We start from the raw sequence: 55212 nt of genomic DNA, 5'->3' as shown, positions 1-55212 counted from the left end.
TCACCCTCCGACCCCACCCCCTCCCACCGGAGAGCGACATCAAGGCCCGTTCCGGGCAACAACCAACCCGTTGGGGGCACCTCTGGGGGCGCCCCCGGACGGAGTCTGGGGGAGGCCGCTGGGGGAGGCAACGGGCCCGCGGTTGGGGTCTGGGGCAGCGCCCCAGTTTCGGGAAGGGGCGGGGTAGGGGAACAAAGCGCCGCAGGCGACAACGCACCCGCAGCCGGGGGCCTGGGGCACGCGCCCCAGCCGGGAAGGGACGGGGCAGAACAAAGCTCGCCGCAGGCGCAGGCGTAGGCAGCACCCCCAAGCCCGACACCCGTCACCTTTTCGAGCGCGTACGTCAACCCACGTCCCGCGATAAACCTCGAATCCTTCGCTCGACCGGGTGACTAAATGTCGCCATATCATTACCCCTCGCTACCATCTGCGACATGAACCAGGCCGCCCGCCGCATCGGCAGAACCCTCGCCCTCGTCCTCCCCGTCGTGCTGGTCCTCTCCGGGACCCTCGCCGTGACCCGCGTACCGTGGGCCGCGCCGAGTGCCGACTCGCAGGTGCTGACCGCTTCGTCCGACACCGCCTCCACCCAGGCCAAGGCAGCCCGCGCGCCGTACGAGGTGCTGCGCGACCAGCTGTTGACCGAGCTCCAGGTGAAGAACCCCGGCGCCGCGCTCACGCACCTCCAGGCCGCCACCAACGGCCGTCCGTCGCTCGCCCAGCACTGCGCCGAGCTGGCGCGTGCGCTGGGCCGTGCCGCGGTCGCCAAGTACGGCGCCAAGCAGGCCCAGAAGTTCTCCCGGCCCGTCTGCGACACCTCGTTCGCGTCCGGCGTCGCCCAGGCCCACTGAGCGCCGCCCCCGGGCCCGGCCGCCGCACCACCCGCACGACCACCCGTACGACCGCGCGCGCTGCCGCCCGCACCCCCGCCCGGGCCACGGCATATCGTGCGGAGCATGACCGGCACGCACGCGTACCCCACCCAAGCCGTCGTCCTGGCCGGAGGCCAAGGGTCGCGGCTTCGCCCGTACACCGACGACCGACCCAAGCCGATGGTCGAGATCCCCGGCACCGGGACCCCGATCATCGGCCATCAGCTTGCCTGGCTCGCCGCCGAGGGAGTCACCGACGCGGTCGTCTCCTGCGGCCATCTGGCGGAGGTCCTCCAGGACTGGCTCGTGTCGGCCGAACTGCCGCTCCGGGTGACCACCGTGGTGGAGCCGGAGCCCCTGGGCCGCGGTGGCGGGCTCAAGTTCGCGGCCGCGTCGCTGCCGCACCCCGACCGCCCCTGGTACGCCACCAACGGCGACATCTGGACCCGCTTCTCGCTCCGCGAGATGGCCGCCTTCCACCACGAGCGTGACGCGACGGCCACCCTGGCCCTGGCCCGGCCCCGGATCCCCTGGGGAGCCGTGGAGACCGACGAGTTCGGCCACGTCCTCGACTTCATCGAGTCGCCGCCCTCGCCGTATCTGATCAACGCGGGTGTCTACGTCTTCTCCGCGGCCTTCACCGCCCTGCTGCCCGAGCGCGGCGACCACGAGCGCACCACCTTCCCGCGCCTCGCGCGCGAGCGCCGGCTGGCCGGCTATCCGCTGCCGCACGGTGCGTACTGGCGGGCCATCGACACGGCGAAGGACCTGACCGAGGCCGCCAAGGAGCTCGCAGGCTGACAGGCCGCGCGAAAGCGCCCCCGCACCCTTTGCAGGGGTGCGGGGGCGCTTCGTCGTGCGGCTCAGCCGAGGAGGCCGCCCAGGGCCCCTCCGCCGCCGGTCGAGCCGCCGGAGGAGGAGTTGCCCGAGGAGCCCGTGCCGCCGCCCGTGGAGCCGTTCGCGGCGGACGAGCCGGAGGGGCTGCGCGGCGCCGCGGGAGCGGCGGGCCGCTCGTGCGTCTGCGGCGTGGAGTGCGCGCCCTGGCTGGCGCCCGGGTGCCCGGCGGCGCCCGCCGTGCTCTCCGGGGCCCGCGCGGTGCCGGGGACGGCGGGCGCGGTGGCGGAGGGCGTGGCGGTCTTCCTGCCCGAGGGGGTGGGCTTGGGGGTGCCGGGGGTGGCCGACCCGTGGCCGCCCCGGGTCGGCGCGCCGGTGCCCGGGGTCTGCGGGAGCGGCGTGCCGGGGAGGTTGTTGACGGGCGGGTCGCTCGGGCCGGGGGTGCGCACGGTCTCCGAGGAGCGCACGGCACCACCCAGCGTCGAACCGATGATCAGGGACAGGCCGATGACGACGGTCGCCATGACCGTGCCCCGGCGGAGCACCCGACGGCGGAGGTCCCACAGCTCGGCGCGGGGACCGAGGCGCCGCCAGGCTTCCCCGGCGAGGCGGCCGTCGATGGAGTAGAAGGGCGCCCCGGCGATGACCAGGGGGCTCCAGGCCGCGAGGTAGACGATGTCGGGCGCGTTGTAGACGGGCACGGTGCGCCAGCTGACGGTCATCAGGAGGACCGCGGAGAGCAGGACGCCGATGCCGGCGGCGAGGCGTTGCCAGAGGCCGAAGATGGTGAGGACGCCGACGACGACCTGGAGAAAGGCGACGGTGAGCCCGGCGCCCACGGGGTGGGCGAGGGCGAGGCTCCGCAGGGGCGCGGCCATGGGCCAGGGGTGCAGCGCGGTCAGCCAGGTGACCATGGAGCCGCGGCGGCCGCCGTCGAAGTAGACGGGGTCGCAGAGCTTGCCCATGCCCGCGTAGATGGTGATGAGGCCGAGGAAGATCCGCAGCGGCAGGAGCACGACGCCGAGGTTCATCCGGCGGCCGGGGTAGTAGGCGTGCCGGAGGGAGTCGTTGCCGCCGCGCTTGCGGCCGGTGTCGTCGTCCTCGCCGTCGAACTGCTCGTATTGGTACTGGTCTTCGTCGTACGCGCTGTCCGTGGGGCGTACGCCGTGGAGCAGTTGGGTCTGCGGGCCGACCGCGTCGACGAGCTCGCCGGGGCCGGTGTGCTCGGTGGAGCCGCGGGGGCCGACGACCGTGGGCGGGGGGCCGTCGACGCGGATCCGGGGCAGCACCTGGGTGGAGCCCGCGTCCGTGCCGGTGCCCACGGGCCCGGCCGCGGAGTCCCTTACGGCTTGCAGGAGTTCGGTGGGCGCCGCGTCGCCGGGTTGGGTCCGGCCGCTCCACACCACGGGGGCGCGGCGCCTGGCCGCGCCCTTGACGGTGGGCAGCTGTGCCGTGTCGGCGACCCCGGCGAACTGGCGGGCGACGCGCGGCGGCCGGGCGAGCTGCACGCGGAAACTCAGATGGTTGACGACGATCTGCGCCGGGTCGGACGGCACTTTCACCGTACTCAGCGCGGGCTGGTCGTCGTACCCGGAAGAGCTTCCCCCCGTGGGTGTGCGGGGTGTTCTGGTGTCCACACTCATCTAACCGAGTGACTTCTGATTAGGACACTGCCTTGACCGGTTCGAACTGTCCGAGGCCCGTCAAGATCGTGAGACGACAAACGCCGGAAGGGCTGGTTTGACCGGCCCTTCCGGCGTTCGATGTCGCTTTGTGACCGAGAGCGGTCACAAGAGGTCAGGCGCGGCGGCGCGAGGCCTCGTAGAGGACGACGCCGGCCGCGACGCCGGCGTTGAGGGATTCCGCGCCACCGGGCATCGGGATCCGCACCCGGAAGTCGCAGGTCTCGCCGACGAGGCGGGAGAGGCCCTTGCCCTCGCTGCCGACGACGATGACGACGGGGCCGCCGAGCGCCTCCAGCTCGTGCAGCTCGACGTCGCCGTCGGCGGCCAGGCCGACGACCACGAGCCCGGCCTTCTGGTACGACTCCAGCAGCCGCGTCATGTTGGTGGCGCGGGCCACCGGCGTACGGGCGGCGGTGCCCGCGGAGGTCTTCCAGGCGCTGGCGGTCATGCCGGCCGCGCGGCGCTCGGGGACGACGACGCCGTGGCCGCCGAAGGCGGAGACGGAGCGGACGACGGCGCCGAGGTTGCGCGGGTCGGTGATGCCGTCGAGGGCGACGATCAGCGGGTCCTCGCCGTCGTCGAAGGCGGCGGCGGTGAGGTCGTCGGGGTGGGCGTACTCGTAGGGCGGCACCGACAGGACGAGGCCCTGGTGGTTGAGGCCGTTCGTCATCCGGTCGAGCTCGGGGCGGGGGGCCTCCATGAGGTTGAGGCCCTTGTCCGTGGCGAGCTGGAGCGCCTCGCGGACGCGCTCGTCGTTGTCCAGGTACTGCTGGACGTAGAGCGTGTTCGCGGGGACGCCCTCGCGCAGCGCCTCGACGACGGAGTTACGGCCGACGACGAGCTCGTTGGTGCCCTTGGGGCCGCCGCGGCGCGGGGCGGGGCGCTTGGACTCGTGCCGGACCTTGGCGTTGGCGAGACGGTTCTTCTTGTGGCCCTTGCGCTCGGAAGCGGGCGGGGTCGGACCCTTGCCCTCCAGGGCACGGCGCCGCTTGCCGCCGCTGCCGACCGTCGCGCCCTTCTTGTTGGACGTGCGGCGGTTCCTGCGCTGGCTGTTGCCGGCCATGGGTGCACCTGTTTCTTCACTGCTCAGAGCCACCGGGGTGGCTCTTGTAAACGTACGTACGAAAAGTGTCTCTCAGGACGGGCGGCGACGCTCGGGTGCGGGCCCGCTACGACAGGGACCAGCGCGGGCCGGAGGGGGTGTCCTCGATGGCGAGGCCCGCCTGCTGGAGCTGGTCGCGGATGGCGTCGGCGGTGGCGTAGTCCTTGCGGCCGCGGGCGGCCTGGCGCTGTTCGAGCACCAGCCTGACCAGCGAGTCGACGACGCCGTGCAGATCGTCACCGCGGCCGCTCGTGGCATCGGCCCACTGCGCGTCGAGCGGGTCGAGGCCGAGCACGCCGAGCATGGCGCGGACCTCGGCCAGCCGGGCGACGGCGGATTCCTTGTCGTCGGCGGTCAGCGCGGAGTTGCCCTGGCGCACGGTGGTGTGGACGATCGCCAGCGCCTGGGGGACGCCCAGGTCGTCGTCCATCGCCTCGGCGAAGGCGGGCGGCACCTCGGCGGCGGGCTCGACCGGACCGGCCTTCTCCACCACCCGCTGGATGAAGCCCTCGATCCGCGCGAAGGCGGCCTCCGCCTCGCGCAGGGCCTCCTCGCTGTACTCGATCATCGAGCGGTAGTGCGGGGTGCCGAGGTAGTAGCGCAGGACGATCGGGCGCCAGTGCTTGACCATCTCGGAGACGAGGACGGAGTTGCCGAGCGACTTCGACATCTTCTCGCCGCTCATGGTGACCCAGGCGTTGTGCACCCAGTAGGCGGCGAAGTCGTCACCGAAGGCCTTGGCCTGGGCGATCTCGTTCTCGTGGTGCGGGAAGATCAGGTCCAGGCCGCCGCCGTGGATGTCGAACGCCGCGCCGAGGTACTTGTGCGCCATGGCCGAGCACTCCAGGTGCCAGCCCGGCCGGCCGCGGCCCCACGGGGTCTCCCAGGAGGGCTCGCCGGGCTTGGCGGCCTTCCACATCGCGAAGTCGCGGGGGTCGCGCTTGCCGGTCTCGCCCTCGCCGGACGGCTGGAGGAGGTTGTCCAGCTCCTGGTTGGAGAGCTCGAGGTAGCCGGGGAAGGAGCGCACGTCGAAGTAGACGTTGCCCTCCGCCTCGTAGGCGTGGCCGCGCTCGATGAGGCCGCGCATCATCTCGACCATCTCGGTGACATGGCCGGTGGCGCGCGGTTCGTACGTGGGGGGCAGGCAGCCGAGCACGTCGTAACCGCTGTTGAAGGCGCGCTCGTTCTCATAGCCGATCGACCACCAGGGGCGGCCCTGCTCGGCGGACTTCTTGATGATCTTGTCGTCGATGTCCGTGACGTTGCGTACGAAGGTCACGTCATAGCCGCGGTAGGTGAACCAGCGGCGCATGATGTCGAAGTTGAGACCGGAGCGGATATGTCCGATGTGCGGAGCGGCCTGCACGGTCGCGCCACAGAGGTAGATCGAGACGCAGCCCGGCGTGAGCGGGGAGAAGTCACGGATCTGCCGGGCGCTGGTGTCGTACAGGCGAATGGTCACGCAACCAGGGTAGTGGGCTCCGGGGAGTGCCCCGGGCAAACGGCCGGTTCATTCGTCGGACGGAACGTTTTGCCCCTTATTTGCTTATTGCGCCAAAAATATAACTTCGCGTGGTAACTTCCGCGGCACGAAGCCAACTTCTCGGTGCCGACGCCCGGTGGGACGCCGCGGAAACCTGGAGGGGTGTTGCACTCCACTCTGCCGGTTCAACAGGAGCACCCCGAACGGCCGGGCCCGCCGGCCGGGCCGCTGGAGACGGCGTGCGGACGGGAGGGCGGCGAGCGGCGCGGGCGGCTGGCCGCGCTGGACGGACTGCGGCTCCTCGCGGCGCTGATGGTGGTGGCGTACCACTACGTGGCCTTCGGCAGCGGGGTCTGGGCCCGGCCGTCGGCGGTGGTCTTCCCGACGGCCTTCCTGCCCGCGTCCTACGGCTGGCTGGGTGTGCAGCTGTTCTTCCTCATCAGCGGCTTCGTGATCTGCATGAGCTGCTGGGGCAGGAGCGTCGGGCAGTTCGCCGTGTCACGCGTCACGCGGCTCTTCCCCGCGTACTGGTTCGGAGTGCTCCTCGTCACCCTCGCCGTCTATTTGTGGCCCGCGGTGGACGAAACCCTCCGTCCGAGGGACGTCGCCGTCAATCTGACGATGCTGCAATCACCCCTAGGGGTGGACTCGGTCGACGGCGTCTACTGGACGCTCTGGGTCGAGATGCGCTTTTACCTGCTCTTCGCGCTGATCGCCTGGCGGGGACTGACCTATCGGCGGGCCGTCGGATTCTGCGTGATCTGGGGATTCGCGGGGGCCGTCGCCACCGCGGTGCACAACCCCGCGCTCGATCAGATCCTTATGCCTGAGGACTGCTGGTATTTCATCGCCGGTATCGCCTTCTACCTCATGTACCGCTTCCGCCCGAATCTGGTGCTCTGGCTGATCGTGGGCAGCTGTTTCCTGATCGCCCAGCATGCCCTCCTGGACGCCCAGGCACGTGCGGAAGGCCACATGGGCCGGCACGTGCCGCACTGGCCGACGACGGCGCTGCTGACCCTGTTCTTCCTGGCAGTCGCGGCGGTGGCGCTCGGCCGGACCGGCCGGCTGGACCGGCGGTGGCTGACCACGGCCGGAGCGCTCACCTACCCGCTCTATCTGATCCACGAACGCGTCGGCTGGCTGGTCATCCGGCACACCGCCGGCCTGGTGCCGCGCTACGTCCTGCTCCCGGCCCTCGTCCTCGGAATGCTCCAGGCCGCGTGGCTGGTGCACCGATACGTGGAACGTCCGCTCGCCGGAGCGCTCAGGCGCGGTTTGCGCCGGGCGGCGACCGATATCGGGGCGGGGTGACCTGCCTTGTACGGATATCCGTGGACCCTTGTGAAGATCACGTCAGGGCGGGGCTTGGAAATACGCGAGAGACAGGAGATAACTGTCACGGCAGCACGGGGGCTTCCTATGTCAGCATGCGTACGAATGGGCCTGCGTAGGATGAGCCGACTTAAGCCAATGGGAGAGGACGACATGCGTTTCGCCAGACGAGGTGAACTCGATGGCGGCCGGGCAGCCGTCCAGCAGTCGGCACCGCGGCTCTATGTCCTGGACGGGCTCCGCATCATCGCGGCCCTGATGGTCGTGATGTTCCACTATGTCGCCCTGCGCGGCGGCTGGGGCCGCGACACCCGGGAGATCTTCCCGCACCTTCAGATGTTCGCCCGCTACGGGTGGACAGGTGTCGAGATCTTCTTCCTGATCAGCGGTTTCGTCATCTGCATGAGCACCTGGGGCCGCTCGCTGGGCGACTTCGTGGTCTCCCGGGCGTCGCGGATCTATCCGGCCTACTGGGTGGCGATCTTCCTGACCGCCACCGTGGTCTCCCTGTGGCCGCAGGTGCGCCAGGTGCAGAACTGGGACGCGGTCCTCACCAACCTGACCATGCTCCAGACGGGCGTCGGGGTGTGGGATGTCGACGGTGTCTACTGGACGCTCTTCATCGAGCTGAAGTTCTACGTGCTCTTCGCGATCGTCGTCGCCACCGGCGTGACGTACCGCAAGTGCGTGCTCTTCTGCGGCATCTGGACGGTGGCCGCGGTCACCGCGTCCAGCGTGGACAGCAAGATCCTCGACATGTGGACGATGCCGCTCTACGCGCCGTACTTCATCGCGGGCATCGCCTTCTATCTGATGTACCGCTACAAGCCCACGGCGCTGCTCTGGGGCATCGTGGTCATGTCGCTGCTGCTCGCCCTGCACCACGTGCCGCGGCGAGTGGCGGACAACGCCAGCCACACGGTCCCGACCTGGCCGGCCTCGCTGATCATCGTCGTGGCCTTCGCGGTGATGGCACTGATCGCGCTGGGCAAGCTCAACCGCGTGCAGTGGCGCTGGCTGTCGACGGCGGGTGCGCTCACCTATCCGGTCTACCTGATCCACCAGTACATCGGCATGACCGTCATCTACGCCCTGCGTGACCGCATCCCCGCGCACGTGCTCGTACCGAGCCTGGTCGTGGTGATGCTGTGCGCGGCCTGGCTGCTGCACAAGTACGTGGAGCGGCCCCTGGGCAAGAGACTGCGCAAGGGCCTGCTGAAGGGGATGGACGAGATGCGCCGCAATTCGGCGCCGCCCGCTCCCGCCCCGGCGGTCGCGCAGACGCGCGAGGGGCTGCCGATGCCGAAGCGGGTGCGGCTCTACGAACCCGTCGAGCCGGACCGCGTGGGCGCCGCGGCCAAGTCCGATCGCGTCTGACCGCCGGTCACGTCCGACCGCTGACCGCACGCCCCGCCCGGGGCGGGCCGGCCTCCCGGCCCGCCCGTCCACGGCGGGGCGTCGTCAGATCGAGCCGACGACCTTGCGCGGACTCACCCGCACGACGACGCGTTCCGCGTCATCCTTCGCCGCCGGGTTGAAGTCCGCGTAATCCTTCCCGGTGTATTTCCGGGACAGCGTGTTGATCAGCTCCTGACCGCCCTCGGTGGTCAGCGTGGCCGTCCCCCGCACCTCCGCGTAGGTGTAGGGCGCGTTGTGCGGGTTGATCATCACGCTGACCCGCGGGTCGCGCCGCAGGTTCTTCTCCTTGCGGCGGCCGACGGTCGTGGAGATCAGCAGGTCGTCCCCGTCGCGCGCGACCCAGGTCACGGACAGCTGGGGGCTGCCGTCAGGCTGGAGGGTCCCCACGGTGGCGAAGACGGGGGTGTCGTCGAGGAGCTTCTTCAGGTCGTCGGAGAGTGCGGCGGACACGGCGCGGATCCTTCCCTCGGGACGGCTGGGCGGGCCTCACGCACGGCGACCGTACGATCACCGTGCGTCGCCCACCGTATGCCCCCGAGGGCCGGGCCGGTCAGATCCTGGGGAAGACCAGCGCCGTGGCGACGGCCGCGAGGCCCTCCGCGCGGCCCGTGAGCCCCAGACCGTCGCTCGTGGTGCCGGAGACCGACACGGGGGCCCCGATCGCCTCGGAGAGGGCCTTCTGGGCCTCCTGGCGCCGCTTGCCGATCTTCGGGCGGACGCCGATCACCTGGACCGAGACATTGCCGATCTCGAAACCCTCCGCGCGGACGATCCGCGCCGCTTCGGCCAGCAGGGTGACGCCGGACGCGCCGGACCACTCCGGGCGGTCCGTGCCGAAGTGCTCGCCGAGGTCACCGACGCCCGCGGCGGAGAACAGCGCGTCGCACGCGGCGTGCGCGGCGACGTCGCCGTCGGAGTGGCCGGCGAGGCCGTGCGTGGCGTCCTCCCAGAGCAGGCCCGCGCACCACAGCTCGCGGCCCTCCTCGAAGGCGTGCACGTCCGTGCCGATGCCCACGAGCGGGACGACCTGGGCGGAGTGGCTAGTAGCGATCATTGGCCCTCCTGCGGGCGAGTACGGCCTCGGCCAGGACGAGGTCCAGCGGCCGGGTCACCTTGAATGCCTCCTCGTGGCCGGGCACCACGACGACGGGCCTGCCGAGCCGCTCCACGAGCCCGGCGTCGTCCGTGGCGCCCTCGCCCTCCGTGGCGATCTGCTCGTGCGCCTCGTCGAGGGTGCGCCGGTCGAAGCCCTGCGGGGTCTGCACGGCCCGCAACAGCGCCCGCTCGGGCGTCCCGACGACGAGCTCGGGCTCGCCCGCCGCGTCACCCGTGCGGGGCTCGACCTGCTTGACCGTGTCGGCCAACGGCAGCGCCGGTACGACGGCGGGGGCGCCGTCGCGTACGGCGGAGATCACGGCGTCGACGGTGTCGACGGGCACCAGGGGGCGCGCGGCGTCGTGGACCAGGACGATGTCGATGTCGCCGGGGAGGGCCTTCAGGCCGAGGCGGACGGACTCCTGCCGGGTCTCGCCACCGGGGACGACCAGGATCTCGGCCGGGTCGTGGCCGGTGAGCGGATAGTCGTCGAGGAGATTGCGGACCTCGGGGGCGCCGTCCGGCGGGGCGACCACGACGACGAGGCTCACGGCGCGGGAGGCGGCCATCGCGCGCACGGCGTGGACCAGCATCGGGGTGCCGTTCAGCGTGCGCAGGGCCTTGGGGGCACCCGGGCCGAGGCGGACGCCGCGGCCGGCCGCGGGGATCACCGCGGCGGTGCGCGAAGGAGTGACGGCGGGGGCTCGATCAGACATTGCGTTGGCGTTCAGGTTTGCTTCCTCGGCCGAATTGGGTATGGCCTCAGCGTGCCGGGCACGACGCCCCGACCAGCCCCTTCCGTGACACTGGTCGGGTCGGCTGCCCGGGCCCGGCACGCCAAGCACGGCGTGAAACCTCGACGCCGGAGCAGAGATGCCGCAGCGCCCGGCGGATGACAGTCGTCATCGCGCGGGCACCGCGGCACTTCTTTCGTCCGGCACCTGCTGCGTTGCGCGCAGCGCTGCTGTGCTCCCTCGTCGTCGACCGCATGGCTCAATGGCGAGTGGAGCGCTGCGTCAGGACGCGAGAACCTCGTCGAGCAGGGCCTCGGCCTTGTCCTCGTTCGTGTTCTCCGCGAGGGCGAGCTCGCTGACCAGGATCTGGCGCGCCTTCGCGAGCATGCGCTTCTCACCGGCGGAGAGGCCGCGCTCGCGCTCGCGACGCCACAGGTCGCGCACGACCTCGGCGACCTTGATCACGTCGCCGGACGCGAGCTTCTCGAGATTTGCCTTGTAGCGACGGGACCAGTTCGTCGGCTCTTCCGCATACGGTGCGCGCAGCACCTCGAAGACCCGGTCCAGCCCATCCTGGCCGACCACATCGCGCACACCGACGAACTCCGCATTGTCCGCCGGCACCCGAACCGTCAGGTCACCCTGGGCGACCTTCAGCACCAAGTAGGTCTTGTCCACGCCTTTGATCTGGCGAGTTTCGATGGCCTCGATCAGCGCGGCCCCGTGATGGGGATAGACCACGGTGTCGCCAACCTTGAACGTCATGTGACAGGTACCCCTTCCGTGGCTATCCAGTCTAACACGGGAACTGCCCGTTCTGAATGGCGTTTCCGCAGGTCAGGGCATATCTCGGGGCTTGACAACAGCAACCGGAACGTGCTGCGGGAGGGTTCCGGAAGCGGGTATTCGCAGGTCGGAGCGGTTCTTCGGGCAAGGCGAAACGGGCACGTTACACGCGTGCGGAGTGGCTCGCGAGCGGTCGAACGTCCCGTTTTGCCGGGGTCCGGTCGGCGGACTTCCGCTACTCCGTTCGGGGCCGGAGTGTCTTCGGCGCCGGGATTCCGGAATTGATCACGGGCGTCTTGATCAATTCCGGGACATCTTCCCGGACCCTCCCGCATTCCTTGCCGATAATCCCCCGCATCACGCGCCACTCGGCTCCTCGGGCGTTCGGGGCGGATATTCGGCCATGCCGCCGACAGGGGCCGAGTTGACCATGGGGGCGGGTCGGGTGCGAGGGCCCGGACGGGGCTCGGTAACCTGAGCGCGCTGACACACCTCTTACTTCGTCCAAGGAGATGCCGCCGCCGTGAGCAGCAGCCTTCGACGCGGCGCTCTCGCCGCTTCCGCCCTCGTGCTCTCGATCGCCTCGCTCTCCGCCTGTGCGGCGGGCAACAGCGCGCAGACGCTGGAGGTCAAGCCTGACAACGCCGCCACCTCGGTCGGCGACATCAAGCTCCAGAACATGAACGTGATCACCCAGCCGGACCTGGACGCCAAGGGCCCGGCCGTGATCACCGGCAAGCTCTTCAACAACGGCCGCAAGGACCAGACGCTGCGTGCGATCTCCCTGGCCGGCAAGAACGCGACCGTGAAGATCACCCCCGCGAGTGGCTCCGGCCAGCTCGTGGTGCCCGCGGGCGGCTCCGTCGTCCTCGGCGGCAAGGGCAACGCCTCGGCGGTCCTGCCGAACGGCCGCGAGTCGCTCAAGGACGGCGAGCAGCAGAAGCTGACGTTCGACTTCAGCGACACCGGCGCGGTGAACATCGGCGCCTTCGTCGTGCCCGCGAAGAGCTTCTTCAAGGAGTGGGGCCCCGCCGAGGAGCCCTCCTCCGCGCCGTCGCAGTCCGCCTCCCCGGGCCAGTCCTCCTCCCCGGCGCAGTCCGGCAAGCCGGGCCAGGCGGGCCAGTCCGGTCAGCCGGGCAAGCCGGGCGCCGAGGGCACCCAGCAGGGCGCCGAGGGCAAGCCGGGCGCCGGCGAGCCCTCGCAGGGCGGCCAGCAGCACGCCGGTCACTGATCCGTACGCCGAGGGGCCCGGAAGCGATGATCGCTTCCGGGCCCCTCGGCGTGCTCACGGCGTGGCTTCCGACGTGGGGACGCCCCCACGCCCGCCTGTCACGGCTCGAACTTGTAGCCCAGGCCGCGGACAGTCACCAGATAGCGCGGCGCGCCCGGGTCGGGCTCGATCTTGGCGCGCAGCCGCTTGACGTGCACGTCGAGGGTCTTGGTGTCGCCGACGTAGTCCGCGCCCCAGACCCGGTCGATGAGCTGCATGCGGGTGAGCACCCGGCCGGCGTTGCGCAGCAGCATCTCCAGGAGGTCGAACTCCTTCAGCGGCAGGTCGACCTTGCCGCCGGAGACGGTGACGACGTGCCGGTCGACGTCCATCCGGACGGGGCCCGCCTCCAGGGCCGCGGGGGTGACCTCCTCGGGCTCGCCGCGGCGGCGCAGGACGGCCCTGATGCGGGCCACCAGCTCGCGGGAGGAGAAGGGCTTGGTCACATAGTCGTCGGCTCCTATTTCCAGGCCGACGACCTTGTCGATCTCGCTGTCCTTGGCGGTGACCATGATGACCGGGACGTTGGAGCGCCCCCGCAGCTGGCGGCAGACCTCCGTGCCGGGCAGGCCGGGGAGCATCAGGTCGAGCAGGACCAGGTCGGCGCCGTTGCGCTCGAACTCGTCCAGCCCGTCGGGCCCGGTGGCGGCGACGGCGACCTCGAACCCTTCCTTGCGGAGCATGTAGGACAAAGCGTCGCTGAAGGATTCCTCGTCCTCGACGACGAGCACACGGGTCACGGGTGGACCTCCGGTCGGGTCTCTGTGGGGGCAACGGGGGTCGTTCCCCGAACACGGGTCACGGAAGCACCTCCGGAGTGGGAAGGTGTTCGCTGATGAAGGTGTCGTCGGTGCGGCGGTGGCCGCGGCGGTCCCGGTCGCGGACCGAGCCCGCCTCCGGGAGCCGCAGGGTGAAGGTGGAGCCCTGGCCTTCGGCGCTCCAGACCGTGACCTCCCCGCCGTGCGAGGCGGCCACGTGCTTGACGATGGCGAGGCCGAGGCCGGTCCCGCCGGTGGCGCGCGAGCGCGCCGGGTCGACGCGGTAGAAGCGCTCGAAGATCCGCTCGCGGTCCTTCTCCGAGATGCCGATGCCCTGGTCGGTGACGGCGATCTCGATGAGGTCGCCGCCGGGTGCGGTGATGTGGCGGGCGGCGATGCCGACGCGCGTACGGGCGGGGCTGTAGTTGACCGCGTTCTCCACGAGGTTGCCGAGCGCGGCGGCGAGCTGGCCGCGGTTGCCCCAGACGTGCAGGTCGGCGGTGCCCCCGGCGGCCATGGTGATCTGCTTGGTGCCGGCCTGGTGGCGGCAGCGGTCGATGGCCTCGGCGACCAGCTCGTCGACCCGGACGGGCTCGGAGTCCTCCAGCGGGTCGTCGTTCTGCACCCGGGAGAGGTCGATGAGCTCCTGGACGAGGTTGGTCAGCCGGGTGGCCTCGATCTGCATCCGGCCGGCGAAGCGGTTGACCGCCTCGGGGTCCTCGGCGGCGTCCATGACGGCTTCGGACAGCAGGGAGAGCGCGCCGACGGGCGTCTTGAGCTCATGGCTGACGTTGGCGACGAAGTCCCGGCGGACGGCCTCGATGCGGCGCGCCTCGGTGAGGTCCTCGACCAGCAGCAGCACCAGCCGGGAGCCCAGCGGCGCCACTCTGGCCGAGACCGCGAGGGCGTCGCCGCGGCCCGTGCCGCGCCGGGGCAGGTCGAGCTCGACCTGGCGTATCTCGCCGTCGCGGCGGGTGTCGCGGGCCATCTGGAGCATCGGCTCGACGGCCAGCTTCCCGCCGCGGACCAGCCCGAGGGCGTACGCGGCGGAGCTGGCCTTGACCACGGTGTCGGCCTCGTCGAGGACGACGGCCGAGGAGCGCAGCACGGAGAGCACGGTGTCGACGCCGGGCGGAAGCACGGCGTCGGTGTGCAGGGAGCTGCGGGTGGGCCTCGCCTGGTCGCGCTCGCTCCAGCGGAACGCCAGCATGGCGATCACCCCGGTGCACAGCCCGGCGATCGCTGCCGCTGCGGCGACTGCCGCGTTCACGTTCATGAGTCAAGGTTATGCGGGGCCCAGGACGCATCCACAGCCAAACGAGTGCCATCTCGAACATACGTTGCCGAGAGTTCACCTTCAGGACAGCACCGATTCACTCCGGAGGCCGCAGGCCGTAGCGTTCCGGCCGGAACGTGGGATCCGTCGGCGGAAGCGGTCCGGGAACGTGACGGGCCGCGCGCCGCCGGACGGCGTTTCACCGAGCTAGAGAGAAGGTCAAGGATGCGGGACGCGTACCACGAGGAGCTCGACTCGATCGGCGAGGGCCTCGTCGAGATGGCCCGGCTCGTCGGCTCCGCGATCGGGCGCGCCACCACGGCGATCCTGGACGCGGACCTCAAGCTGGCGGAGTCCGTGATCGCCGCGGACGCCAAGGTGGACGACCTCCAGCGGGATCTGGAGGCGCGGGCGATCGCCCTGCTGGCCCGGCAGCAGCCGGTCGCCACCGATCTGCGGATCGTGGTGACGTCGCTGCGCATGAGCGCCGACCTGGAGCGCTCCGGCGACCTCGCCCAGCACGTGGCCAAGCTGGCCCGGCTGCGCTTCCCGGACACGGCGGTGCCGCGCGACCTGCACGCCACGATCCTGGAGATGGGGCAGCTGGCGCAGCGGCTGATGGCCAAGGCGGGCGAGGTGATCATCACCAAGGACGTCGACCTGGCGCTCCAGCTGGAGCAGGACGACGACGCGATGGACCTGCTGCACCGCGCGCTCTTCCAGCACCTGATGGACGACCGCTGGCAGCACGGCATCGAGACGGCCGTCGACGTGACGCTGCTGGGCCGCTACTACGAGCGGTTCGCCGACCACGCGGTCTCGGTCGCCAAGCGGGTGGTCTATCTGGTCACCGGTGAGCACGCCGACGAGCTGTCCCAGGGCGAGGGGCGCACGGGAGCAGTGGACGGCGCGTGATCTCGGCAAGTGCGCCGACGCGCCCTCCGTGCGCCCGGACATACGTACGCGAGGGGCATTGACGGACGAAGCGGACCGTCCTTGACTGAGGGTCAGGCAGACCACCCTTCGAGGAGGTACCGCGAAATGACCCACACCCCTCCGACCCCGGCCTCAGGCTGCCAGTGCGGCCCCGGATGCTCGTGCGGCTGCCAGAGCGGCGGATCGTGCCAGTGCGGTGGCGGCTGCGGCTAGCCGGACGCGCGCACGTCACTCACGGAAGCGGGCCCCTGGCCGGATGTCTCCGGCCAGGGGCCCCTTTCCGTCCTCTTTCCGTCCTGGTCCCACGCTCACGAGTCCGGCGGGGGCACGGGAGCGGGCGGCGGGGGCGGGGGTGGCGGTGGCTTCGGTTCCGTGCCGCCGGTGAGATAGGCGTAGACGACGATGTTCGCCAGGTAGGTGTGCTTGTTGCGGTCGTAGTCGCCGCCGCACGTGAGCAGCCGGAGCTCGGGGCGGTCCGGGTCGTCCTTGTAGCGCGGGCCGTAGACCTTCTCGTCGTCCCAGTGGTCGTTGGGGACGACGGAGACGTCCTCGACCGTGAACTCGGCGGTGGAGCCGTCCGAGCGGGCGACCTCGATCTTCGTGCCGGGCTTGGTGTTGCTCAGTTCGTAGAAGACGGCCGGGGCCTGTTTGGTGTCCACGTGGCCGACGAGGACGGCGACGCCCGGGGTGCCGGGCTGCGGGCCGTCCTGGTACCAGGCCACGGTGTTGGCCCGCTCGTAGGGGGGCGCTTCGACGCCGCCCTGTGCGTCGAGGCCGTGGGCCTCGACGGGGGCCTTGATCCCCAGCGGCTTGATGACCAGTCCTTTGGGGCCCGCCCCCGGCAACGGTTCGTGTACCGGGGGCAGGCCGCGCGCGGGAGGGTGGCTCTTGGCCGCGGCTCCACCGGTCTTGCGAGCCTTGACGATCGCGGGCTCATCGGTGTCACCGCCGCCTACCAGGCACAGGGCGAGCACGACGGACGCCCAGGCCACCCCTGTCAGCAGGCGCTTCGTGAAGCCACCTGTGCGCGGTTCTGACATGTCACCTGTTTCTTCCCGTCACATCACTGCTTGGCCGAGGCGGCCCGGCGGCGGTACCAGAACATGCCACCGGCTATGCCGGCGGTGGCTCCCGCGGCGAGGATGAGGACGGGAGTGTCGCTGGACGACTCCGTGGAGGAGGCCATCAGTGCGGTGGCTCCACCACCCGCGTGGGCGTGCCCGTGCGGACGGTGCTCGTCGTGGCGACCCTCGTGGCGGCCTTCGTGGTCGTGACGGCCCTCGTGCCGGCCCTCGTGGTCGTCGCGGCCGTCGTGGTCGTGGCGACCCTCGTGGTCGTGGCGCCCGTCGTGCCGGCCGTCGTGGTCGCCGCGGCCGTCGTGGTCGTGGCGGCCGTCGTGACGCCCGTCGTGGTCGTCACGGCCGTCGTGGTCGTGGCGACCCTCGTGGCGGCCGTCGTGGCCGTCGTCGTCGCAGTCGTCGTCGTCCCACCGGCCGTCGTGGCGGCCGTCGTGGTCGTGACGCCCGTCGTGGCGACCGTCGTGGTCATGACGGTCGTGACCCCAGCCGTCATGGTCGTCGCACTCGTCGCAGTCACGCTCGTGGCCGGTGGCCGGGGCCGCGTTCGCGGCGGGAACAGCCAGGTCGCCGAGGCTGCCCGAAGCATAGGCAGGTGCGGCGGGCACTGCGCAGGCCGCGACGACCGCGGCGCCGCACAGAGCGGTACGGATTGAATCCATGGTGTTACCTCCTTGACAAGAGGCTCACCCGGCTACTCACACACCGCATCCGCACCGTGCCTCTCTTGCTCCATTCGGTGACCAACTCGCTCTGCGTCACCGCGCGAAAGCACGCGAAAAGGCCCCCTGACCGCGGCGAAACCGCAGGCAGGGGGCCTTTTCGAGGACGCGCGCGGGGCGCGGCGCGTCCGTGGTCGAAACGGGTTACTTCTTCTTGCCCTGGTTCTTCACGGCCTCGATGGCGGCCTTGGCGGCCTCCGGGTCGAGGTAGGTGCCGCCCGGCTTGACGGGGCGGAAGTCGGCGTCGAGCTCGTAGGAGAGCGGGATGCCGGTGGGGATGTTCAGGCCCGCGATGTCGGCGTCGGAGATGCCGTCGAGGTGCTTGACCAGGGCGCGCAGGGAGTTGCCGTGCGCGGCGACCAGGACGGTGCGGCCGGCCAGCAGGTCCGGGACGATGCCGTCGTACCAGTACGGCAGCATGCGCGTGACGACGTCCTTGAGGCACTCGGTGCGCGGGCGCAGCTCGCTCGGGATCGAGGCGTAGCGCGGGTCGTCGCTCTGCGAGAACTCGGTGCCGTCCTCGAGGGCGGGCGGCGGGGTGTCATAGGAGCGGCGCCAGAGCATGAACTGCTCCTCGCCGAACTCGGCCAGGGTCTGGGCCTTGTCCTTGCCCTGGAGGGCGCCGTAGTGGCGCTCGTTCAGCCGCCAGGAGCGGTGGACGGGGATCCAGTGGCGGTCCGCGGACTCCAGCGCGAGCTGCGCGGTGCGGATGGCGCGCTTCTGGAGGGAGGTGTGGACCACATCGGGGAGCAGGCCGGCGTCCTTGAGCAGCTCGCCGCCCCGGACAGCCTCCTTCTCGCCCTTCTCGTTCAGGTTGACGTCCACCCAGCCGGTGAACAGGTTCTTCGCGTTCCACTCGCTCTCGCCGTGGCGGAGGAGGATCAGCTTGTACGGTGCGTCGGCCATGCCCATGAGCGTAATCGACGGCAGGGGTGGTGCCGCCCGCCCCTGCCGTGGTACGGACGATTGACGGCCGCCGTCAAATCGGTGGCGCCCCGGGCTCCGGTCTCAGTAAGTTTCCGACTTCGCAGGAGACACTTACATATCGGGGGTTGGGGAATGTCCGTAGCGAGCTTGGGGCGCGCCGCGAGAGAGAGCGTCTCGGGTCTGCCCCGGGAGTTCTGGTGGCTGTGGACCTCGACCCTGGTGAACCGGCTCGGGGCGTTCGTCTCGGTCTTCCTGGCCCTCTATCTCACCGTCGACCAGGGCTATTCGGCCTCGTACGCGGGGCTGGTGGCCGCGCTGCACGGCCTCGGCAGCGTCGTGTCCTCGATCGGCGGGGGCGTGATGACCGACCGGCTGGGCCGCAGGCCCACGCTGCTGATCGCCCAGACGTCGACCGCGGTGTCCGTGGCCGTGCTGGGGTTCGTGCAGAGCCCGGTGGCCATCGCGGCGGTCGCCTTCGTGGTGGGCATGGCCTCCAACGCCTCGCGGCCCGCGGTGCAGGCGATGATGGCGGACATCGTGGCGCCCGAGGACCGGGTGCGGGCCTTCGCCCTCAACTACTGGGCCATCAACCTCGGCTTCGCGATCTCCTCGGCCGCGGCCGGGTTCATCGCGCAGTACAGCTACCTCGTCGGCTTCCTCGGCGAGGCGTTCATGACGCTGGTGTGCGCGATCCTCGTCTTCGTCAAGCTGCCCGAGTCCCGCCCGGCCGCCGCCGGAGCTGCCTCCGGTGAGAAGGAACCGGCGGTCAGCATGGGCACGGTGCTGCGCGACGGGCGCTACATGTGCGTGGTCGGGCTGTCCTTCCTGCTCGCGCTGCTCTTCCTCCAGTCCTCGGTGGCCCTTCCGGTGGCCATGGCCCGGGACGGCTTCTCCACCAGTGACTACGGCATGGCCATCGCCGTCAACGGCGTCCTGATCGTGGCTCTCCAGATCCCGGTGACCCGCTTCATCGAGCACCGCGACCCGGGCCGGCTGCTGGTGATCTCCGCCCTGCTCGGCGGGTACGGATTCGGGCTCACCGCCTTCGCCGGCGGGTCACTCGCCGCCTACATGCTGACCGTCTGCGTCTGGACGCTGGCGGAGATCGTCAACTCCCCCACGCAGATGGGCCTCGTCGTGCGCCTCTCCCCCGTCCACGGCCGCGGCCGCTACCAGGGCGTCTACTCCCTGTCCTGGTCCGGCGCCGCGCTGGTCGCCCCGCTGGCGGGCGGCGCGGTGCTCGACCACTACGGGGCGGACGCGCTGTGGGCGGGCTGCGCGGTGGTGGGCACGGTCGCGGGTGCGGGCTACTGGGCGCTGACGCGCACGCTCTCCCGGGACTCCGTCCCGGAGCCGGCCCGCCAGGTGGAAAGCGCGCCCGAGCCCGAGGGAGCGAGCATGTCGGGCGCGTGAGGACGGGGCGCGTGAGGGCGCGGGGCTCAGCCCCGCTCCTCCCGCACCGGGTCCTCCTGGGTCAGGCGGGCGAACGCCTCCAGATTGCGCGTCGACTCCCCGCGCGACGTGCGCCACGCGTACTCCTTGCGGATCGCGCTCGCGAAGCCCATCTCCAGCAGGGTGTTGAAGCTGCCGTCGGCGTTCTCCAGCACCGTGCCCAGGATGCGGTCGATCTCGTCCGGGGTGACCGCGGCGAGCGGCAGCCGCCCGACGAGGTAGATGTCGCCGAGCCGGTCCATCGCGTACGCCACCCCGTACAGCCGCGTGTTGCGCTCCAGCAGCCAGCGGTGCACCGCCTCGTGGTTCTCGTCGGGGCGGCGTACGACGAAGGCGTTGACCGACAGCGAGTGCTTGCCGACGATCAGGGACACGGTCGTCGACAGCTTGCGCGTGCCGGGGAGTTTGACCACATACGTACCGTCGGCGGGGCTCTCCCATTCGAGGCCCGCCTCGTGGAACGTCTGCTCGATGACGGATTTCGCGTCAGACATGCGACGAGCGTAGGCGACGCCGCCGGTCCAAGACCGCGGCGGAGTAGACGTCCGCCGTGGCGGCGGCCGCCGTGTCCCAGCCGAAGGACCGCGCGTGCCGGGCCGCGGCCGCGCCCATCGCGTCCGCGAGCGACGGCTGGTCGGCGAAGCGGCGCAGCGCACGCGCGTAGTCGACGGGGTCGTGCCCGTCGACGAGGAAGCCGCTGACGCCGTCCCGCACGGCCACCGGCAGTCCGCCCACGGCCGCCGCGACGACCGGCGTGCCGCACGCCTGCGCCTCCGCGGCCACCAGGCCGAAGGACTCGCTGTAGGACGGCATGACCAGCACGGACGCCGCGCGGTACCAGTCCGCGAGCTGCTCCTGGCCGACCGGCGGCCGGAACCGTACGACGTCGGCGATGCCCAGCCGGGCGGCCAGCTTGTGCAGCTCCTCCGGCTTGGCCAGGCCGCTGCCGCTGGGGCCGCCCACCACCGGGACGACCATCCGCCCACGCAGACCGGGGTCCTGGTCGAGCAGCTCGGCGACCGCGCGCAGCAGGATGTCGGGCGCCTTCAGCGGCTGGATGCGCCCCGCGAAGAGCGGGATCAGGGCATCGGCCGGCAGCCCGAGCCGCTCGCGCGCCGCCGCGCGGCCGCCGCTCGGGGTGAAGCGGTCGAGGTTCACCCCGGGGTGCACGACGGCGACCTTGCCGGGCTCGGCGTCGTAGTGCCGTACGAGCTCCTCGGCCTCGCCGTCCGTATTGGCGATCAGCCGGTCCGCCGCCCGGACGATCTGCGTCTCGCCGATCACGCGCGCGGCGGGCTCGGGGGTGTCCCCGGCGGCGAGCGCGGCGTTCTTGACCTTCGCCATGGTGTGCATGGCGTGCACCAGCGGCACGCCCCAGCGCTCCGCCGCGAGCCAGCCGACGTGGCCGGACAGCCAGTAGTGCGAGTGCACCAGGTCGTAGTGGCCCGGCCGGTGGCCCGCCCACGCCTGCATCACACCGTGCGTGAAGGCGCACAGCTGCGCGGGCAGCTCCTCCTTGGCCAACCCCTCGTACGGGCCCGCGTCGATGTGCCGCACCAAGACGCCCGGGGCCAGCTCCACGGCGGGCGGGAGGGCGCCGGTGGTGGCCCGGGTGAAGATCTCGACCTCGATGTCGAGCGCGGCCAGGCGCTTGGCGAGCTCGACGATGTAGACGTTCATGCCGCCCGCGTCGCCCGTGCCGGGCTGGTGCAGCGGAGACGTGTGGACGCTCAGCATCGCTATGCGGCGGGGGCGGCGAGGGGTGCCGATGCGGCGCAGGGGGCTCTGGGCGAAGGTGCCGAGCGCGCGGCCGCGGCGTGCGCCGAGCCTGGATGCGTACTGGCTCACCGGGTGAGTCCTCCGTCCGCTTCTTGAGGGGCATGCAGCGCGTTTACACGGGGGCAACGTCGCGGAGGTCGCCTCCCATTTCCCCTTTACCAAAGTGTGACCCGGGGATTCCCGCCTGACCTACAGTTGAGCGCATGGCCAGCCGTACCGCCCCCGCCCGCCGCCCCATAGGGACGGCCACCCGGGGGACGACCAACCCCAACCGGCTGCGCCGCATGGACCGCTGGATCGCCCACACCCACGGCCCCGCCCTGCGTCGCAGCGGTGACCCCGTCGCCGTCGACCTCGGCTACGGCGCGGCCCCCTGGACCGCCGTCGAACTGCTCACCCGGCTGCGCACCGTGTGCCCGGCGGCGGAGGTCGTCGGCGTGGAGATAGACCCCGAGCGGGTCGCCGCCGCGAAGCCGTACGAACGCGACGGCCTGGCCTTCGCCCACGGCGGCTTCGAGGTCCCCCTCGACGGCGGCCCGGGCCGCGCGCCCGCGCTGATCCGGGCGGCGAACGTGCTGCGGCAGTACGACGAGGACGAGGTCGCCGCCGTCTGGTCCCGCCTGTGCGCCCGCCTCGCGCCGGACGGCCTGCTAGTGGAAGGCACCTGCGACGAGATCGGCCGCCGCCACGTCTGGGTCGCCCTCGGCCCGGAGGGCCCCCGCACGATCACCTTCGCCGCCCGCCTCGGCTCGCTGGACACCCCGTCCGACCTGGCCGAACGCCTCCCGAAGGCCCTCATCCACCGCAACGTCCCCGGCGAGCCGGTGCACGCTTTCCTGCGGGACTTCGACCGGGCCTGGGCGGCGGCCGCCCCGTATTCCGCGCTCTCCGCGCGGCAGCGGTGGATCCGGACGGCGTCTTCTCTGGCGGGTTCGTGGCCGCTGACGGATGATTCCCGGCGGTGGCGCCAGGGAGAACTCACGCTTCGCTGGGGGGCGGTGGCTCCGGGGTAGGGGTTGTTTTGGGGCGCGGGTCGCTGCGCCTGCGGCGGGAGCGCCCTTCGCGCGGTCAAGGGGGTCCGGGGTCTCCCCGGTTTCGGGAAGGGGCGGGGTAGGGGAACAAAGCGCCGCAGGCGCACTCCAGCCGCACCCGGGCACGGGCCCGGGGCGGAGCCCCGGCCGCGGCGGAGCCGCGCAACAGATGCTGCGGGAAGGGGCGGGGTAGGGGAACAAAGCGCCGCAGGCACACTCAAGCCGCACCCGGGCACGGGTCCGGGGCGGAGCCCCGGCCGCGGCGGAGCCGCGCAACAGATGCTGCGGGAAGGGGCGGGGTAGGGGAAAAGGCCCGCCGCAGGCGCGACCGACCGCCGTCACCCCAACCGCTACGCGGACAGCAACGCATCCACCAGCCACCGATCCCGCTCCTGCGTCAAGCGGACCCGCGCCTCCCCCACCGGCAACCACAGAAGCGCGTCCACCTCCCGGTTAGGGACGAAGACCCCCGAGACCGCCCGCGCCCCCCAGTACCGCACTTCCTTGCACCGCCCACCCACCTCGTAGCACACAGTCGGCAAGGCCGCCCCCAGCTCGCACGCCATCCCCGTCTCCTCCAGCACCTCCCGCACCGCGCAGTCCGACGCCTTCTCGCCCCGTTTGAGCTTGCCCTTCGGGTGCGACCAGTCGTCGTAGCGCGGGCGGTGGACCAGGGCGATCTCCATGCCGCGGCCCTGCCGCCACAGCACGCACCCGGCCGCCCGGATGACGTCGTCGCTCACGGCGCCGCTCCCCCCAGGCGCTGCCACACCCGCCCGAACGCGAAGCGCGCCGCTTCGACCTCGTGGCGCTGGTCGGCGTGGAGGACGCCCAGGGCGTAGGCGGTGGCCGGGGCGATGCGCGGGGTGCGGGCCGCGGCGGCGGCCGCGGCGGCCGCTTCGGCGGCGTCGCGGTGGCGGTCGAGTGCCTGACCGGCGTTCAGCAGGCGTACGGAGAGGGTGGGTTCGACCTCGGCCTGCCCGTGCTCGTCCAGCACCTCCTGCGCGTACCGCCGCAGCCGTACGAGCTTGCGCACCTGGTGCCACGGGGCGTCCTGGCGCGCCTCCGCCGGTGGCGCGTCGGAGGAGGGGAGGGCGGCGAGGCCGTGGGTGAGGGCCTCCGCGTTGTACGGGTGCCCGGCGACCGACAGCGGCAGCTGCTCGACGGCCTCCACCAGCCGCCGCTGGGTCCGCTCCGCGAGCCGGGGCAGCGCCTCGCGGGCGGGGAGGTCGTGCGCGGCCGGGTCGAGCGGCACCTCGGAGGCGAGCACGGCGGCCGCGTCGGCGACGGCGTGGAACCGCGAGGAGCCGAGCGTCTGCAGCGCGGCCGAGTGCGCCCGGGTCCGGGCCAGCGTCAACTGCCGTTCCAGCAGCGCCCCGGCCCGCGCCGCGCCGACCGTCAGCCCGCTCCAGGCCCGCTCCTCGCAGGGCGTCGCCCCGGACAGCCGGTGCAGCGCCCCGCGCAGCCGGGCCAGCCGGGCCGCGTAGGCGTGCTCGCGGCCCAGCGTCGCGGACAGCCACAGCAGTTCGGAGCTGAGGTGGTCGGTCCAGGCCACCTCGGTGAGCGGACGGTAGACGTCGAGGACGCCCGCGATGCGGCGCGCGGAACGCCGCAGCAGCCGGGCCGCCTCGGTCGCGTCCTCGGCGTCCGCGCCGCTGTCGCCGTGCAGCCGCAGGCTGCGCAGGAACTCCACGGCCTGGCCGTGCAGATAGGCCGCGAGCACCTCTCCGGAGGTCGCCGGATCGACGGCCGGATCCGGCGCGGCCGGCCGCCGTGTCGTCGTCATTTCCCGTCCCCCGGCCGCGGTGACCGTAAGCGGCTGGTCATGGGGTCGCTGAGCCACGCCGGCGCCTCCGGGCGTCAATGAGCATCTCCTGTACGTTGCGCAGCGGCTGCCCCTCGGCGTCCGTCGCGTGCCGCCGCCAGCAGCCGTCCGGGCCGAGGTGCCAGGAGGCGGTGGAGTCGGACATCCCGGTCTCCAGCAGCCGGCCGAGCGAGGCCCGGTGCGCGGGGTCGGTGACCCGCACCAGCGTTTCGATACGCCGGTCGAGGTTACGGTGCATCATGTCGGCGCTGCCGAGCCAGACTTCGGGGTCGCCGCCGTTCCCGAACGCGAAGATCCGCGAGTGTTCGAGGAACCGGCCGAGCACGCTGCGCACCCGGATGTTCTCCGACAGCCCGGCCACCCCGGGCCGCAGCGCGCAGATGCCGCGCACCCAGATGTCCACCGGCACGCCCTCGCGCGCCGCCCGGTAGAGGGCGTCGATGACGGCCTCGTCGACCATCGAGTTGACCTTGATGCGGACGTACGCGGGGCGCCCGGCCCGGTGGTGCGCGACCTCCTTGGCGATCCGGGCGATGAGCCCGTCGCGCAGCGACCGGGGGGCGACCAGCAGCCGGCGGTACGTCTCGCGCCGGGAGTAGCCGGACAGCCGGTTGAAGAGGTCGGAGAGGTCCGCGCCGACCTGCGGGTCGGCGGTGAGCAGCCCGAGGTCCTCGTAGAGGCGGGCGGTCTTGGGGTGGTAGTTGCCGGTGCCCACGTGGGAGTAGCGGCGCAGGGTGTCGCCCTCCTGCCGCACCACCAGCGACAGCTTGCAGTGCGTCTTCAGGCCCACCAGGCCGTAGACGACGTGGCAGCCCGCCTCCTCCAGCTTGCGCGCCCACTTGATGTTGGCCTGCTCGTCGAAGCGGGCCTTGATCTCGACGAGGACGAGCACCTGCTTGCCGGATTCCGCGGCGTCTATCAGGGCGTCGACGATGGGCGACTCGCCCGAGGTGCGGTAGATCGTCTGCTTGATCGCGAGGACGTCCGGGTCGGCTGCGGCCTGCTCCAGGAACGCCTGCACGGAGGTGGAGAAGGAGTCGTAGGGGTGGTGCAGCAGGACGTCCCGCTCGCGCAGCGCGGCGAAGATGTCCGGCGCGGAGGCGGACTCGACCTCGGCGAGGTCCCGGTGGGTGCCGGCCACGAACTTGGGGTACTTCAGCTCGGGCCGGTCCAGGGACGCTATGCGGAAGAGCGCGGTGAGGTCGAGCGGCCCGGGCAGCGGGTAGACCTCGGCGTCGGTGATCTTCAGCTCGCGCACCAGCAGGTCGAGGACGTACGGGTCGATGGTCTCCTCGACCTCCAGCCGCACGGGCGGGCCGAAGCGGCGCCGCATGAGCTCCTTCTCCAGCGCCTGGAGGAGGTTCTCCGCGTCGTCCTCCTCGACCTCCAGGTCCTCGTTGCGGGTGACCCGGAACATGTGGTGCGCGAGCACCTCCATGCCCGGGAACAGCTCCTCCAGGTGCGCCGCTATCACGTCCTCCAGCGGGACGTAGCGCTGCGGGGACGCCTCCAGGAAGCGTGAGAGCAGCGGCGGGACCTTCACACGTGCGAAGTGGTCGTGGCCGCTCACGGGGTTGCGCACGACGACGGCGAGGTTGAGCGAGAGCCCGGAGATGTACGGGAAGGGGTGCGCCGGGTCCACGGCCAGTGGCGTCAGCACGGGGAAGATCTGCTGCCGGAAGAGGGTGAAGAGGCGGCCCTGCTCCTTCTCGGTCAGCTCGGGCCAGCGGATCAGGTGGATGCCGCGCTCCGCGAGCTCCGGCGCGACGTCCTGCTGATAGCAGGCGGCGTGCCGGGCCATGAGCTCCCGGGAGCGGGTCCAGATCTGCTCCAGCACCTCTCTGGGCTGGAGCCCGGACGCCGAGCGGGTGGCCACGCCGGTGGCGATCCGGCGCTTCAGCCCCGCCACGCGCACCATGAAGAACTCGTCGAGGTTGCTCGCGAAGATCGCGAGGAAGTTCGCCCGCTCCAGGAGCGGCGTCGCCGGGTCCTCCGCGAGCTCCAGCACCCGCTCGTTGAACGCCAGCCAGCTGCGCTCCCGGTCCAGGAACCGTCCGTGCGGCAGCGGCTCCTCTCCGTACGCACCGTCGAGCCCCTCGTCGCCGTACGCCGGGTCGCCGTAGGCCGGATCCCCGTACGTCCCCAGATCCGAAGCGTCCAGATCCGGCTCCAGCCCCGGCGAGGCCGGCGCCGCCACCGCGTACGGCCTGTGCGCCGCGATGGAGCCGACGGAGGGCTGCGGATTGCCGAAACCGTTTGCCTGAGCGCTGCTCGACGAGGTCATGTCTTCATTGTTCCGCGCGAACGCGCCGGCGGCGCGTAGCCGGCGATCTGGTGCGTGAGGCTGGGGCTGCACGGCGGGCTGCATTCGGCAAGAGTCGCAACCGGTGTTGAATTGGGGGTAACGGTCACATGACTTGCCGGTGCGGTTGCGCTGGCGCGTGGCGGTGGTCTGGGTGCGGGTGCGCTTCCGGGTGCGGGTCCGTTGCGCCTGCGGCGGGCGGCCTCAAACGCCGGCCGGGCTGTGGTTGTGGGGTTCGCCGTTGTCGGGTGCGGGTCCACGCCCTTCGGGCGTGTCCTCAAGCGCCGGACGGGCTGGGTTGTGGTGGGTGCCGGGGGTGACGCCTCCGGGCTGGGAACCTGGAACGCGGTGCGGGCACCGTTCTGCGTATTGGGTGCCCTGATTCACGCACCGCGTTCCAGAACCCCACCCTCCGACCCCACCCCCTCCCCCCGGAGGGCGACATCGGGTTGTGGGGCGCGCGTTTCTTTGCAGCCCGAATGCGCCGTTCTTTTCAGCCCGTCCGGGGCGCTCATCGACGCCCGGGTGCGCCATCTTTTCTTTTAGCCCGTCCGGCGTTGAGGACGCGCCCGCAGGGCGCTCCCGCCGCAGGCGGCAACGGGCGTGCAGGTCGGGGTCTGGGGGCAGCGCCCCCAGTTTCGAGGGTGCGCCATCCAGCCCGTCCGGCGCTTGAGGACACCGCGCGAAGCGTGGTCAGGGGGTCTGGGGGCTTGCCCCCAGTTTCGGGAAGGGGCGGGGTAGGGGAACAAAGCCCGCCGCAGGCGCCCACCCACCCGCAGCCACGAGTCTGGGGCAGCGCCCCCACGCGGCGGAGCCGCACATCAGACGCAGCCGGGAAGGGGCGGGGTTGGGGAAGAAAGCGCCGCAGGCGGCACCCCGAGCCCCGGGGCAGGGTCAGTTGGGAAAGGGCGGGGCAGGGGAAAGCGCCCGGCCCGCACCCCGCGGCTCCGCGCTCGGCGTCAGGAGAGCCGGCGCCCCCGGCGCCCGAAGGTGGGCCAGGAGGAGTTCCTCCAGAGACGGCTCCGCAGTCCGCCAAGAGCCCCGCACGGGACGCCCGTCCGGCCTGATGAGGGCGGTGAGTTGACGGCCGGTGCGCCGAGCCTCCACCACCGTATGCGCGGCGAACGGCGCGTCGGAATCCTCGCACCGCCCCACAACCACCGCGTGGGCCGCCAGCAGATCCTCGACCTCGCCGGCCAGCCGCACCCGGCCGTCCGCCACGAGCAGCAGGTAGTCGCAGATGCCGTCGAGCTCGGCGAGGACATGCGAAGCCATGACGACCGTCACGGATCGCTCGGCCGCGGCCGTCATCAGGGCGGTGGTCGTGCGGTGGCGTGAGAGGGGATCGAGGTCGGCCATCGGCTCGTCCAGGAGCAGCAGTTCGGGCTGCTTGCCCAGGGCGAGGGCGAGGGCGACGCGGGTGCGCTGGCCGCCGGAGAGGTCGCCGACGCGGGCGCCCATGGACGGGCCGCCGTCCGTCAGGAGCGCCTCGGCGGTGGCCTGGTCCCAGCTCGCGGGGTTGAGCTCGCGGCCCACGCGGAGGGTCTCGGCGACGGTGAAGCGGGGGAAGAGCGGCTTGTCCTGGGAGAGGTACGCAACGCGGGGCCGTACCCGTTCGTCGCCGGGGCGGCCGCCGAGGACGGTGAGCGAGCCCTCCGTGGGCCTGCGCAACCCGGCGGCCAGGGACAGCAGCGTGGACTTGCCCGCGCCGTTGGGTCCGACGAGCGCGCAGACACGGCCCGCGGGCAGCCGGAAGGAACAGTCGCGCAGCGCCCAGCCGCGCCGGTGCCGCACTCCGAGCCCGACCGCTTCCAGGGCCGTCAGGCCGGGGCCGAAGGTGAAATTCACCGGAAGCGCTCCTCCAGGACGGATCCGACCAGCGCGGCGACGTCCTCCCGGGCGAGCCCCGCCGCGCGGGCGCGCTCCATCCAGTCGGCGAGTTCGGCGCGCAACGGCGAGTCGGCGCCGGCCTGCGGGCGGGCCAGCGACCGCCGTACGAACGTCCCCAGCCCGGGCCGCGCCTCGACCAGGCCGTCGCGGGTGAGCTCGCGGTACGCCTTCAGCACGGTGTTGGGGTTGATGGCCGTGGCCGCGACGACCTCTTTGGCCGTGGGCAGCTTGTCCCCCGGCGCGAGGAGGCCGAGGCGGAGGGCTTGCTCCACTTGCTGGACGATCTGGAGGTAGGTGGCTACGCCGCTTCGACGGTCGATGCGGAACTCGACCATGCGTCCACCCTTTCACTATTTGCCTAGTGAAAGGGTGCGGTATGGGATTGGCGCGTGTCAAACGGGGTGGCTGCGCCTGCGGCGCGTTGTTCCCCAGCCCCGCCCCTTCCCGCTGCATCTGATGTGCGGCTCCGCCGCGCGGGGGGCGCTGCCCCAGCCCCCTGGCCGCAGGCCGGTGGGCACCTGCGGCGGGCTCTTTCCCCCACCCCGCCCCTTCCCGGCTGCGTCTGATCTGCGGCTCCGCCGCGCGGGGGGCGCTGCCCCAGCCCCCGATGTGCGGGCCCGTTGCCGCCTGCGGCGGGAGCGCACTGCGTGCGCGTCCTCAAACTCCCCCAGCTACCTCCCCCAGACTCCGTCCGGGGGTGCCCCCAGAGGTGCCCCCAACGGGCTGAAAAACAAAAGCAGGGCGCGCCCGGCGAGAAGAAAAGGCTGGCGCACCCGGGCTGGAATGAGCGGCCCGGACGGGCTGAAAAGAACGGTGCATCCGGGCTGCAAGAAACGCTCGCCCCACAACCCGATGTCACCCACCGGCGGGAGGGGGTGGGGTCGGAGGGTGGGGTTCTGGAACGCGGTGCGTCGTCACGGCACTCAATACGCCTTACGGTGCCCGCACCGCGTTCCAGGTCCTCAGCCCGGAGGCCCCACCCCCGGCACCCACAACCACAGCCCGGCCGGCGATTGAGGCCACGCCACCCCAGCCACAAACAACCCGCACCCAAAAACGAAGATCAGCTCTCAGTCCGGTACATCAAATCCGTCTCATGCACCCCAAACCCCAACCCCTCATAAACCCCCACAGCCGCCAAATTGTCCGCGTCAACATAAAGCATCGCCGTCCCCAACCCCCGCCCCTCCAAATACCGCAGCCCGATCGTCGTCAAGGACTTGCCCAGGCCACCCCCCTGCACCCCGGGCCGGACGCCCAGCACATAGACCTCGCCCAGGCCCTCCGCCGCGTGGATCTTCGTCCAGTGGAAGCCGACGATCTCTCCGCCGCGTTCCGCGAGGAAGAAGCCCTCGGGGTCGAACCAGTCGGCCGCCTTGCGGTCGTCGAGGTCGCGCTGGGTGAGGGAGCCCTGCTCGGGGTGGTGGGCGAAGGCGGCGGCGTTCAGGGCGAGCCAGGCCGCGTCGTCCTCGCCGGGGCGGAAGGTGCGTACGGTCACGCCCTCCGGGAGGACGGGGTCGGGGAGGTCCAGGCCGGCCAGCGGGCGGCGCATCTGGCGGAGCTCGCGGAAGAGGCTCAGGCCCAGCACCTGTGCGAGGTGCCGCGCGGCGGGGTGCCCGCCGTGGGCCCAGATGCGCAGCCGCTTGCCGGACTCCGTGAGGAGCGCGCTGCCGAGCGCCCGCCCGTGGCCGCGGCCGCGCCGGGAGGGGTGCACGACGAGCTCGCCGGCGGGCGCCTCCACGGGGTCGCTGTCCTCCAGCTGGCCGTAGCCGATGAGCTCGTCCTCCTCGTCGCGCAGCAGTACGTGCCGTACGCCCGCGCGCCGCCCGTGGAGCTGCAAGCGGCCCTGTTCCGAGACGGCGGGCTGGCCGTCGACGGCGGCGGCCTCCTCGACCAGCCGCAGCACCTCCCGCGCCACCTCGGGCGCGAGCTCCTCCGTTACCTCGACCGACCGCTGCCCGCCTGTGTTGTTCGCGACGTCACTCATGGGTCGAGCCTACGACCTCGGCCATCAGGAGCTACGGAATCGTCACCTCAACCCTCCTGACGCACTACGCGCGTTGACTCTAAGCTTCCGGCGACCAGTAACAACCGCATATGCACAAAGGGGAACAAATGCACGCGACGCCGCCACGGAAGCGCCGCTCCAGACGGCTGACCACGACCGTCGCCGTACTCGCGGCCACCGCCGGTGTCCTGGCCACGGCCGGCCCGGCGAGCGCCCACCACTCCCGTACGGTCGACGTACAGCTGCTCTCCTTCAACGACTTCCACGGCAACCTGGAGCCCCCGCAGGGCTCCTCCGGCACCGTCACGGAGCTGCAGCCGGACGGCTCGAAGAAGGTCATACCGGCGGGCGGCGTGGAGTATCTCGCCAACTCGCTGCGCACGGCCCGCAAGGGCCACCCCTACTCCGTGACCGCGGCGGCCGGTGACCTGATCGGGGCCAGCCCGCTGATGTCGGGGCTGTTCCACGACGAGCCGAGCATCGAGGCGATGAACAAGCTCGGGCTGGACGTCACTTCCGTGGGCAACCACGAGTTCGACGAGGGCCGCGCCGAGCTGACGCGGATGCAGAAGGGCGGCTGCCACCCGACGGACGGCTGCTTCGAGAAGGGCAAGAAGTTCAAGGGCGCCGACTTCCCGTACCTCGCGGCGAACGTCACGGACGAGAAGACCGGCAAGCCCATCCTCAAGCCGTACACCGTGTGGAAGCACAACGGCGTGAAGATCGGCTTCATCGGCGTCACGCTCAAGGGCACACCGGACGTCGTCACAGCGGAGGGCGTGAAGGGCCTGAAGTTCGGTGACGAGGTCGAGACGATCAACAAGTACGCCAAGGAGCTCGACCGCCAGGGCGTGAAGTCGATCGTCGCCCTCATCCACGAGGGGGGCCTGCCGGCCTCCGGCGCGTACAACTTCGACTGCGACACCCCGGGCGCGGGCGCGGGGATCTCCGGCCCGATCGTGGACATCGCGAAGAAGATCACGCCGAAGGTCGACGCCCTCGTCACCGGCCACACGCACGCGGCGTACACCTGCACCATCCCGGACCCCTCGGGCGCGCCCCGCACGGTCACCTCGGCGGCGTCCTTCGGGCGGCTGTACACCGACACCACGCTGACGTACGACCGGCGGACGAAGGACATCGTCCGCACCCCGGTGAAGCACCCCAGGGCGGCCAACCACGTCGTCAACCGCGACCAGCCGAAGGCGCCGGACATGACGGCCCTCGTCGACCGCTGGCGGAGGCTGGCCGCGCCGGTGGCGAACAAGCCGGTGGGCTACATCTCCGCCGACATCAACGGCCGTGGCGCGGAGGGCTACGAGAAGCCGCTCGGTGACCTCATCGCCGACGCCCAGCTGGAGGCCCTGGCCCCGGCCGACAAGGGCGGCGCCCAGATCGCCTTCATGAACCCCGGAGGCATCCGCTCCGACCTCGCCTACAAGGCGTCGGGCGCGGAAGGGGACGGCGTCGTCACCTACGGCGAGTCCTTCACCGTGCAGCCCTTCACGAACATGATGACCACGGCCGACCTCACCGGCGCCCAGCTCCTCTCCCTGCTCCAGCAGCAGGTCAGCGGCAACAACGAGGCCGAGCCGATCATCCTCCAGGTGAGCCGGGGCCTGACCTACACCCTCGACATGACGAAGAAGGGCGCGGCCCGCGTCGACGTCTCCTCGGTGAAGCTCGACGGCAAGCCGATCGACCCGGCGAAGACCTACCGCGTCGCGGCGAACGCGTTCCTCGCGGGCGGCGGCGACGGCTTCCCGGCGTTCAAGCAGAGCAAGAACCCGCGCATCGGGGCGTCGGACCTCGACGTCTTCAACGCGTACCTGACGGCACACTCCTCGAAGACGAACCCCTTGAGCCCGCCGAAGACGGACCGGATCACGGTGGTGAAGTAGCAGTAGCAGCAGGACGGGCTTGATGCGGCATCAGCCAAATCAAGCCCGTCCGGCGTTTGAGGACCGGGGTCCGGGGCGGAGCCCCAGTCCTCAAAGACTCTGAACCTCCGCCCCCGCCTTCACCAACAACTGCTGCCCGATATCAAGCAGAGCCCGCCCTCCAGAGAGCTCCTCCCCGATCCGCCGCTCGTCCGGATCCCGGGGATCCCGCGTCGCCTGCCCCCGCCCCCTCAACTCCGTGCCGTCGCGCAGCCGCAGCAGCGCCGCCGCGCGCGTACGCGTCTCGTCCTCGTCGAACTCGACCTCCACGTGCCAGCCGGCCACCTGCATGATCACTACCTCCGCGACGTCGTCCGGGAAACCGCGGCCGGGGAGAAGGCCCGCCCGTGGCCTACCAGTCAGTACCCTCGACGGGACCGCCTCCCCGCCCGGGCGGCCGAAGATCACCCATCCGGTCGCTGACCGGTCCTTACACCGGGCATACCCGCTTCTGTCGGGCTTCTCAGAGCCCACTCAGACTGTTTTCATATAGCCGGAGCACAGTCATAGCCATGACGGACAACGACCGCCGCAACGGCGCACAGGAACCTGACTTCGAGCAGCAGCCCTTCGCGTACCCGGCGCAGCCGTCGTACGCCCCTCGGCAGCCGGTCACCACGGCGACCGGCGTCACCGTCTGGCCCGGTGACGGCAACGCCCCGCACGGCAGCGCCGCCCACGGCAGCGGCACCGGTGGTCCCGGCGGCCCCGGCGGTCCCGGTGACGGCGGCTACGCCGGCTTCGACGCCTCCGGCAACGCGAGCGGCCCCGGCAACCCCGCCGGCGCCCACGCCGCCCCCCGCGCCCGCCGCCCCGTCGCGCTCCTCGCCGCCTGCGCGCTCGTCGCGGCCGTCGTCGGCGGCGGCTCGGCCGCCCTGGTCGGCGAGCTCACCTCGCGCTCCGGCAGCAGCAGCCACTCCACGCCCGTGGAGAACGCGTCCTCCAAGACCAGTGGCGTCTCCGCCGTGGCCAAGGCGGTCAGCCCGAGCATCGTGGAGATCAAGGCGTCCACCACCTCCGGCGAGTCCACCGGCTCCGGTGTGATCGTCACGAGCGGCGGCGAGATCGTCACCAACAACCACGTGGTCGCCGGTGCCGACAGCGTGAAGGTCTCCTTCAGCGACGGCAGCAGCAAGACCGCCAAGGTCGTCGGCACGGACCCCGACAAGGACCTCGCCCTGATCAAGGTGAACGGCGCGAGCGGCCTCAAGGCGGCGGCCCTCGGCGACTCCGGCAAGATCCGCGTCGGTGACGACGTCGTCGCGATCGGCTCCCCCGAGGGCCTCACCGGCACCGTGACCAGCGGCATCGTCTCCGCCCTCAACCGCGACGTCACGGTCGCCAAGGAGCAGGGCCAGGGCCAGGGGCAGCGGCAGGGGCGCGGCGGGTTCCCGCAGTGGCCGTTCGAGTTCGGCGGCAACCAGTACAACGGCGACACCGGCTCGTCCAAGACCACGTACAAGGCCATCCAGACGGACGCCTCGCTCAACCCCGGCAACTCCGGCGGCGCGCTCATCAACATGAGCGGTGAGATCGTCGGCATCAACTCCGCGATGTACTCGTCCGCTTCCTCGGGCGGCCAGGGCGGCGACTCCGCGGGCAGCGTCGGCCTCGGCTTCGCGATCCCGATCAACACCGTCAAGGCCGACCTGGCGAAGCTGCGGGCGGGCGGCAGCTGACCGGCCCGCGCCGGCCCGCGACGTGGGGAACCGTCGCCGTGCGACGCTGAGAGGGACAGGAGACACACCCGTAGACCCGTGAGGTAAGCCGATGAGCCCCGCCGAGCACGGCGACCAGCCCGCCCGCATCCTGATCGTGGACGACGAGCCCGCCGTCCGTGAGGCGCTGCGCCGCAGCCTGGCCTTCGAGGGGTACGGCACGGAGCTGGCCGTCGACGGGCTCGACGCGCTGGAGAAGGTCACGGCCTACGACCCGGAGCTGATCGTGCTCGACGTGCTGATGCCCCGGATGGACGGCCTGACCGCCGCCCGCCGGCTGCGCGCCTCTGGTGTCACTGTGCCCATCCTGATGCTCACCGCCCGGGACACCGTCGGCGACCGCGTCACCGGCCTCGACGCCGGGGCGGACGACTATCTGGTCAAGCCCTTCGAGCTGGACGAGCTGCTGGCCCGGATCCGCGCCCTGCTGCGCCGCAGCTCCTACGCGGCGGCGGCCGTGGAGGCGGTCTCCCACACGCTCGCCTTCGCCGACCTCCACATGGACCTCACCACGCGCGAGGTGACCCGCGGCGACCGGCCGGTCGAGCTGACCCGCACGGAGTTCACGCTGCTTGAGCTGTTCCTCACGCATCCGCGGCAGGTCCTCACCCGGGAGCAGATCCTGAAGTCGGTGTGGGGCTTCGAGTTCGAGCCGTCCTCCAACTCCCTGGACGTGTACGTGATGTACCTGCGTCGCAAGACGGAGGCGGGCGGCGAGCCACGGCTCGTGCACACCGTGCGGGGCGTCGGCTACGTCCTGCGCGCGGACAGCGGGGGATCCGAATGACCGGTCGTTTCCGGCGGCTGCCCCTGCGCTCACGGCTCGCGCTGCTCTCGGCGGCCGCGGTCGCCGTCGCGGTCGCGGCGGTGGCGGGGGTGTCCTGGGTGGTCCTCAAGCAGCAGCTGGAACAGCAGCGGGACACCACGCTGACCAACGTCCGGCCGACGGACGAGACGGTCGTCGACCTCCAGCGCACGTGTGGCGCGGGGACGCGGGCGACCCCGAGTCAGTACACCTTCCAGATCATCACGACGCGGGGCGCGATCTGCACCACGCCGGGGAAGTCGCCCGTCGAGGTCTCGCCGGCGGATCTGGCGGTCGCGCAGGGCCAGGACACGGTGCTGCACGACGGGCGGGCGAAGAACGGCCAGGAGATGCGGGTCGCCACCTCAGCGAGCAACGTGCCCGGCGTCTACGCGGTCTCCATCGCCCAGCCGCTGAGCGACATCGACAAGCCGCTCAACAAGCTCGCCCTCGTCCTCGCCTTCACCGCCGGGGTCGGCGTCCTCGGCGCCGCCACCGCGGGCCTGGGCATCGCCCGCGCCGGCCTGCGGCCCGTGGACCGGCTCACCGACACGGTCGAGCACATCGCCCGCACGGAAGACCTCGCGGTGCGCATCCCCGTCGACGGCGAGGACGAGATCGCCCGGCTGTCCCGCTCCTTCAACTCGATGACGGCGGCCCTCGCCTCCTCCCGCGACCGCCAGCAGCAGCTGATCGCGGACGCCGGGCACGAGCTGCGTACGCCGCTGACGTCGCTGCGCACCAACATCGACCTGCTCGTGCGGAGCGAGGAGACCGGCCGGGCGATCCCCCCGGAGGACCGCAAGGCGCTCCTCACCAGCGTCAAGGCACAGATGACGGAGCTCGCGGCCCTGATCGGCGACCTCCAGGAGCTCTCCCGCCCGGACGCGGCGCCGGACGGCGGCCCGGTGCAGGTGATCGCCCTGCACGAGGCGGTCGGGCGCGCGGTGGAGCGGGCCCGGCTGCGCGGCTCGGGCCTGAGGTTCGCGGTGAGCATGGACCCCTGGTTCGTACGGGCCGAACCGGCGGCCCTGGAGCGCGCGCTGGTCAACCTCCTCGACAACGCGGTGAAGTTCAGCCCGCCCGGCGGCACGGTGGAGGTCACCCTGACCGGGGGCGAACTGACCGTACGCGACCACGGCCCCGGCATCCCCGCCGACGAACTCCCGCACGTCTTCGACCGCTTCTGGCGCTCCCCGTCGGCCCGCAGCCTCCCGGGCAGCGGCCTGGGCCTGTCGATCGTGGCCCGCACGATCCGCCAGGCGGGCGGCGAGGTGTCCCTGGGCCCGGCACCGGGCGGCGGCGCGGTGGCATCCGTACGGCTCCCGGGGGCGGCGGTGGCTCCGCCGGGGCTTTAGGCGGTGCAGGACGCACCCACATCAGGCAAATCCAGCCCGTTGGGGGCACCCCCGGACGGAGTCTGGGGGAGTTTGAGGACGCGGCCGCAGGCCGCCCCCGCCGCAGGCGGCCCGCAGCCGACAAAGATCCGCCGGCCCCGCCAAGGGTTTGCACCGGGCGGCGGCGCGGTGGCATCCGTACGGCTGCCGGGGGCGGCGGTGGCTCCGCCCGGTCTCTGACCCGGGGGTTTGCACAGCTCAAGCCTTGCCTAGATATGCCCCATGGCTGAGGACAATGTGGCACGTACGTACTACGACACCAGCGACGTCGACGGCTTCTACGCCCAGGCGTGGGGTGGCGAGAACATCCACGTAGGGATCTACACCGACGCGCACGAAGCGGTAGCGGTGGCGGCCCGCCGGACCGTCGAGCGGATGGCTGCCAAGGCCGCCGGCGCGCTGGGCGCGGACCGCGCCGTGCTGGACATGGGTTCCGGTTACGGCGGCGCCGCCCGGCAGCTCGCCGAGCGGTACGGCTGTCGCGTCACCGCGCTCAACATCAGCGAGGTGCAGAACCGCCGGAACCGCGAGATCAACATCGCGCGGGGCCTGGACGGCCTGATCGACGTCGTGACCGGCTCCTTCCACGACGTCCCCGCGCCCGACGGCACGTTCGACGTCGTCTGGTCGCAGGACGCCCTGTGCCACAGCGGCGACCGGCCCACGGCGCTGCGCGAGGCCGTCCGCGTCCTGAGGCCCGGCGGGCATCTGGTCTTCACCGACTTCATGTCCGCCGCCGGTGCCCCGGCCGGCGAACTGAGCCCGCTCACGGAGCGGCTGGCCATCGAGGAGTTCGCGACGCTCGGCTTCTACGAGGAGCAGCTGCGGACACTGCCGCTCGCCGACGTGTCGTTCGAGGATCTCAGCGACCACCTCCAGACCCACTACGACCGCCTCACCGAGGAGGTCCTCTCCCCCTCCCCCACCCTCGCGGCCTCCGTCAACGCCACCTATCTGGACGGCCTGCGCCGGAGTCTGCCCCAGGTGGCGGCGGCCTGCCGCAAGGGGCTCATGGTGTGGGGGATCTTCCACGCGACGCGGGCGTGACACCCGGGCCCGGGGCGAGCGCGCGCCCGCCCCGGGCCCGAGCATGCCGAAACCAAACCTCCCTCAGGGCGATTTGCCCTGGTATGACACGCAATAGAGCCCCTGCGCATCTGTGAAACTCCGCATCGTGCAGCGCGAAAGAGCCATTTGCGGCTGATTTTCGCCGCGCCGCCGGGACAAGATGCGTGAGCAGGAGCGGACGCCCCCGAGGCGTGACCCGCTCCCGGCCCGGCAGCCCCCACGTCACTCCGGGCCACCCTTCTCCGGATTGCCCCGCAGGCGTTCACGACCATGCCCCGGCGGGCTTTCACCGACCTTCACCAGGAGACTCGACCCGTGTCAACGGACACTTCGGCGAACCATCTCGCCGACACGCACACCGGGCTGCCGATCCCCGCCGACCCCGAGTTCACGTCGCCGGACGAGGAGCGCCGCCACCGCAAGCAGCGGCTCGCGGCGGCCATGCGGCTCTTCGGCAAGGCGGGCTACGCGGAGGGCATTTCGGGGCACATCTCGGTGCGCGACCCGGAGGATCTCGACACCTTCTGGGTCAACCCCTTCGGGCTGTCCTTCAACCAGGTGCGGGTGCGCGACCTGATCCGCGTCGACGCAGAAGGCCGGGTCGTCGACGGCACGGGCAAGGTCAACCCCAGCGCCTTCACCATCCACTCCAAGATCCATGAGCGCCCGGAGGCCAACGCGATCGCGCACGGCCACACCGTGCACGCCCGTGCCCTCGGCGCCCTGGAGCGCCTGCTGGAGCCCTACGACCAGGAGTCGGCGGCGTTCTATCAGGACCAGGTCCTCTACGGCGACTACGACGGCCCGGCGATCTCGGTCGAGCACGGCAAGGACATCGCCGAGCGGCTCGGCGACCGGCGCGCGATGCTGCTCCGCCACCACGGCCTGATCACGGTCGGCGGTTCGCTGGAGGAGGCCGTGCACTGGTTCTTCACCTACGAGAGCTGCGCCCAGGTGCAGCTGCTCGCCCTCTCCGCGGGCAAGCCCGTGCCGATGAGCCACGAGCAGGCGCTGCTGGCCCGGGACGGCTTCGGCGACGAGCAGCTCGGCCGGTTCAGCTTCCAGATCATGTGGGACGAGATCACCGCAGAACAGCCCGACCTGCTCGATGAATAGTCCGTCCACGCAAGGGAGTTGGGGTAATCGATGAGTGCGTCAGCCGCTCCGCGCGTGGAAGCGCGCAAGATTCTGATCATCGTCGCGGTCGTGCAGTTCGTGATCGGCGGCTGGTTCTCGTGGACCGCCTCGCACGCCAAACCGCGTGACCTGCCGGTGCTCGTGGTGTCGTCGAGCGAGGACCTCGCGGACTCGCTGCGCAAGGCCGCGCCCGGTGCGTACGAGATCACCACGGCCGCCGACGCCGACACGGCGGACGGCAAGATCAAGGACCGTGCCGCCTACGGTGCCTTCATCGCCACGCCCAAGGGCCTTGAGCTGCACGTGGCTTCGGCAGCCTCGCCCACCGTGGCGCAGACGCTGACCCAGCAGGCGCAGGAGCTCACGGGCAAGCCGGTCGCCGTGACCGACGTGGTCCCGGCCGACGCCGACGACAAGCACGGTTCCGGCATGGCCATGGGCTTCCTGCCGCTGCTGATCACCGCTGTCATCGCGGGCCTGCTGTTCGTGCTGAAGGTGCGCGACGCCCGCGCCAAGCTCCTCGGACTGGTCGGCTTCGCCGTGCTGTCCGGTCTGCTCAGCTCGCTGATGCTGACCCACCTCAGTGGTGTGCTGCCCGGCGACTACTTCGTCAACGCCGGTGTCATAGCGCTGTTGGAGCTGGCCATGGTCGGTGTCATCAGCGGCTTCGGCTCGCTGGTGGGCCCGCCGGGGATCGCGGTGGGCGCGGTGCTGATGTTCGTCGTCGGCAATCCGCTGTCCGGCATGTCCTCGGCGCCCGAGATGCTGCCCCAACCGCTGGGCACGATCGGCCAGTTCCTGCCGGCGGGCGCGGCGGCCACGCTCTTCCGCTCGGCCGGTTCCTTCCACGGCGCGGGTGCGGGCGCACCCCTGCTGGTGCTGGTGGTCTGGTCGCTGATCGGCCTGGCCCTGCTCTTCCTCGCCGCGCGCCGTGCGAGCGGCCGGACGGCTCCCGAGGCGGCCCCGGCCACCGAGGCCCCGGTCACCGTTCCCGTGGGCTGACGCCCCTTCCCTCCTCGCACGCCCTTCCCGTAACCGAAAGATGATCACGACCATGAACGCAAGCGACCGGCCGCGGATACGCGTCGGCATCGTCGGCGGCGGAGCGGCAGCCGTCTGCCTGCTGGACCGGCTGGCCCGCACTCCGGGGCGCGGCCCCGGGGCGGTCACCGTCTTCGAGCCCTCGGACAATCTGTGGCGGGGCCGCGCCTATCAGCGTGACGTCGACTCCGTGCTGGCCAACATCATCCCCTCGGAGATGTCGGCGAGCACGGACGACCCGGAGAGCTTCCTGCGCTGGCTCGGCGAGACGGGGTTCTCCCACGGCGTCGGCGACTACGCGGCCGACGGCCACTTCCCGCCCCGCCACGTCTTCGGCAGCTATCTGGAGCGGACGGCCGAGCAGGCGCGCACCGAACTCGCCCAGGGCGACTGGCCGGTGACCGTCGTCAAGGACGCCGTCGTCGGGGCCCGGCAGCGGGCGGACGACGTCGTCCTGACCACCGCCGGGGGCCGCACCGAGACCTTCGACTACGTGATCTGCTCGGTCGGCGCGGGCCGCCCGGCCGACCACTACGACCTGGCGGGCACCCCCGGCTTCCACGGCGACCCGTACCCGCTGACCCGGACGCTGCCCGCCATCGCGGAGACCGCCGACGTCACCGTGCTCGGCACCGGTCTCGCCGCCGTCGACGTCGTCGTCTCCCTGGCCGCCCGCGGCCACCGGGGGCGGATCACCATGGCGTCCCGCAACGGCGCGCTCCCGGCGGTCCGGCAGCGCCCCGTCCACCCGGAACTGCGGCACTTCACGCCCGCATCGCTGCGGGCGCTGGCGGCCGGGAGCCCCGACGGCCGGATCGGGCTGAGCGAGCTTCTCGGGCTGCTGAACGACGAGTTGGCGGCGCACGGCGCGGGCCCGGCCGGGGTGCTGGCCGAGCTGTTCTCCATCGACAAGGAGGATCCCGCCGCCCGGCTGGTCCGGCAGTACGAGAACATCGACTCCACGGACCTGGGCATGCGGATCATGCAGCACGCGATCCCGGAGAGCGGCCCCGACGCCTGGACGCTGCTGCGCGCGGAGGACCAGGAGTACATCCGCGAGAACCACTACCGGGCGATCATGAGCCTGTGCTGCCCGATGCCTCCGGCCAACGCCCGCACACTGATCGGGCTGCACGAGGAGGGCCGGCTGCGGGTGACGGGCGGCCTGTGGAACGTCAAGCCGCTGGCCGGGGACGGCTTCCACGTCGCCGTCGGTGACGACAGCTACGAGACGGACGTGGTGGTCAACGCGGTCAGCGCGCCCTCCCACCGGGTCCCGGTCGAGGCCCACCCCTTCGTCGAGTCGCTCGTCGAGGAGGAGGCGGCGGAGTACCACCCCTCCGGCGGCCTGCGCATCGAGCCGTCCACCAGCCGGATCGCCGGCCACGGCCGGGTGCACCGGCGCATGCACGCGATCGGCGACCTGGGCGCCGGGACGCTGTTCTTCACCTCCGGCATGCCCTCGGTGGCCGAGCGCGCCGACGACATCGTCCGCGCCATCGCCGAGGACGTCGAGGCCGCGCGCGCCTGCCCGGCCTGAACCACCAGCACCACACCGAAAAAGAATCACGGGGGATACACCAGGATGACCACGGTCACCCGCAGAAATGTGCTCATGACGGCGTTCACCGCCGCCGTCGTCACCGGTACCGGCGCGGCACTCGCGCCCGTCGTCATGGCCGGCGAAGCCGAGGAGACAGCCGCCGCGAACGCCGGCCCGGACGTCGTGACGGACTCCTTCGAGGAGACCTACCGAGGCCGCCGCATCCAGGGCAGGACGCTCTCCACCTGCGGCGCGCGGCCCGCCGCCTATCGCGCGGGCGCCGCGGCCGCGCCCTCCGGGCCCGGCATCGAGATCAGCATCGACGGGCGCCAGCTGCACGTGATGCGCCGCGCGGACGGCTCCTATCTGAGCCTGGTGAACCACTACGAGTCGTTCCCCACGCCGCTCGCCGTCGCCCGCGCCGCCGTCGACCAGATCGGCACGTCGCAGCTGTCGCTCGCCACGACGCACCACCACTGATCCGGAGCACCGGTGTACACACGCAAGAACCAGAAGAATCTCACCAGCGCCGAGAAGAAGAAGTTCGTCGCCGCCCTGCTGGAGCTCAAGCGCCGCGGCCGCTACGACGAATACGTCAAGCTGCACGGCAAGTTCTTCGTCTCCGACGGCGAAGCGGGCGTGCGGGTGGGCCACATGTCGCCCTCGTTCTTCCCCTGGCACCGCCGTTTCCTGCTGGAGTTCGAGCGCGACCTGCGGTCCATCGACCCGGACGTGACGCTGCCGTACTGGGACTGGACCGCCGACCCGTCGCCCACCTCCTCGCTGTGGGCGGACGACTTCCTGGGCGGCACCGGCCGGGCCTCCGACGGCCAGGTCATGACCGGCCCGTTCGCCTACGCGGCGGGCAACTGGCCGATCAATGTGGGGGTGACGGAGGAGAAGTTCCTGATGCGGAACCTCGGCCGCCCCGGCGACCCCGTCGCCCTGCCCACCCGGCAGGAGCTGGCCCACGCCGTCGACGACCCGGTCTACGACTCCGCCCCCTGGGACTCCACCGTCACCACGGCCGGATTCCGCAACAAGATGGAGGGCTGGACCGTCGGCGCCGACCGCGGCTGGACCAATCACAACCGCGTCCACCTGTGGGTCGGCGGCCAGATGACCGGCGGCACCTCGCCGAACGACCCGGTCTTCTGGCTCCACCACACCTTCATCGACCTGGTCTGGGCCCGCTGGCAGCGCAAGCACCCCGGCGCGAGCTACGAGCCGCGCAAGAAGGTGCCCGCCGGGGATCCCCAGTTCGGGCGGGTCATCAGCCTCGACGAGCCCATGGACCCGTGGGGCGTACGGCCGTCCGAGCTCCTGGACCACGAGCGCTTCTACCGCTACGCGGAATGATGCGCTCAACCTGATCAACCACCCGTATTTCCCTATGAGTTGAGAAGAGGAATCCCCATGCGCATGCGCCACACCGTCCCGGCCGTCGCGGCCGCCGCCCTGATCGCCCTCGGCGCGGCGGGCGCCGCCCAGGCCGCGCCCGCCGACCCGGCCGCCGTGCCCGCCGCGTCCGTCCGCGCCACCACGCCCGCCTTCGCCGGTCACACCTATGTGCTGACCCTCGACAACGGCGCCGTTCTGCGCAACTCCTACTCCGCGGACGGCACGACCCTCAACTGGACCGCGCTGGCCGGACCCCTGGCGGGCAAGAGCGGCCAGGAGAAGCTCACCGTCCGCGAGGTCGGCGAGGGCCTGTACTTCGTCAACTGGGTCGAGGCGTCCGGCATGACCGTCAGCCACGTCATGGACCTGCGCACCAAGACGGTGAGCATCTACTGGACGTACGGCACCCCCGACGGCGGCCGCACCGGCGAGCTGCACACCGCGAAGCTGGAGCGCGTCTCCGCGCAGTGATGTCCGTGGGCGGGGCCGGACCGGCCCCGCCCGCGCCTTTCTCTCCCCAGGAGCGATATCTCCCATGGCCGCTCAAGCGACCAAGGCACCGGCCGAGGCCGGACACCAGCCGCCCGCGCCTCTCCGTACGGCGGGCCAGGACGGCCGGCAGGAAGGCGGGGAGCTCGGCAACGGCCTGCGCCCCCGGCACCTGACCATGCTCGCCCTCGGCGGCGTCATCGGCGCCGGGCTCTTCGTGGGCTCCGGCACCGGACTGCGCGTCGCCGGGCCCGCCATCATCGTCTCGTACGCGCTCGCCGCCGGCCTGGCCCTGCTGGTCATGCGGATGCTCGGCGAGCTGGCGGCGAACATGCCCGCCAGCGGCTCGTTCTCCGTCTACGCCGAACGCGCCCTGGGCAAGTGGGCCGGTTTCACCGCCGGTTGGCTTTACTGGTGGGTGACCGTCATCGCCATCGCCATCGAGCTGATCGCCGCGGCGGGCATCCTCCACCAGTGGCTGCCCGCCGTCCCGCAGTGGGCCATCGCCGTGGTCGCCCTCGCCGTCTTCACCACGACGAACATGCTCTCCGTCGCGTCCTTCGGCGAGGCGGAGTTCTGGTTCGCGGGCATCAAGGTCGCCGCGATCATCGCGTTCCTCGCGCTGGGCGTCACCGCGATGTGCGGCGGCCTGCCCGGGGTGGCCTCCCCCGGCCTGGACAACATCACCGGCCACGGCGGCTTCGTCCCGCAGGGCTGGCACAGCATCGTCGCCGGACTGCTCGCCGTCGTCTTCGCCTTCGGCGGCATGGAGGTCATCACCATGGCGGCGGCCGAGTCCGGCGACCCCGCCCGCTCGGTCACCAAGGCCGTCAACAGCGCCATCTGGCGCATCAGCCTCTTCTACCTCGGCTCGATCGCGGTGATCGTCGCCCTGCTGCCCTGGGACTCCGCCGAGCCCGGCCGCAGCCCCTACGTCGCCGTACTCGACCGGCTCGGCGTCCCCGGCGCGGGCCGGCTCATCGAGGTCGTCGTCCTCATCGCCCTGCTGTCGGCGATGAACGCGAACCTCTACGGAGCCTCGCGCATGGCCCACTCCCTGGCCGCCCGCGGCGACGCCCCCCGGGCCCTGCTACGCACCTCGCCACGCGGCGCACCCCGCCTCGCGGTGGCGGCCTCCGCCGCCTTCGGCTTCTGCGCCATCGCCCTCGACTACGGCTGGCCCGACCGGATCCTGCCGTTCCTGGCCAAGGCGATGGGCGGGGCGATGCTCTTCATGTGGCTGACGGTGGCCGTGGCCCACTTGGTGCTGCGCCGCCGCCTGGAACGAGAGGCGCCGGAGGCGCTGGTGGTGCGGATGCGGGGCTTTCCGTATCTGTCCTGGGTCGCCGTGGCGGGCATCGTGGTGCTCTTGGTCCTGATGGCCCTGGATGCCAAGGCCCGCGATCAGCTTGCGTGGTCGGCGCTGCTGGTGCTTCTCCTTCTGGGCGTCGCGGCGCTACGCCGACGCAGGGCGTAGCCGGCCTGACTCCGCCCCGGTCTCTGGGCTCCCCCGACCAGGGGCTGGGGCGGTTTTTTCTTCCCCAGCCCCGCCCCTTCCCACAGCATCTGATGCGCGGCTCCGCCGCGGCCGGGGCTCCGCCCCGGACCCGTGCTCGGGTGCGGGCCGGGGGGTTTGTTCCCCTATCCCGCCCCTTCCCGAAACTGGGGCGCGTGCCCCAGACCCCCGAGCGCGGGTCCGTTGCCGCCTGCGGCGGGAACGCCCTGCGGGCGTGTCCTCAAACGCCGGACGGGCTGGATTGGCGACCGTAGTCCGCAGCCTGCGGCCCGCAGATTTCGGACCACGGTCCCTGAAATCAGCCCGTCCGGCGTTTGAGGACAACGCGCGAAGCGTGTTGCGGGGGCTGAGCCCACACCAGCCGCATCCAGCCCGTCCGGCGTTTGAGGACGCGCCCGCAGGGCGCTGGGGTCCGGGGTCTCCCCGGTTTCGGGAAGGGGCGGGGTGGGGGAACAGAGCGCCGCAGGCGCAACGGCCCCCACCCGCGCACAAGCTAAGCCCCGCTCAAGCCGAAAGCTCCTCCTCAGCCATACCGCCATCCTCCGACAGCCCGTCATCCATCGGCAGCATCCCCGTCGTCGCAATGAGATACCCCAACTGCGCCCGACTACGGCTCCGAAGCGACGCCGAGATCCGACTCACCCGCCCAGCCACAGTCCGCCGACTGATCCCCAACCGCCGGGCAATCGCATCGTCCGTGTAACCGGCCACCAACATCCGCATGATCGCCCGCTGCGTCTCATCCGTGACGACCGGCTCCAGAGTCCGCGGAGCCGCCGCGACCACGGGAGTGGCCCGCTCCCACGCCTCCTCGAAGACCTGGACGAGGAAGGAGACGATGGCGGGGTGCCGGATCTCCAGGGCCGTGGTGCGCCGGGCGTCGTCGCCCGGTACGTACGCCACCGCCCGGTCGATGACGACGAGCCGGTCGAAGAGCCGGTCGAGCGTGCGGACCTCGCCGCCCACCGACACGATCTCCTCGATGTGCCGCATGGTCGCCGACTGGGTCCGCACCGCGTGCTGGTAGAGGCTCCGGTGCCGTGTCCGGCGGCGTACGTGGTCCAGGTCTTCCAGGTCGTAGACCTGCCGTTCGCCCCCCGGCTGAACAGTCATCAGCTCGTCCTGGCACGAGCGGACGGCGTGCACCAGCGTGGAGTTGATGACCCGCTCCCCGTGGATCGGCATCGCCCAGCCCTGGTGTTCCCGCTTCGCGGCGGTGTAGATCGCGTGCACCGGAACGAACGCCCCGGCGAGGCTCTGCGCGTCCATCCGCTGCCGCTCCAGCGATTCCTCGATGGGGCGGACGAGCTCAGCCAGCGCCACCTCGGGTGCGACAGGAACCAGAATGTCCGGGTCGTCCGGTGGTGTCACCAGCAACCCCTTCCGCAACAGACACTGCGGAGCCCCCTCCTTCGGTGTACATCCCTTGACCACGGCCTGCCGATAGCGCGTCAGTCCCTCGCCGCACAGGGCATCGGCCCCGTCGGCAGGGTGCGACCCGCTGCAGCATTCCCCCAAGAACTGCCTTGCGTGATCCTGCATGGCGCAATTATGCACCTTTCAATCAAAGATGCATCGGTTCGAGGCGACACATACTGCTAGTTGCACAAACACGTAACCTTGGATACGAAGGAATGAGGAGCGAATGACCGGCTCTGGTGTATTGGCGGGCCTGCTGGAGAAGTGGCGGGTCGCTTTCGATGAACACCGGGTGAAGGACATCGTCGGCCTCTTCGCCGAGGACGCCCTTTTCCAGGGCCTCTCCCCCCGGCTGCTCGTCGGCCGCGCCGAGATCACCACCTACTACGAGAACGTCCCCGCCGGCATGACCGCCGCCGTGGAGCCCCTCCACTCCCGCACCGTCGACGCCGAGGCCATCAGCGGCTTCGCGACCGTCACCTTCACCGACGCGTCCGGAGGCCACCTGCCCGTGCGCCTCTCCGTGGTCGCCCAGCACCTCGACGACGCCTGGCGGATCCGCCAGTACCACGTCTCGAAACTCGGCTGAGCGACGACTGCCGCAACGGGCCGCTCGTACAAGGCATTTCCACGCGAGCGCGTCCGAACAACCGGGCCGTGGGTAAACCCGTCACACGGCGGACTCGCCGGATACCAATTCGTTCACCCATTTCCGCGCCGCCGCGAGATTCGCCGCTGTGCCCGCGGGCTCGTACGCAAAGCCGTTCCACTCCTCCAGGGCCCGCGGCTCGCCGGGGCAGAGGTGGCCGGCGCCGCCGTGCAGCGGTCGGTGGCGGCGGCGTTCGTCCAGCGGCGGGCGGCGGCGCCTGTCGTACGGCGCGAGCCGGTCGTCGGCGTCGACGTGGGGGAAAGCGCGGGACGGCTGGTTCGGAGGTCCGGGTCGGGAGTGCTTGCCCATGGCCAGATGGTGTCAGGCGGCGACAGCGGTGGACACCCTGCGGCAAGATCGGCCGCACGATCCCGTGCCTACGTGCGCCTCGCGCCCCCTGCGGTACTGGTCAGACACGCCTTGATGGGCGGATTCTGTTTCCCGGCAGCCATCCGGCTACTCGAACGGCAAGGGGAAGGACACCTCATGGCGAACCTCGTACCCCAAGTTCCGTGGGCGATGGGGCTGGTCACCGACCGACTGCCTGTCGGCCCGCCCTCGTACGCGGCGGTAGAGCTGGACGCGGCCACGCAGACCGCCCGCTATACCGACGCCGTCGGCCGGCCGGTCGAGATGGGCAAGCACGGCTCGTCGAAGACGACCGGCACCGCGTCAATGTCCGGGGGCGGTGACGGGCAGACTCCGCAGCCGCAGACTCAGGACGACCACACCACCGACTACGAGTCGGACTGATCCATGGCCTCCACCGTCCTGGTCGTCACCGCGCTCGAAGACATCACCGCGGACCGGGTCATCGCGGCGCTGAACGAGCGTGAGGTACCGGTCGCCCGCGTCGACCCGGCCGACCTCGGCCCCGGCCTGACCTTCGGCGCCCGCGTCGGCGGGGCCGGAGGGCCGGCCTGGTCCGGGAGGCTGGTCACAGGCAGCCGGGAGGTGGAGCTGGGGGAGGTGGCGGCGGTGTACTACCGCCGCCCCACCCCCTACGCCGCCCGATACCGGCATCTGCCCGCCCAACAGCGCGACTTCGCCACCGCCGAGGCCCGCCACGGGCTCGGCGGCATCCTGAACAATCTGCAAGGCGCCACCTACGTCAACCATCCCTCGGCGGTCACCCGCGCGGACTTCAAGCCCGCCCAGCTGCAACTGGCCGCCCGGCTCGGCCTCACCATCCCGCCGACCCTCGTCACCAACGACGCCGGACATGCCCGGGACTTCGCCGCCGAGCACGGCCCGGTCATCTACAAGACCTTCCGCGGCCTGCCCTCCAGCGAGGACGGGCACACCGGCGCCATCTGGGCCCAGCGCGTCGACCCCGAGACCTTCGACGAGTCCATCGCGGTGACCGCGCACCTGTTCCAGGCCGAGATCCCGAAGACGGGCGACGTCCGGGTGACCATCGTCGGCGGCCGCACGTTCGCTCAGCGGATTGCCGCTCCCGACGGCGCACTGGACTGGCGCCGTGGCAACTGGGACGAGCTGATCCACACGTCCATCACCGTCCCGCTGCCCGTCGTGGCCGCGCTGCACCGCTATCTCAGCGCCTTCGGCCTGGTCTTCGGCTGCTTCGACTTCGCCCTCACCGGCGACGGTCAGGGGGCAGGGGACTGGACGTTCATCGAGTGCAATCCCAACGGCCAATGGGGCTGGCTGCCCGACGCCGACGACATCACAGAGGCGTTCGCACGCCTCCTCGCGGAACGGAGCACGCCATGAGCACAACCGACGGCCAGGAGACCGACGCGGCCCGACTGCACGAGGCCCTCACCGACAAGCTCGCCGGGGACGGCGTCCTCGATGAGCCGGGCTGGCGCAAGGCGGTCTCCACGGTGCCCCGCCACCGGTTCGTGCCCGGCTTCTACCTGCCCGCCGACGGGCGCGACGGCCAGGGGCTGACGGTGTGGGAGCCGGTCACCGCCGAGCTCGACCACGACCGGTGGTTGGCTGCCGCGTACTCCGACACCACGCTCATCACCCAATTCGACGGCGACGAACCGAACTGGAAGCAGCCGGCCGTACAGCACGGCGGGGCGCCCACCTCGTCGTCCACCCTGCCGTCGCTGGTCGTGCGGATGTGGGCGGACGCAGATGTGCAGGAAGGCCACACGGTGCTGGAGATCGGCACCGGCACCGGCTATTCCACCGCACTCGCCTGCGAACGCCTCGGCTCCGCGGCCGTCACCTCCATCGAGGTCGATCCGCACCGACTCGAGCAGGCAGCGAACGCGCTGTACGACAGTGGCTACACCCCCACCCTCGCGGTGGCGGACGGGCTGTACGGGTACTGGCCCGAAGCACGCTTCGACCGGATCGTGGCGGCCTGCTCCTTCCGCGCCGTCCCGCCCGCCCTGCCTGCCCAGGCCCGGCCGGGCGGGAAGATCCTGCTCACCCTCTCCGGCTGGCTCTATGGATACGCCCGCGTCCTGCTGAGCGTGAACAGTGACGGCACCGCCGAGGGCCGACTACTGGGTCGCACAGTCTCGTTCATGGCTGCGCGTACGCACACGGCGCCCGCGTTCGGCAATCCCGCCCACTGGGCCGCCGGCCTGCCGGAGACCGGACGGGCGGCCCGGCACGCCCCCGAGCGAATCACGGCCGCCACCGAGGAAGCGTTCCATTTGCGGTTCCTCGCCCAGTGCGCTGTGCCGGACGCGCAAATGGTCACGGTCGGAGAGGTGGTGCACCTGGTCGACACCGTCACCGGTTCCGCCGCCACCCTTACCCCTGACGGGAGCGCATGGGTCGTGCGCGAGGGCGGACCGATCCGGCTGTGGGAACGGATCGAGAACGTGCTGACCGAGTACGACGCCGCCGGGCGGCCAGGGCCGGAGAGGTTCACCCTGCATGTCCACGGCGACGGGCAGCACCTGCGTCACCCGCAGATGCGCGAGCTGTCGCTGCCGAAGCCCTGACGACACGGCTCGAACGCCCTGCCGGGCGGCCACCAATACGCGTGCAGTCAGGGGGACTTGCCGAGAGTCGTGCGCGTGCGTCGCCGTGATCGTCCTAGCTTGCCGACATGCAATTGGCACACGATCACGACGACCACGCGACGCTCACTTTTCAGACGGCTATGACGTTCACCGCCGACGGGCCCTTCGGACCCGCCTCGATCTCGAACTCCACGCCCTGGCCCTCCGCCAGCGACTTGAAGCCGTTGCCGTTGGTCTGTATCGCCGAGAAGTGGACGAACACGTCCTTGCTCCCGTCCACCGGGCTGATGAAGCCGAAGCCCTTGGCATCGTTGAACCATTTGACGTGACCGGCGATCTTGGCAGCCATGGCGGTTCCTCACTGTCGGTGGACTGGGCTTCACCGTCTCACGCACCACTGACAATGGGGGTCGCTTTGGCCCGACCGGCCTTCCCCGCGCCCAGCCCCAGCTCGCACCACAGCCACTTGCCACGGAACCCCGGCCCGTACCAGCGGTGCCCGAAGGACGTGCTCCCCCAGTTGTCCGCGCAGCGCCGGACGATCAACAGGCCGCGTCCGTACGTGGTGTCGAGGCGGCGTGGCGCGACCGGCCGCAGCGCGGGCTGCTCGAACGGCGCGGGCACTTCGGGGTTCGTGTCCCAGACGCTGATGCGGATGCCGTTCCCGGCCAGTTCACGGATCCGCAGCTCGACGGCGCCGTCGGAGTAGCGGTAGGCGTTGGTGACGAGCTCCGAGGTCAACAGCTCGGCGTCGTCGCGTAGTTCGTTGAGCTCGTGGCTGCTGAGCACACCGCGCAGGGTGATACGGGCGATCCACGCGGAGCGTGGGTCGTTCGGCAGGTTGAGCGTGTACGACCAGGGGTTCTCCGGGGATACGGTTGCCATGGCGGCTCCTTGGAGGAGGTGGTTGCGTTCCGGTGTGATTGCCGCGCGGTGGGTTGCCGCCAGGCACGGCGGTGCGCTTCCGCTTTCGCGGCGGGCCGGTAGTGGCCTGAGTCACAAGGTAGAGCAACCTGTGATAGATCTAATAGTCGATCGATGAGATAGCTCCGAATTCCCCCTTGGGGGTGACGAGTTGCACGATGCGCAACGGGCAGAGGGGCAGATGCCACCAACCAACACTCCGACGCTCAGACAACGCCGCCTCGGCGCGGAGCTGCGCAAGCTCCGCGAGCGCGCGGGTTTGTCTTCCACGGCGGCTGCGGCGCGCCTCGGTTTCCAGCAGGCGCGGATGAGCATGATCGAGGCCGGGCGCTACGCGGTGAGCGCGGACCGCGTCCGGGCGATAGCCAGCAACTACAACTGCTCGGACCAGCCGTTGGTCGATGCCCTGGCCGACATGACCGGCGGTCGTACGCGCGGCTGGTGGGACGAGTACCGCGAGCTGCTGCCCGCCACCCTGGTGGACCTTGCCGAACTCGAACATCACGCGGCGGAATTGCGTGTGGCCCTCACGATCCACATTCCTGGTCTGTTGCAGACCGTGGATCACGCCCGCGCTCTGTTCCAGGACGTCGTGCCACCGTTGAGGGCTTACGAGGTCGAGCACCGACTCTCGTACCGGATGAAGCGGCAGCAGACGTTGTACCGCGAGCCGTTGATCAAGTACACGGCAGTCGTCCACGAGGCGGCACTCCGAATGCAGTACGGCGGACCTGCCATCTCGCGTGCACAGCTCGAACACCTCCTTGAGATGAGCGAACTCGACAACGTGACCCTGCTGGTCCTTCCATTCGGCAGCGGATCGTTCTCAGGGAACGGTCAGCCGATCGACTACGTATACGGAGCCGTTCCCCAACTGGACACCGTGCAACTGGACGTTCACCACGGCTGCGAATTCCTCGATGCGGAGGCCGAACTCCACAAGTACCGCACCGTGCTGGATCGCCTGGAGGGCAACGCCCTCAAGCCGGCACCGTCCAGAGACTTCATTCACCGCATCGCGCGCAGCACCTGAGAGGTACCCGTGTCCACCTACGACTGGAAAAAGTCCTCGTACAGCGGTGACTCGTCAAACTGCCTGACCATAGCCACCACGGATTCCGGCCTGCTCCTCCGCGAGAGCGACAACCCCGGCACCGTCCTCACCCTCACCGCCACCCAACTCCGCACTCTCATCCGCATGCTGAAGGGAGAGATTCGTTGACCGAGTTCCGCCTGAGCCGCCTCGACATGAGCGACGAGCAGACCGCCGTCGCAGCCCACCACGTGAGCCGCCGCGCGTACGCCGTCGAAGCCCAACTCATCGCCTTCGACGGGATTCCCGCCCTGCGCGAGACCCTCGAAGAAATGCGCGCCCAGCCACTCCACTGGCTGGGCGCGACCCATGACGGCAAACTCGCCGCCTTCGTCGCCTGGCGCAACGACACCGAGCCCGTCGAGATCGACCGACTCTGCGTCGACCCGGAATTCTTCCGCCGCGGCCTGGCCGCGAAGCTCCTGACGCATCTGCTCGACGAGATCGTCCCCGATCGCAACGTCGTCGTCACGACCGGCGCCGCCAACCACCCCGCCGTGACGCTCTACAAGCGCCTTGGGTTCACGCGCGGCGAGGACTTCCGGCCCGTACCCGCATTGCTCATGGCCCACTTCGAGATGCGCCGCCACCTGCGCTGATGTCGGTCACGGCCCCGTTGTCAGTGGTCGCCCTTACCGTGGAAAATCGCTGGACGACGGGCCGGAGAAACGGGGGGAACCGTGCTGCTGAGCGAGCACACCGAGGAGGGCACCTTCACGATGCCCACCGCGTGGCGGCGGAGTACGAACGGGCCGGGCGCCCAGGAAGGGGGCAGCCCTGATGGGAGCGTCAGCCGCCGCAGCCGCAAGAGCGGCGAACGACCAGCGCCGAAGGAAACTGCTTGAGGCGCTCACGGCGGGAGCCGGCGACCCGGAGGCCGTCGTCCAGAACCAGATCCACCGCCGCACGGGCCATGGCGATGCGGTCGGAGGCGACGGTGGTCAGGGGCGGGTCGGTCAGGGCCGCCTCCTTGACGTCGTCGAAGCCGGCCACGGCCAGATCGCGGGGGACGTCGATGCGGAGCTCGCGCGCGGCGCGGAGGACGCCGATGGCCTGGTCGTCCGTGGCGCAGAGGAGCGCGGGCGGCCTGTCCGGGCCGGAGAGGAGCTTCAGGGCGACCTGGTAGGCGTCGTAGCGGTTGTAGGGGGCCTGGAAGAGCCGGCCCTCCAGGGACTTCCCGGCCTCCCGCATGGCCCGGCGCCAGCCCTCGACGTGGTCGGTGACGGGGTCGCCGACTGTGGGGGTCTCCTCCGTGCCGCCGAGGCAGGCGACGTAGGGGTGGCCGTGCTCCAGGAGGTGCCGGGTGGCGAGCTGCGCGCCGCCGACGTCGTCGGTCACGACGGCCACGTCGTCGATGGCGTCGGGGCGGCGGTGCATCAGGACGACCCGGGCGTCCCAGGCGTCGATCTCGGCGGCGGCGTGCTCGCTGGGGCCCTGGCTGATGAGGATCAGGCCGGAGACCCGCATGCCCAGGAAGGCACGCAGATAGTGCACTTCGCGCTCGTCGAGATAGTCGGAGTTCCCGACGAGGACCATCTTGCCGCGCTCGGCGGCCGCCTGCTCGACGGCGTGTGCCATCTCCGCGAAGAACGGCTGCCGGGCGTCCGGGATGATCAGGCCTATGAGGTCCGTCCGTCGGGAGGCCATGGCCTGGGCGACGCGGTCGGGGCGGTAGCCGAGCTCCTTGATCGCGGCGAGGACACGCTCGCGCGTGGCCGGGGCCACGGGCCTCGGACCGTTGTTGATGACATAGCTGACCACCGCGGTCGACGTCCCCGCCAGTCTCGCCACATCGTCCCGCGTCACCTTGGCCACGCGCGGCAGTCTACGCGGGTCCACCTAGTGTTTGGCCGGTCGAGCACCATGGGTTTCCGGGGCCCCGGACTCCTTCGGGGTCCCCTCGTCGGGCTTGCGGTCCTCGGGGCGGTCGGCGGCCTTCTCCGGCTTCTCGGGGAGCACGAAGCGATACCCGACATTCCGGACGGTGCCGATCAGGGACTCGTGCTCGGGCCCGAGCTTGGCGCGCAGCCGCCGCACGTGGACGTCCACGGTCCGGGTGCCGCCGAAGTAGTCGTAGCCCCAGACTTCCTGGAGCAGCTGCGCCCGGGTGAAGACCCGGCCGGGGTGCTGGGCGAGATACTTCAGGAGCTCGAACTCCTTGAAGGTGAGGTCCAGCACGCGCCCCTTGAGCTTGGCGCTGTAGGTGGCCTCGTCCACGGACAGGTCGCCGGTGCGGATCTCCATCGGGCTGTCGTCCATGGAGATCTGCTGGCGGCCCATCGCGAGCCGCAGCCGCGCCTCGACCTCGGCCGGGCCCGCGGTGTCCAGCAGGACGTCGTCGACGCCCCAGTCCGCGGTGACGGCGGCCAGCCCGCCCTCGGTGACCACGAGGATCAGCGGGCAGCCGGGCCCGGTGGAGCGCAGCAGCTGGCAGAGGCTGCGCACGTGCGGAAGATCGCGGCGGCCGTCGATCAGTATGACGTCGGCCCCGGGGGTGTCCACCAGCGCCGGCCCCTCGGCCGGGGCCACCCGCACGCTGTGCAGGAGCAGGCCCAGGGCGGGCAGCACCTCCGTCGACGGCTGGAGGGCGTTGGTAAGGAGCAGCAGAGAGCTCATCGGCCGCCCCCTGCCGGGGTCGTCGTACGTTTCCGGGTGTCGCGCGCGCTTCGCTCGCCCATGACGTCGGTCCTCCTCGGTCCCTGCGAAGGGGGTACCACCCAGGCTGACGCACTGGGGGAGTATGCGGCTCTGCTTCTTACGTTTTCTTGCTGCGCACCCGTCTGAATGCACAAAAGGATCCGGGGGCTGCTCTGCCCGGATCCTCTCTGCGCAGCAGGATAGCCCACGGGGGGTCGGTGGGTCCGTGCGATTTTGCTCGACCTTGTGTCTCGTCGGTCACTTCGGGTGGTCATCGGGGGTTGGGCTTGACGTTGCCTGGTGGATGCGTGGGGGGCGCACGGGGGCATGGGTGCGGGTTGCTTGCGCCTGCGGCGGGCTTTGTTCCCCTACCCCGCCCCTTCCCGACCGGGGCTCGCGCCCCAGACCCCGGCTGCGGGATGGTTGGCGCCTGCGGCGGGCTTGTTCCCCCTACCCCGCCCCTTCCCGAAACTGGGGCTCCGCCCCAGACCCCGACCTGCACGCCCGTTGCCGCCTGCGGCGGGAGCGGCCTGCGGCCGCGTCCTCAAACTCCCCCAGCTACCTCCCCCAGACTCCGTCCGGGGGTGCCCCCCAGAGGTGCCCCCAACGGGCTGAAAAACAAAAACATGGCGCGCCCGGCGAAAAGACAAGACTGGCGTACCCGAAGCCGGACGGGCTGGTGGTTGCCCGGAACGGGCCTTCATGACGCCCACCGGCGGGAGGGGGTGGGGTCGGAGGGTGGGGTTCTGGAACGCGGTGCGACTTCACGGCAATCAACACGCCTCACGGCAACCGCACCGCGTTCCAGGTCCTCAGCCCGGAGGCCCCACCCCCGGCACCCACCACACACCCAAGCCCGGCCGGCGATTGAGGCCGCCCGCCGCAGG

55 protein-coding genes are annotated in these 55212 nt (G+C 71.2%); 28 read left to right on the top strand and 27 right to left on the bottom strand.

What is annotated here, in order from left to right; all coding sequences use genetic code 11:
- Window positions 1-434: 434 nt before the first annotated feature.
- Window positions 435-851, top strand: a complete 417-nt coding sequence (locus tag ACFY1P_RS28370; protein WP_361524208.1) for a hypothetical protein — start codon at window positions 435-437, stop codon at window positions 849-851.
- Window positions 852-956: 105 nt separating this feature from the next.
- Window positions 957-1673 (top strand): nucleotidyltransferase family protein, encoded by a 717-nt coding sequence (locus tag ACFY1P_RS28365; protein WP_361524205.1) that lies wholly within the window; start codon window positions 957-959, stop codon window positions 1671-1673.
- A 62-nt stretch (window positions 1674-1735) separates the two neighbouring features.
- Here the strand turns inward: ACFY1P_RS28365 and ACFY1P_RS28360 are convergent, their stop codons facing one another.
- The 3 genes from ACFY1P_RS28360 to cysS form a co-directional block, all read right to left on the bottom strand.
- Window positions 1736-3349 (bottom strand): DoxX family membrane protein, encoded by a 1614-nt coding sequence (locus tag ACFY1P_RS28360; RefSeq protein ID WP_390752202.1) that lies wholly within the window; start codon window positions 3347-3349, stop codon window positions 1736-1738.
- A gap of 154 nt (window positions 3350-3503) precedes the next feature.
- Window positions 3504-4454, bottom strand: coding sequence for a 23S rRNA (guanosine(2251)-2'-O)-methyltransferase RlmB (rlmB, locus tag ACFY1P_RS28355; RefSeq protein WP_116213339.1), 951 nt, complete (start codon window positions 4452-4454; stop codon window positions 3504-3506).
- Between the two features lie 106 nt (window positions 4455-4560).
- Window positions 4561-5955, bottom strand: a complete 1395-nt coding sequence (gene cysS, locus ACFY1P_RS28350; protein WP_361524199.1) for a cysteine--tRNA ligase — start codon at window positions 5953-5955, stop codon at window positions 4561-4563.
- Window positions 5956-6138: 183 nt separating this feature from the next.
- Here cysS and ACFY1P_RS28345 point away from each other — a divergent pair, with 183 nt between their 5' ends.
- Entirely contained in the window at window positions 6139-7290 is a 1152-nt protein-coding gene (locus ACFY1P_RS28345) for an acyltransferase (RefSeq protein WP_361524196.1), read from the top strand.
- Window positions 7291-7464: 174 nt separating this feature from the next.
- Window positions 7465-8688, top strand: coding sequence for an acyltransferase family protein (locus tag ACFY1P_RS28340; RefSeq protein WP_390752201.1), 1224 nt, complete (start codon window positions 7465-7467; stop codon window positions 8686-8688).
- Window positions 8689-8772: 84 nt separating this feature from the next.
- Here ACFY1P_RS28340 and ACFY1P_RS28335 read toward each other — a convergent pair whose 3' ends face one another.
- The 4 genes from ACFY1P_RS28335 to ACFY1P_RS28320 all read right to left on the bottom strand — a co-directional run bounded on the left by ACFY1P_RS28335 (window position 8773) and on the right by ACFY1P_RS28320 (window position 11324).
- Complete coding sequence (locus ACFY1P_RS28335) at window positions 8773-9180, bottom strand: PPOX class F420-dependent oxidoreductase (protein ID WP_390752200.1); 408 nt, start codon at window positions 9178-9180, stop codon at window positions 8773-8775.
- Between the two features lie 100 nt (window positions 9181-9280).
- On the bottom strand, window positions 9281-9784 hold the full coding sequence (gene ispF, locus ACFY1P_RS28330) for a 2-C-methyl-D-erythritol 2,4-cyclodiphosphate synthase (RefSeq protein WP_361524187.1): 504 nt from the start codon (window positions 9782-9784) through the stop codon (window positions 9281-9283).
- Window positions 9771-10541 carry a 2-C-methyl-D-erythritol 4-phosphate cytidylyltransferase gene (gene ispD, locus ACFY1P_RS28325; protein ID WP_361524185.1) on the bottom strand — a complete coding sequence of 257 codons (771 nt, stop codon included), beginning with the start codon at window positions 10539-10541 and terminating at the stop codon, window positions 9771-9773. Before ispD ends, ispF begins: the two co-directional genes overlap by 14 nt.
- A gap of 300 nt (window positions 10542-10841) precedes the next feature.
- Complete coding sequence (locus ACFY1P_RS28320; RefSeq protein WP_003953493.1) at window positions 10842-11324, bottom strand: CarD family transcriptional regulator; 483 nt, start codon at window positions 11322-11324, stop codon at window positions 10842-10844.
- Between the two features lie 544 nt (window positions 11325-11868).
- Between ACFY1P_RS28320 and ACFY1P_RS28315 the strand changes: the two genes are divergently transcribed.
- Window positions 11869-12576, top strand: coding sequence for a DUF461 domain-containing protein (locus ACFY1P_RS28315; RefSeq protein WP_390752199.1), 708 nt, complete (start codon window positions 11869-11871; stop codon window positions 12574-12576).
- Window positions 12577-12674: 98 nt separating this feature from the next.
- Here the strand turns inward: ACFY1P_RS28315 and ACFY1P_RS28310 are convergent, their stop codons facing one another.
- Window positions 12675-13355: a response regulator transcription factor gene (locus ACFY1P_RS28310; RefSeq protein ID WP_017242433.1), complete on the bottom strand. Its 681-nt coding sequence runs from the start codon at window positions 13353-13355 to the stop codon at window positions 12675-12677.
- Window positions 13356-13413: 58 nt separating this feature from the next.
- Window positions 13414-14649, bottom strand: coding sequence for an ATP-binding protein (locus tag ACFY1P_RS28305; RefSeq protein WP_361524179.1), 1236 nt, complete (start codon window positions 14647-14649; stop codon window positions 13414-13416).
- 225 nt (window positions 14650-14874) lie between these two features.
- Between ACFY1P_RS28305 and phoU the strand changes: the two genes are divergently transcribed.
- Complete coding sequence (gene phoU, locus ACFY1P_RS28300) at window positions 14875-15564, top strand: phosphate signaling complex protein PhoU (protein WP_116213331.1); 690 nt, start codon at window positions 14875-14877, stop codon at window positions 15562-15564.
- A 329-nt stretch (window positions 15565-15893) separates the two neighbouring features.
- On the opposite strand, the gene ACFY1P_RS28295 is transcribed toward phoU, so the two are convergent.
- Window positions 15894-16625, bottom strand: a complete 732-nt coding sequence (locus ACFY1P_RS28295; protein WP_390752198.1) for a class F sortase — start codon at window positions 16623-16625, stop codon at window positions 15894-15896.
- A gap of 23 nt (window positions 16626-16648) precedes the next feature.
- Entirely contained in the window at window positions 16649-16771 is a 123-nt protein-coding gene (locus ACFY1P_RS28290; RefSeq protein ID WP_361524172.1) for a hypothetical protein, read from the bottom strand.
- Between the two features lie 30 nt (window positions 16772-16801).
- On the opposite strand from ACFY1P_RS28290, the gene ACFY1P_RS28285 reads away from it, so the two are divergent.
- Window positions 16802-17317: a hypothetical protein gene (locus tag ACFY1P_RS28285; RefSeq protein WP_390752197.1), complete on the top strand. Its 516-nt coding sequence runs from the start codon at window positions 16802-16804 to the stop codon at window positions 17315-17317.
- Window positions 17318-17527: 210 nt separating this feature from the next.
- Here the strand turns inward: ACFY1P_RS28285 and ACFY1P_RS28280 are convergent, their stop codons facing one another.
- Window positions 17528-18289: a phosphoglyceromutase gene (locus tag ACFY1P_RS28280; protein WP_390752196.1), complete on the bottom strand. Its 762-nt coding sequence runs from the start codon at window positions 18287-18289 to the stop codon at window positions 17528-17530.
- Window positions 18290-18442: 153 nt separating this feature from the next.
- On the opposite strand from ACFY1P_RS28280, the gene ACFY1P_RS28275 reads away from it, so the two are divergent.
- Window positions 18443-19723: an MFS transporter gene (locus ACFY1P_RS28275; protein WP_361524164.1), complete on the top strand. Its 1281-nt coding sequence runs from the start codon at window positions 18443-18445 to the stop codon at window positions 19721-19723.
- Window positions 19724-19749: 26 nt separating this feature from the next.
- Here the strand turns inward: ACFY1P_RS28275 and ACFY1P_RS28270 are convergent, their stop codons facing one another.
- Window positions 19750-20256 carry a YbjN domain-containing protein gene (locus ACFY1P_RS28270; protein ID WP_361524161.1) on the bottom strand — a complete coding sequence of 169 codons (507 nt, stop codon included), beginning with the start codon at window positions 20254-20256 and terminating at the stop codon, window positions 19750-19752.
- A complete protein-coding gene (gene mshA, locus ACFY1P_RS28265) occupies window positions 20249-21610 on the bottom strand; it encodes a D-inositol-3-phosphate glycosyltransferase (RefSeq protein WP_390752195.1) in 1362 nt (453 codons plus the stop codon). The genes ACFY1P_RS28270 and mshA overlap by 8 nt, the downstream gene beginning before the upstream one ends.
- A gap of 134 nt (window positions 21611-21744) precedes the next feature.
- On the opposite strand from mshA, the gene ACFY1P_RS28260 reads away from it, so the two are divergent.
- The gene (locus ACFY1P_RS28260; protein WP_390752194.1) at window positions 21745-22554 is read left to right on the top strand and encodes a class I SAM-dependent methyltransferase; all 810 of its coding nucleotides are present in this window, start codon (window positions 21745-21747) and stop codon (window positions 22552-22554) included.
- A 368-nt stretch (window positions 22555-22922) separates the two neighbouring features.
- On the opposite strand, the gene ACFY1P_RS28255 is transcribed toward ACFY1P_RS28260, so the two are convergent.
- The 6 genes from ACFY1P_RS28255 to mshD all read right to left on the bottom strand — a co-directional run bounded on the left by ACFY1P_RS28255 (window position 22923) and on the right by mshD (window position 30576).
- Window positions 22923-23315 (bottom strand): NUDIX hydrolase, encoded by a 393-nt coding sequence (locus ACFY1P_RS28255; protein ID WP_361534433.1) that lies wholly within the window; start codon window positions 23313-23315, stop codon window positions 22923-22925.
- Complete coding sequence (locus tag ACFY1P_RS28250; RefSeq protein ID WP_361534436.1) at window positions 23312-24358, bottom strand: CHAD domain-containing protein; 1047 nt, start codon at window positions 24356-24358, stop codon at window positions 23312-23314. Before ACFY1P_RS28250 ends, ACFY1P_RS28255 begins: the two co-directional genes overlap by 4 nt.
- Before the next feature lie 37 nt (window positions 24359-24395).
- Window positions 24396-26681: an RNA degradosome polyphosphate kinase gene (locus tag ACFY1P_RS28245; RefSeq protein WP_361534438.1), complete on the bottom strand. Its 2286-nt coding sequence runs from the start codon at window positions 26679-26681 to the stop codon at window positions 24396-24398.
- A 912-nt stretch (window positions 26682-27593) separates the two neighbouring features.
- A complete protein-coding gene (locus ACFY1P_RS28240; protein WP_361534441.1) occupies window positions 27594-28547 on the bottom strand; it encodes an ABC transporter ATP-binding protein in 954 nt (317 codons plus the stop codon).
- Window positions 28544-28924 carry a GntR family transcriptional regulator gene (locus ACFY1P_RS28235; protein ID WP_361534444.1) on the bottom strand — a complete coding sequence of 127 codons (381 nt, stop codon included), beginning with the start codon at window positions 28922-28924 and terminating at the stop codon, window positions 28544-28546. Before ACFY1P_RS28235 ends, ACFY1P_RS28240 begins: the two co-directional genes overlap by 4 nt.
- Window positions 28925-29652: 728 nt before the next feature.
- Window positions 29653-30576, bottom strand: coding sequence for a mycothiol synthase (gene mshD, locus ACFY1P_RS28230; RefSeq protein ID WP_361532112.1), 924 nt, complete (start codon window positions 30574-30576; stop codon window positions 29653-29655).
- 128 nt (window positions 30577-30704) lie between these two features.
- Here mshD and ACFY1P_RS28225 point away from each other — a divergent pair, with 128 nt between their 5' ends.
- A complete protein-coding gene (locus ACFY1P_RS28225) occupies window positions 30705-32498 on the top strand; it encodes a bifunctional metallophosphatase/5'-nucleotidase (protein ID WP_361532109.1) in 1794 nt (597 codons plus the stop codon).
- Window positions 32499-32588: 90 nt separating this feature from the next.
- On the opposite strand, the gene ACFY1P_RS28220 is transcribed toward ACFY1P_RS28225, so the two are convergent.
- A complete protein-coding gene (locus tag ACFY1P_RS28220) occupies window positions 32589-33011 on the bottom strand; it encodes a DUF1876 domain-containing protein (RefSeq protein WP_361532106.1) in 423 nt (140 codons plus the stop codon).
- Window positions 33012-33049: 38 nt separating this feature from the next.
- On the opposite strand from ACFY1P_RS28220, the gene ACFY1P_RS28215 reads away from it, so the two are divergent.
- The 11 genes from ACFY1P_RS28215 to ACFY1P_RS28165 all read left to right on the top strand — a co-directional run bounded on the left by ACFY1P_RS28215 (window position 33050) and on the right by ACFY1P_RS28165 (window position 44613).
- Window positions 33050-34216, top strand: a complete 1167-nt coding sequence (locus ACFY1P_RS28215; RefSeq protein WP_390752193.1) for a S1C family serine protease — start codon at window positions 33050-33052, stop codon at window positions 34214-34216.
- Between the two features lie 91 nt (window positions 34217-34307).
- On the top strand, window positions 34308-35042 hold the full coding sequence (locus tag ACFY1P_RS28210; protein ID WP_361532100.1) for a response regulator transcription factor: 735 nt from the start codon (window positions 34308-34310) through the stop codon (window positions 35040-35042).
- A complete protein-coding gene (locus ACFY1P_RS28205) occupies window positions 35039-36418 on the top strand; it encodes a sensor histidine kinase (protein ID WP_390752192.1) in 1380 nt (459 codons plus the stop codon). The genes ACFY1P_RS28210 and ACFY1P_RS28205 overlap by 4 nt, the downstream gene beginning before the upstream one ends.
- Window positions 36419-36679: 261 nt before the next feature.
- The gene (locus ACFY1P_RS28200) at window positions 36680-37504 is read left to right on the top strand and encodes an SAM-dependent methyltransferase (RefSeq protein ID WP_390752191.1); all 825 of its coding nucleotides are present in this window, start codon (window positions 36680-36682) and stop codon (window positions 37502-37504) included.
- A gap of 336 nt (window positions 37505-37840) precedes the next feature.
- On the top strand, window positions 37841-38641 hold the full coding sequence (locus tag ACFY1P_RS28195; RefSeq protein ID WP_361532091.1) for a class II aldolase/adducin family protein: 801 nt from the start codon (window positions 37841-37843) through the stop codon (window positions 38639-38641).
- Window positions 38642-38671: 30 nt separating this feature from the next.
- Complete coding sequence (locus ACFY1P_RS28190; RefSeq protein ID WP_361532088.1) at window positions 38672-39664, top strand: ABC transporter permease; 993 nt, start codon at window positions 38672-38674, stop codon at window positions 39662-39664.
- A 52-nt stretch (window positions 39665-39716) separates the two neighbouring features.
- Window positions 39717-41243 (top strand): FAD/NAD(P)-binding protein, encoded by a 1527-nt coding sequence (locus ACFY1P_RS28185; protein WP_361532085.1) that lies wholly within the window; start codon window positions 39717-39719, stop codon window positions 41241-41243.
- Window positions 41244-41288: 45 nt separating this feature from the next.
- On the top strand, window positions 41289-41726 hold the full coding sequence (locus tag ACFY1P_RS28180) for a tyrosinase family oxidase copper chaperone (protein ID WP_361532082.1): 438 nt from the start codon (window positions 41289-41291) through the stop codon (window positions 41724-41726).
- A gap of 12 nt (window positions 41727-41738) precedes the next feature.
- A complete protein-coding gene (locus ACFY1P_RS28175) occupies window positions 41739-42605 on the top strand; it encodes a tyrosinase family protein (RefSeq protein WP_361532079.1) in 867 nt (288 codons plus the stop codon).
- A 57-nt stretch (window positions 42606-42662) separates the two neighbouring features.
- A complete protein-coding gene (locus ACFY1P_RS28170; RefSeq protein WP_390752190.1) occupies window positions 42663-43118 on the top strand; it encodes a MoaF N-terminal domain-containing protein in 456 nt (151 codons plus the stop codon).
- Window positions 43119-43182: 64 nt separating this feature from the next.
- Window positions 43183-44613: an amino acid permease gene (locus ACFY1P_RS28165; RefSeq protein WP_390752189.1), complete on the top strand. Its 1431-nt coding sequence runs from the start codon at window positions 43183-43185 to the stop codon at window positions 44611-44613.
- A gap of 543 nt (window positions 44614-45156) precedes the next feature.
- Here the strand turns inward: ACFY1P_RS28165 and ACFY1P_RS28160 are convergent.
- Entirely contained in the window at window positions 45157-46023 is an 867-nt protein-coding gene (locus ACFY1P_RS28160; RefSeq protein WP_361528080.1) for a LuxR C-terminal-related transcriptional regulator, read from the bottom strand.
- Window positions 46024-46297: 274 nt separating this feature from the next.
- Between ACFY1P_RS28160 and ACFY1P_RS28155 the strand changes: the two genes are divergently transcribed.
- On the top strand, window positions 46298-46660 hold the full coding sequence (locus ACFY1P_RS28155) for a nuclear transport factor 2 family protein (protein ID WP_390752188.1): 363 nt from the start codon (window positions 46298-46300) through the stop codon (window positions 46658-46660).
- An 81-nt stretch (window positions 46661-46741) separates the two neighbouring features.
- Here the strand turns inward: ACFY1P_RS28155 and ACFY1P_RS28150 are convergent, their stop codons facing one another.
- A complete protein-coding gene (locus ACFY1P_RS28150; RefSeq protein ID WP_390752187.1) occupies window positions 46742-47029 on the bottom strand; it encodes a DUF6087 family protein in 288 nt (95 codons plus the stop codon).
- Between the two features lie 177 nt (window positions 47030-47206).
- On the opposite strand from ACFY1P_RS28150, the gene ACFY1P_RS28145 reads away from it, so the two are divergent.
- Genes ACFY1P_RS28145 through tgmC form a run of 3 tightly spaced genes read left to right on the top strand, consistent with a single transcriptional unit; the run spans window position 47207 to window position 49650 of the window.
- Window positions 47207-47473 (top strand): putative ATP-grasp-modified RiPP, encoded by a 267-nt coding sequence (locus tag ACFY1P_RS28145; RefSeq protein WP_390752186.1) that lies wholly within the window; start codon window positions 47207-47209, stop codon window positions 47471-47473.
- Between the two features lie 3 nt (window positions 47474-47476).
- A complete protein-coding gene (gene tgmB, locus ACFY1P_RS28140; RefSeq protein ID WP_390752185.1) occupies window positions 47477-48454 on the top strand; it encodes an ATP-grasp ribosomal peptide maturase in 978 nt (325 codons plus the stop codon).
- A complete protein-coding gene (gene tgmC / locus ACFY1P_RS28135) occupies window positions 48451-49650 on the top strand; it encodes an ATP-grasp peptide maturase system methyltransferase (RefSeq protein WP_390752184.1) in 1200 nt (399 codons plus the stop codon). Before tgmB ends, tgmC begins: the two co-directional genes overlap by 4 nt.
- A 151-nt stretch (window positions 49651-49801) precedes the next feature.
- On the opposite strand, the gene ACFY1P_RS28130 is transcribed toward tgmC, so the two are convergent.
- Both ACFY1P_RS28130 and ACFY1P_RS28125 read right to left on the bottom strand, forming a co-directional pair.
- The gene (locus tag ACFY1P_RS28130; RefSeq protein WP_361528076.1) at window positions 49802-50020 is read right to left on the bottom strand and encodes a cold-shock protein; all 219 of its coding nucleotides are present in this window, start codon (window positions 50018-50020) and stop codon (window positions 49802-49804) included.
- 38 nt (window positions 50021-50058) lie between these two features.
- Window positions 50059-50556 (bottom strand): ATP-binding protein, encoded by a 498-nt coding sequence (locus tag ACFY1P_RS28125; protein WP_361528074.1) that lies wholly within the window; start codon window positions 50554-50556, stop codon window positions 50059-50061.
- Window positions 50557-50776: 220 nt separating this feature from the next.
- Here ACFY1P_RS28125 and ACFY1P_RS28120 point away from each other — a divergent pair, with 220 nt between their 5' ends.
- From ACFY1P_RS28120 to ACFY1P_RS28110, 3 genes are read left to right on the top strand one after another with little or no spacing between them, the layout of a single operon-like run.
- Window positions 50777-51628: a helix-turn-helix domain-containing protein gene (locus tag ACFY1P_RS28120; RefSeq protein ID WP_390752183.1), complete on the top strand. Its 852-nt coding sequence runs from the start codon at window positions 50777-50779 to the stop codon at window positions 51626-51628.
- A 9-nt stretch (window positions 51629-51637) separates the two neighbouring features.
- On the top strand, window positions 51638-51817 hold the full coding sequence (locus tag ACFY1P_RS28115; protein ID WP_390752182.1) for a DUF397 domain-containing protein: 180 nt from the start codon (window positions 51638-51640) through the stop codon (window positions 51815-51817).
- A complete protein-coding gene (locus tag ACFY1P_RS28110) occupies window positions 51814-52287 on the top strand; it encodes a GNAT family N-acetyltransferase (protein ID WP_390752181.1) in 474 nt (157 codons plus the stop codon). The genes ACFY1P_RS28115 and ACFY1P_RS28110 overlap by 4 nt, the downstream gene beginning before the upstream one ends.
- Before the next feature lie 190 nt (window positions 52288-52477).
- On the opposite strand, the gene ACFY1P_RS28105 is transcribed toward ACFY1P_RS28110, so the two are convergent.
- Both ACFY1P_RS28105 and ACFY1P_RS28100 read right to left on the bottom strand, forming a co-directional pair.
- The gene (locus ACFY1P_RS28105; protein ID WP_361528064.1) at window positions 52478-53503 is read right to left on the bottom strand and encodes a LacI family DNA-binding transcriptional regulator; all 1026 of its coding nucleotides are present in this window, start codon (window positions 53501-53503) and stop codon (window positions 52478-52480) included.
- A 24-nt stretch (window positions 53504-53527) separates the two neighbouring features.
- Window positions 53528-54304, bottom strand: a complete 777-nt coding sequence (locus tag ACFY1P_RS28100; protein WP_390752180.1) for a response regulator transcription factor — start codon at window positions 54302-54304, stop codon at window positions 53528-53530.
- Window positions 54305-55212 lie beyond the last annotated feature (908 nt).

Origin of the sequence: Streptomyces sp. NPDC001407, from assembly GCF_042895325.1 — a bacterium.
Lineage (GTDB): Bacteria > Actinomycetota > Actinomycetes > Streptomycetales > Streptomycetaceae > Streptomyces.
Note: the sequence above shows the minus strand (reverse complement) of the source record. Positions and strands in the feature narration are given on the sequence as shown.

Bases quoted from the DNA above. Each gene is read 5' to 3' on its own strand.
- ACFY1P_RS28370 (WP_361524208.1), top strand. From the start codon at position 435: ATGAACCAGGCCGCCCGCCGCATCGGCAGAACCCTCGCCCTCGTCCTC.
- ACFY1P_RS28365 (WP_361524205.1), top strand. From the start codon at position 957: ATGACCGGCACGCACGCGTACCCCACCCAAGCCGTCGTCCTGGCCGGA.
- ACFY1P_RS28360 (WP_390752202.1), bottom strand. From the start codon at position 3,349: ATGAGTGTGGACACCAGAACACCCCGCACACCCACGGGGGGAAGCTCT.
- rlmB (WP_116213339.1), bottom strand. From the start codon at position 4,454: ATGGCCGGCAACAGCCAGCGCAGGAACCGCCGCACGTCCAACAAGAAG.
- ACFY1P_RS28340 (WP_390752201.1), top strand. From the start codon at position 7,465: ATGCGTTTCGCCAGACGAGGTGAACTCGATGGCGGCCGGGCAGCCGTC.
- ispF (WP_361524187.1), bottom strand. From the start codon at position 9,784: ATGATCGCTACTAGCCACTCCGCCCAGGTCGTCCCGCTCGTGGGCATC.
- ispD (WP_361524185.1), bottom strand. From the start codon at position 10,541: ATGTCTGATCGAGCCCCCGCCGTCACTCCTTCGCGCACCGCCGCGGTG.
- ACFY1P_RS28320 (WP_003953493.1), bottom strand. From the start codon at position 11,324: ATGACGTTCAAGGTTGGCGACACCGTGGTCTATCCCCATCACGGGGCC.
- ACFY1P_RS28305 (WP_361524179.1), bottom strand. From the start codon at position 14,649: ATGAACGTGAACGCGGCAGTCGCCGCAGCGGCAGCGATCGCCGGGCTG.
- phoU (WP_116213331.1), top strand. From the start codon at position 14,875: ATGCGGGACGCGTACCACGAGGAGCTCGACTCGATCGGCGAGGGCCTC.
- ACFY1P_RS28295 (WP_390752198.1), bottom strand. From the start codon at position 16,625: ATGTCAGAACCGCGCACAGGTGGCTTCACGAAGCGCCTGCTGACAGGG.
- ACFY1P_RS28290 (WP_361524172.1), bottom strand. From the start codon at position 16,771: ATGGCCTCCTCCACGGAGTCGTCCAGCGACACTCCCGTCCTCATCCTC.
- ACFY1P_RS28280 (WP_390752196.1), bottom strand. From the start codon at position 18,289: ATGGCCGACGCACCGTACAAGCTGATCCTCCTCCGCCACGGCGAGAGC.
- ACFY1P_RS28275 (WP_361524164.1), top strand. From the start codon at position 18,443: ATGTCCGTAGCGAGCTTGGGGCGCGCCGCGAGAGAGAGCGTCTCGGGT.
- ACFY1P_RS28270 (WP_361524161.1), bottom strand. From the start codon at position 20,256: ATGTCTGACGCGAAATCCGTCATCGAGCAGACGTTCCACGAGGCGGGC.
- ACFY1P_RS28260 (WP_390752194.1), top strand. From the start codon at position 21,745: ATGGCCAGCCGTACCGCCCCCGCCCGCCGCCCCATAGGGACGGCCACC.
- ACFY1P_RS28250 (WP_361534436.1), bottom strand. From the start codon at position 24,358: ATGACGACGACACGGCGGCCGGCCGCGCCGGATCCGGCCGTCGATCCG.
- ACFY1P_RS28245 (WP_361534438.1), bottom strand. From the start codon at position 26,681: ATGACCTCGTCGAGCAGCGCTCAGGCAAACGGTTTCGGCAATCCGCAG.
- ACFY1P_RS28235 (WP_361534444.1), bottom strand. From the start codon at position 28,924: ATGGTCGAGTTCCGCATCGACCGTCGAAGCGGCGTAGCCACCTACCTC.
- mshD (WP_361532112.1), bottom strand. From the start codon at position 30,576: ATGAGTGACGTCGCGAACAACACAGGCGGGCAGCGGTCGGTCGAGGTA.
- ACFY1P_RS28225 (WP_361532109.1), top strand. From the start codon at position 30,705: ATGCACGCGACGCCGCCACGGAAGCGCCGCTCCAGACGGCTGACCACG.
- ACFY1P_RS28215 (WP_390752193.1), top strand. From the start codon at position 33,050: ATGACGGACAACGACCGCCGCAACGGCGCACAGGAACCTGACTTCGAG.
- ACFY1P_RS28210 (WP_361532100.1), top strand. From the start codon at position 34,308: ATGAGCCCCGCCGAGCACGGCGACCAGCCCGCCCGCATCCTGATCGTG.
- ACFY1P_RS28205 (WP_390752192.1), top strand. From the start codon at position 35,039: ATGACCGGTCGTTTCCGGCGGCTGCCCCTGCGCTCACGGCTCGCGCTG.
- ACFY1P_RS28200 (WP_390752191.1), top strand. From the start codon at position 36,680: ATGGCTGAGGACAATGTGGCACGTACGTACTACGACACCAGCGACGTC.
- ACFY1P_RS28190 (WP_361532088.1), top strand. From the start codon at position 38,672: ATGAGTGCGTCAGCCGCTCCGCGCGTGGAAGCGCGCAAGATTCTGATC.
- ACFY1P_RS28185 (WP_361532085.1), top strand. From the start codon at position 39,717: ATGAACGCAAGCGACCGGCCGCGGATACGCGTCGGCATCGTCGGCGGC.
- ACFY1P_RS28180 (WP_361532082.1), top strand. From the start codon at position 41,289: ATGACCACGGTCACCCGCAGAAATGTGCTCATGACGGCGTTCACCGCC.
- ACFY1P_RS28170 (WP_390752190.1), top strand. From the start codon at position 42,663: ATGCGCATGCGCCACACCGTCCCGGCCGTCGCGGCCGCCGCCCTGATC.
- ACFY1P_RS28165 (WP_390752189.1), top strand. From the start codon at position 43,183: ATGGCCGCTCAAGCGACCAAGGCACCGGCCGAGGCCGGACACCAGCCG.
- ACFY1P_RS28155 (WP_390752188.1), top strand. From the start codon at position 46,298: ATGACCGGCTCTGGTGTATTGGCGGGCCTGCTGGAGAAGTGGCGGGTC.
- ACFY1P_RS28150 (WP_390752187.1), bottom strand. From the start codon at position 47,029: ATGGGCAAGCACTCCCGACCCGGACCTCCGAACCAGCCGTCCCGCGCT.
- ACFY1P_RS28145 (WP_390752186.1), top strand. From the start codon at position 47,207: ATGGCGAACCTCGTACCCCAAGTTCCGTGGGCGATGGGGCTGGTCACC.
- tgmB (WP_390752185.1), top strand. From the start codon at position 47,477: ATGGCCTCCACCGTCCTGGTCGTCACCGCGCTCGAAGACATCACCGCG.
- tgmC (WP_390752184.1), top strand. From the start codon at position 48,451: ATGAGCACAACCGACGGCCAGGAGACCGACGCGGCCCGACTGCACGAG.
- ACFY1P_RS28130 (WP_361528076.1), bottom strand. From the start codon at position 50,020: ATGGCTGCCAAGATCGCCGGTCACGTCAAATGGTTCAACGATGCCAAG.
- ACFY1P_RS28125 (WP_361528074.1), bottom strand. From the start codon at position 50,556: ATGGCAACCGTATCCCCGGAGAACCCCTGGTCGTACACGCTCAACCTG.
- ACFY1P_RS28120 (WP_390752183.1), top strand. From the start codon at position 50,777: ATGCCACCAACCAACACTCCGACGCTCAGACAACGCCGCCTCGGCGCG.
- ACFY1P_RS28100 (WP_390752180.1), bottom strand. From the start codon at position 54,304: ATGAGCTCTCTGCTGCTCCTTACCAACGCCCTCCAGCCGTCGACGGAG.